This is a genomic window from Nocardia sp. NPDC050175 (assembly GCF_044459885.1).
Lineage (GTDB): Bacteria > Actinomycetota > Actinomycetes > Mycobacteriales > Mycobacteriaceae > Nocardia.
In genome coordinates this window covers 445,615-503,285 of sequence record NZ_JBITJI010000005.1, presented here as the reverse complement: position 1 = coordinate 503,285, position 57,671 = coordinate 445,615, and the positions used below count along the sequence as shown (strand labels likewise).

The 57,671-nt window shown below is 67.4% G+C and carries 46 protein-coding genes (1 of these 46 running past the window's edge); 27 read left to right on the top strand and 19 right to left on the bottom strand.

The features are described 5' to 3' along the window. Positions 1–84: 84 nt before the first annotated feature. A complete protein-coding gene (locus tag ACIBK2_RS20075) occupies positions 85–270 on the top strand; it encodes a hypothetical protein (protein ID WP_396969018.1) in 186 nt (61 codons plus the stop codon). A gap of 81 nt (positions 271–351) precedes the next feature. Here the strand turns inward: ACIBK2_RS20075 and ACIBK2_RS20070 are convergent, their stop codons facing one another. The 4 genes from ACIBK2_RS20070 to ACIBK2_RS20055 form a co-directional block, all read right to left on the bottom strand. Beyond that, positions 352–1,203 carry a TIGR03619 family F420-dependent LLM class oxidoreductase gene (locus ACIBK2_RS20070; RefSeq protein ID WP_396969017.1) on the bottom strand — a complete coding sequence of 284 codons (852 nt, stop codon included), beginning with the start codon at positions 1,201–1,203 and terminating at the stop codon, positions 352–354. A gap of 74 nt (positions 1,204–1,277) precedes the next feature. After that, complete coding sequence (locus ACIBK2_RS20065) at positions 1,278–1,646, bottom strand: MerR family transcriptional regulator (protein ID WP_379287993.1); 369 nt, start codon at positions 1,644–1,646, stop codon at positions 1,278–1,280. Between the two features lie 135 nt (positions 1,647–1,781). After that, on the bottom strand, positions 1,782–2,744 hold the full coding sequence (gene nrdF, locus ACIBK2_RS20060; protein ID WP_357377903.1) for a class 1b ribonucleoside-diphosphate reductase subunit beta: 963 nt from the start codon (positions 2,742–2,744) through the stop codon (positions 1,782–1,784). 334 nt (positions 2,745–3,078) lie between these two features. Then, positions 3,079–3,852, bottom strand: coding sequence for a glycosyltransferase (locus ACIBK2_RS20055; RefSeq protein ID WP_396969016.1), 774 nt, complete (start codon positions 3,850–3,852; stop codon positions 3,079–3,081). A gap of 91 nt (positions 3,853–3,943) precedes the next feature. Between ACIBK2_RS20055 and ACIBK2_RS20050 the strand changes: the two genes are divergently transcribed. Beyond that, positions 3,944–5,158 (top strand): hypothetical protein, encoded by a 1,215-nt coding sequence (locus ACIBK2_RS20050; protein ID WP_396969015.1) that lies wholly within the window; start codon positions 3,944–3,946, stop codon positions 5,156–5,158. A 30-nt stretch (positions 5,159–5,188) separates the two neighbouring features. Here the strand turns inward: ACIBK2_RS20050 and ACIBK2_RS20045 are convergent, their stop codons facing one another. The 7 genes from ACIBK2_RS20045 to ACIBK2_RS20015 form a co-directional block, all read right to left on the bottom strand. Then, complete coding sequence (locus tag ACIBK2_RS20045; protein ID WP_396969233.1) at positions 5,189–6,007, bottom strand: ABC transporter permease; 819 nt, start codon at positions 6,005–6,007, stop codon at positions 5,189–5,191. Next, positions 6,007–6,825, bottom strand: a complete 819-nt coding sequence (locus tag ACIBK2_RS20040) for an antibiotic transporter (protein WP_396969014.1) — start codon at positions 6,823–6,825, stop codon at positions 6,007–6,009. The genes ACIBK2_RS20045 and ACIBK2_RS20040 overlap by 1 nt, the downstream gene beginning before the upstream one ends. After that, positions 6,822–7,823: an ATP-binding cassette domain-containing protein gene (locus ACIBK2_RS20035; RefSeq protein ID WP_396969013.1), complete on the bottom strand. Its 1,002-nt coding sequence runs from the start codon at positions 7,821–7,823 to the stop codon at positions 6,822–6,824. Before ACIBK2_RS20035 ends, ACIBK2_RS20040 begins: the two co-directional genes overlap by 4 nt. Then, positions 7,820–21,085, bottom strand: coding sequence for an amino acid adenylation domain-containing protein (locus ACIBK2_RS20030; protein WP_396969012.1), 13,266 nt, complete (start codon positions 21,083–21,085; stop codon positions 7,820–7,822). Before ACIBK2_RS20030 ends, ACIBK2_RS20035 begins: the two co-directional genes overlap by 4 nt. Positions 21,086–21,279: 194 nt before the next feature. Continuing rightward, positions 21,280–21,735 carry an AMP-binding protein gene (locus tag ACIBK2_RS20025; RefSeq protein WP_396969011.1) on the bottom strand — a complete coding sequence of 152 codons (456 nt, stop codon included), beginning with the start codon at positions 21,733–21,735 and terminating at the stop codon, positions 21,280–21,282. A gap of 152 nt (positions 21,736–21,887) precedes the next feature. Next, entirely contained in the window at positions 21,888–22,982 is a 1,095-nt protein-coding gene (locus ACIBK2_RS20020) for an ABC transporter substrate-binding protein (RefSeq protein WP_396969010.1), read from the bottom strand. Positions 22,983–23,159: 177 nt separating this feature from the next. Continuing rightward, on the bottom strand, positions 23,160–23,963 hold the full coding sequence (locus ACIBK2_RS20015; protein ID WP_396969009.1) for a VOC family protein: 804 nt from the start codon (positions 23,961–23,963) through the stop codon (positions 23,160–23,162). Between the two features lie 249 nt (positions 23,964–24,212). On the opposite strand from ACIBK2_RS20015, the gene ctaD reads away from it, so the two are divergent. The 11 genes from ctaD to ACIBK2_RS19960 all read left to right on the top strand — a co-directional run bounded on the left by ctaD (position 24,213) and on the right by ACIBK2_RS19960 (position 35,815). Then, entirely contained in the window at positions 24,213–25,955 is a 1,743-nt protein-coding gene (gene ctaD, locus ACIBK2_RS20010; RefSeq protein WP_396969008.1) for a cytochrome c oxidase subunit I, read from the top strand. Positions 25,956–26,183: 228 nt separating this feature from the next. Further along, positions 26,184–27,404: a phosphoserine phosphatase SerB gene (gene serB, locus ACIBK2_RS20005; protein WP_396969007.1), complete on the top strand. Its 1,221-nt coding sequence runs from the start codon at positions 26,184–26,186 to the stop codon at positions 27,402–27,404. A gap of 126 nt (positions 27,405–27,530) precedes the next feature. Beyond that, positions 27,531–29,012, top strand: coding sequence for an amidase (locus ACIBK2_RS20000; protein ID WP_396969006.1), 1,482 nt, complete (start codon positions 27,531–27,533; stop codon positions 29,010–29,012). Positions 29,013–29,097: 85 nt separating this feature from the next. Next, positions 29,098–29,541: a protease inhibitor I42 family protein gene (locus ACIBK2_RS19995; RefSeq protein ID WP_396969005.1), complete on the top strand. Its 444-nt coding sequence runs from the start codon at positions 29,098–29,100 to the stop codon at positions 29,539–29,541. Continuing rightward, complete coding sequence (locus tag ACIBK2_RS19990) at positions 29,541–30,347, top strand: peptidyl-tRNA hydrolase (RefSeq protein WP_396969004.1); 807 nt, start codon at positions 29,541–29,543, stop codon at positions 30,345–30,347. The genes ACIBK2_RS19995 and ACIBK2_RS19990 overlap by 1 nt, the downstream gene beginning before the upstream one ends. Positions 30,348–30,509: 162 nt before the next feature. Beyond that, positions 30,510–30,677 carry a hypothetical protein gene (locus ACIBK2_RS19985; protein ID WP_396969003.1) on the top strand — a complete coding sequence of 56 codons (168 nt, stop codon included), beginning with the start codon at positions 30,510–30,512 and terminating at the stop codon, positions 30,675–30,677. A gap of 61 nt (positions 30,678–30,738) precedes the next feature. Next, complete coding sequence (locus ACIBK2_RS19980) at positions 30,739–31,572, top strand: ABC transporter ATP-binding protein (RefSeq protein WP_396969002.1); 834 nt, start codon at positions 30,739–30,741, stop codon at positions 31,570–31,572. Positions 31,573–31,790: 218 nt separating this feature from the next. Continuing rightward, complete coding sequence (locus ACIBK2_RS19975; RefSeq protein WP_396969232.1) at positions 31,791–32,561, top strand: NUDIX hydrolase; 771 nt, start codon at positions 31,791–31,793, stop codon at positions 32,559–32,561. Positions 32,562–32,591: 30 nt separating this feature from the next. Next, positions 32,592–33,368, top strand: coding sequence for an enoyl-CoA hydratase-related protein (locus ACIBK2_RS19970; protein ID WP_396969001.1), 777 nt, complete (start codon positions 32,592–32,594; stop codon positions 33,366–33,368). A gap of 168 nt (positions 33,369–33,536) precedes the next feature. Beyond that, positions 33,537–34,514, top strand: a complete 978-nt coding sequence (locus ACIBK2_RS19965; protein WP_379287961.1) for a class I SAM-dependent methyltransferase — start codon at positions 33,537–33,539, stop codon at positions 34,512–34,514. Next, on the top strand, positions 34,514–35,815 hold the full coding sequence (locus ACIBK2_RS19960) for a class I SAM-dependent methyltransferase (protein ID WP_396969000.1): 1,302 nt from the start codon (positions 34,514–34,516) through the stop codon (positions 35,813–35,815). Before ACIBK2_RS19965 ends, ACIBK2_RS19960 begins: the two co-directional genes overlap by 1 nt. A gap of 72 nt (positions 35,816–35,887) precedes the next feature. On the opposite strand, the gene ACIBK2_RS19955 is transcribed toward ACIBK2_RS19960, so the two are convergent. Next, positions 35,888–36,433 carry a DUF1697 domain-containing protein gene (locus ACIBK2_RS19955; RefSeq protein ID WP_396968999.1) on the bottom strand — a complete coding sequence of 182 codons (546 nt, stop codon included), beginning with the start codon at positions 36,431–36,433 and terminating at the stop codon, positions 35,888–35,890. A gap of 77 nt (positions 36,434–36,510) precedes the next feature. Beyond that, positions 36,511–37,257, bottom strand: a complete 747-nt coding sequence (locus tag ACIBK2_RS19950) for an acyltransferase (protein ID WP_396968998.1) — start codon at positions 37,255–37,257, stop codon at positions 36,511–36,513. 283 nt (positions 37,258–37,540) lie between these two features. On the opposite strand from ACIBK2_RS19950, the gene ACIBK2_RS19945 reads away from it, so the two are divergent. Then, the gene (locus ACIBK2_RS19945) at positions 37,541–38,881 is read left to right on the top strand and encodes a PQQ-binding-like beta-propeller repeat protein (RefSeq protein WP_396968997.1); all 1,341 of its coding nucleotides are present in this window, start codon (positions 37,541–37,543) and stop codon (positions 38,879–38,881) included. Positions 38,882–39,147: 266 nt separating this feature from the next. Here ACIBK2_RS19945 and ACIBK2_RS19940 read toward each other — a convergent pair whose 3' ends face one another. The 4 genes from ACIBK2_RS19940 to ACIBK2_RS19925 all read right to left on the bottom strand — a co-directional run bounded on the left by ACIBK2_RS19940 (position 39,148) and on the right by ACIBK2_RS19925 (position 44,471). After that, on the bottom strand, positions 39,148–39,996 hold the full coding sequence (locus tag ACIBK2_RS19940; RefSeq protein WP_396968996.1) for a hypothetical protein: 849 nt from the start codon (positions 39,994–39,996) through the stop codon (positions 39,148–39,150). A gap of 874 nt (positions 39,997–40,870) precedes the next feature. Next, positions 40,871–42,124: a glycosyltransferase family 4 protein gene (locus tag ACIBK2_RS19935; protein WP_396968995.1), complete on the bottom strand. Its 1,254-nt coding sequence runs from the start codon at positions 42,122–42,124 to the stop codon at positions 40,871–40,873. Continuing rightward, the gene (locus tag ACIBK2_RS19930; protein WP_396968994.1) at positions 42,121–43,701 is read right to left on the bottom strand and encodes a 1,4-alpha-glucan branching protein domain-containing protein; all 1,581 of its coding nucleotides are present in this window, start codon (positions 43,699–43,701) and stop codon (positions 42,121–42,123) included. Before ACIBK2_RS19930 ends, ACIBK2_RS19935 begins: the two co-directional genes overlap by 4 nt. Further along, complete coding sequence (locus tag ACIBK2_RS19925) at positions 43,698–44,471, bottom strand: class I SAM-dependent methyltransferase (RefSeq protein WP_396969231.1); 774 nt, start codon at positions 44,469–44,471, stop codon at positions 43,698–43,700. The genes ACIBK2_RS19930 and ACIBK2_RS19925 overlap by 4 nt, the downstream gene beginning before the upstream one ends. 396 nt (positions 44,472–44,867) lie before the next feature. On the opposite strand from ACIBK2_RS19925, the gene ACIBK2_RS19920 reads away from it, so the two are divergent. The 8 genes from ACIBK2_RS19920 to ACIBK2_RS19885 all read left to right on the top strand — a co-directional run bounded on the left by ACIBK2_RS19920 (position 44,868) and on the right by ACIBK2_RS19885 (position 51,076). Further along, complete coding sequence (locus tag ACIBK2_RS19920; RefSeq protein ID WP_150405401.1) at positions 44,868–45,653, top strand: electron transfer flavoprotein subunit beta/FixA family protein; 786 nt, start codon at positions 44,868–44,870, stop codon at positions 45,651–45,653. Between the two features lie 30 nt (positions 45,654–45,683). After that, on the top strand, positions 45,684–46,640 hold the full coding sequence (locus ACIBK2_RS19915) for an electron transfer flavoprotein subunit alpha/FixB family protein (RefSeq protein ID WP_396968993.1): 957 nt from the start codon (positions 45,684–45,686) through the stop codon (positions 46,638–46,640). 150 nt (positions 46,641–46,790) lie between these two features. After that, the gene (locus ACIBK2_RS19910) at positions 46,791–46,946 is read left to right on the top strand and encodes a hypothetical protein (RefSeq protein WP_396969237.1); all 156 of its coding nucleotides are present in this window, start codon (positions 46,791–46,793) and stop codon (positions 46,944–46,946) included. Beyond that, positions 46,925–47,356, top strand: a complete 432-nt coding sequence (locus ACIBK2_RS19905; RefSeq protein ID WP_396969230.1) for a DUF4365 domain-containing protein — start codon at positions 46,925–46,927, stop codon at positions 47,354–47,356. Before ACIBK2_RS19910 ends, ACIBK2_RS19905 begins: the two co-directional genes overlap by 22 nt. After that, the gene (locus ACIBK2_RS19900) at positions 47,353–48,507 is read left to right on the top strand and encodes a hypothetical protein (protein WP_396968992.1); all 1,155 of its coding nucleotides are present in this window, start codon (positions 47,353–47,355) and stop codon (positions 48,505–48,507) included. Before ACIBK2_RS19905 ends, ACIBK2_RS19900 begins: the two co-directional genes overlap by 4 nt. 129 nt (positions 48,508–48,636) lie before the next feature. Beyond that, entirely contained in the window at positions 48,637–49,239 is a 603-nt protein-coding gene (locus ACIBK2_RS19895) for a PadR family transcriptional regulator (RefSeq protein WP_396968991.1), read from the top strand. A gap of 74 nt (positions 49,240–49,313) precedes the next feature. Then, positions 49,314–50,321: an ATP-binding cassette domain-containing protein gene (locus tag ACIBK2_RS19890; RefSeq protein ID WP_396968990.1), complete on the top strand. Its 1,008-nt coding sequence runs from the start codon at positions 49,314–49,316 to the stop codon at positions 50,319–50,321. Further along, positions 50,318–51,076 carry an ABC transporter permease gene (locus ACIBK2_RS19885; protein WP_396968989.1) on the top strand — a complete coding sequence of 253 codons (759 nt, stop codon included), beginning with the start codon at positions 50,318–50,320 and terminating at the stop codon, positions 51,074–51,076. The genes ACIBK2_RS19890 and ACIBK2_RS19885 overlap by 4 nt, the downstream gene beginning before the upstream one ends. A gap of 72 nt (positions 51,077–51,148) precedes the next feature. Here the strand turns inward: ACIBK2_RS19885 and ACIBK2_RS19880 are convergent, their stop codons facing one another. Next, positions 51,149–52,006 (bottom strand): LysR substrate-binding domain-containing protein, encoded by an 858-nt coding sequence (locus ACIBK2_RS19880; protein WP_396968988.1) that lies wholly within the window; start codon positions 52,004–52,006, stop codon positions 51,149–51,151. Between the two features lie 111 nt (positions 52,007–52,117). Here ACIBK2_RS19880 and ACIBK2_RS19875 point away from each other — a divergent pair, with 111 nt between their 5' ends. The 3 genes from ACIBK2_RS19875 to ACIBK2_RS19865 all read left to right on the top strand — a co-directional run bounded on the left by ACIBK2_RS19875 (position 52,118) and on the right by ACIBK2_RS19865 (position 55,524). Beyond that, on the top strand, positions 52,118–53,410 hold the full coding sequence (locus ACIBK2_RS19875) for an NAD(P)/FAD-dependent oxidoreductase (RefSeq protein WP_396968987.1): 1,293 nt from the start codon (positions 52,118–52,120) through the stop codon (positions 53,408–53,410). A gap of 255 nt (positions 53,411–53,665) precedes the next feature. Beyond that, positions 53,666–54,493: a GNAT family N-acetyltransferase gene (locus ACIBK2_RS19870; protein WP_396968986.1), complete on the top strand. Its 828-nt coding sequence runs from the start codon at positions 53,666–53,668 to the stop codon at positions 54,491–54,493. Further along, complete coding sequence (locus tag ACIBK2_RS19865) at positions 54,490–55,524, top strand: lysophospholipid acyltransferase family protein (RefSeq protein ID WP_396968985.1); 1,035 nt, start codon at positions 54,490–54,492, stop codon at positions 55,522–55,524. The genes ACIBK2_RS19870 and ACIBK2_RS19865 overlap by 4 nt, the downstream gene beginning before the upstream one ends. Positions 55,525–55,582: 58 nt before the next feature. On the opposite strand, the gene ACIBK2_RS19860 is transcribed toward ACIBK2_RS19865, so the two are convergent. After that, positions 55,583–55,930, bottom strand: a complete 348-nt coding sequence (locus ACIBK2_RS19860; protein ID WP_396968984.1) for a DoxX family protein — start codon at positions 55,928–55,930, stop codon at positions 55,583–55,585. Between the two features lie 263 nt (positions 55,931–56,193). Here ACIBK2_RS19860 and ACIBK2_RS19855 point away from each other — a divergent pair, with 263 nt between their 5' ends. Continuing rightward, entirely contained in the window at positions 56,194–57,423 is a 1,230-nt protein-coding gene (locus tag ACIBK2_RS19855) for a cysteine desulfurase family protein (RefSeq protein WP_396968983.1), read from the top strand. Then, positions 57,423–57,671: the 5' portion of a tRNA 2-thiouridine(34) synthase MnmA gene (gene mnmA / locus ACIBK2_RS19850; protein WP_396968982.1), read on the top strand. It continues 867 nt past the right edge of the window; 249 of the gene's 1,116 nt are visible here — the first part of the coding sequence; it begins with the start codon at positions 57,423–57,425; its stop codon lies off the right edge, out of view. The genes ACIBK2_RS19855 and mnmA overlap by 1 nt, the downstream gene beginning before the upstream one ends.

Here is a 57,671-nt window from a genome sequence, read left to right as displayed (position 1 = left end):
AACAGGAACAATCCAGAACGGCAATTCCTTATCGGAAAGGTTCAATAGAAAGTGTGCGGAAATATGAAATGTCGGCTGGATGTCATGGAGAATCGAGAGTCCTACGTGGAGTTCGGACTATCGGCGCTCGCGGACCGAACGGGGCGAATCGAGGAACGACTGCGATCGCTGGAGGTAGCCGTCGGTGCCATCCGGTTCGATGTGGGCGGTCTCGCGGCGGACAGTGCGGATGTGTTGTGCCTGCTCCGGGACATCTATGGCCGCAGGTAGTTCGGGCAACCGGGGGCGGACAGTGCTAGGCCCCGGCACTCGGAGGGGAGTGCCGGGGCCGAGTACGGCTGATCGGTCAGGTCAGCCGCTGAGACCGAATCGCTCAGCGAAGCGCGACATTTCGTCGAACTGGTCCTCGGGATCGATGCTGCCGACGACGATTCGGGTAACGCCCTCTGCCGCAAGCCCTTCGACACGTTCGACGGGCATATCGATCGATCCCCAGCGCGTGTACTCGAGCGCCGCCGGATCACGCCCCGCGGCAACGGCTTCCGACCTGGCCAGGTCCAGTTGGCTGCCGCGCTCGGTGGGGCCGAGCATGCCACCGGGGAAGTACCCGTCGCCCCGTCGCCCGGCCCGCCGGGCGGCGGCTCGACTGGAGCCGCCGACGTGGATCGGCAACTCGGACACGCCAACGGGTTTCGGGAAACTGACCAGCGAGTCGAAGCGGAAGAACTCACCGTCGAAGCTGACCCCGTCCGCGCCGCCGGACCACAGCAGCCGCAGCACATCGATCGCCTCATCGGCCCGTCGACCGCGGGTGGCGAAGTCGACACCCGTCGCAGTGGCCTCACCGGGCAACGTCCCGAGCCCGACGGTCAACAACCGCATGCGTCCGCGAGACAGCCCATCGATGGTCGCGAGCCGCTTGGCCAGCACCACCGGGTGCCGATACGGCAGCAGCAGCACGCCCGTGCCGAGCAGGATTCGCTGGGTGGCCCCGGCGACGAAGCTCAGGCAGTCGAGCGGATCGGGATAGGGCAGGGTGGCAGGCATCTCGAAATTGCCGACCTTCGCTCCCGGATACAGCGCGATGTGATCCGGGAGATACAGCCCCTCGAATCCGCACGCCTCCGCATGCTGGGCGAAGGCGATGATCCGATCGGGATCTGTGCCGTAAAACGGTGTGCTGTAACTGATCGCAAACTTCATCGAGCGTTCCTCGGGTGACGTGGGCAGCGACGATCGCACAACCGGCCTATCGAAACCGGGTGCCGGACAGGTGATTACCCGAATTCGCAGGCAGGCTTCCCGGCGCCGGCGAGCCGGAGCCGGAGTTCGGCCTGCAATGCGGTCAGCCGGGTGAGCGCGTCGTCCACTTCGTCGAGCTTGCGCCGCAGCACCGCCACCGAATCCGGGCAGCCGTCGCCGGAACTGTTGCCCGCCCGCAGGCAGGTGACGAACGGGCGGATGTCGTCGAGGTCGAAACCGTCGTCGAGCAGCCGCCGGATCTGCCGGACGACCGGCAGTTCCGTCTCGTCGTAGACGCGATACCCGTTGGTGGAGCGCCGCGCCCGCACCAGCCCGTGCTGCTCGTAGTACCGCAGGGTGCGGGTACTCGTGCCGGCCTGTTGCGCCAGCTCACCGATCAGCATCCGACCTCCTCCGAGCGACCGTCACGGCCACGCTAAACGTTGTCGCCGGTGTCAACGCAAGCGTCGCCGCACCTCATCCCCGAGACGCGAAACGGCGGCGGAAGAATCCGCCGCCGTCGCAACCGGGTGTGTCGCTCAGAACTCCCAGTCTTCGTCTTCGGTGTTTACGGCCTTGCCGATCACATAGCTCGAACCCGACCCGGAGAAGAAGTCGTGGTTCTCGTCCGCGTTCGGCGAAAGCGCCGACAGGATGGCCGGATTCACCTCGGTCTCGTCCTTCGGGAACAGGCCCTCGTAGCCGAGATTCATCAGCGCCTTGTTCGCGTTGTAGCGCAGGAACTTCTTGACGTCCTCGGTGAGGCCGACCTCGTCGTAGAGGTCCTGGGTGTACTCGACCTCGTTGTCGTACAGCTCGAACAGCAGCTCGAAGGTGTAGTTCTTCAGCTCGTCGCGCTCGGCCTGGCTGACCAGCTCCAGACCCTTCTGGTACTTGTAGCCGATGTAGTAGCCGTGCACCGCCTCGTCGCGGATGATCAGCCGGATCAGATCCGCGGTGTTGGTGAGCTTGGCCCGCGAGGACCAGTACATCGGCAGGTAGAAGCCGGAGTAGAACAGGAAGCTCTCCAGCAGCGTCGAGGCCACCTTGCGCTTGAGCGGATCGTCGCCGTTGTAGTAGTCCAGCACGATCTCGGCTTTGCGCTGCAGGTTGCGGTTCTCCTCCGACCAGCGGAACGCGTCATCGATCTCCCTGGTGGAGCACAGCGTGGAGAAGATCGAGCTGTAGCTCTTGGCGTGCACCGACTCCATGAACGCGATGTTGGTGTACACCGCCTCCTCGTGCGGGGTGAGCGCGTCCGGGATCAGGCTCACCGCGCCGACGGTGCCCTGGATGGTGTCCAGCAGCGTGAGGCCGGTGAAGACCCGCATGGTGAGCTGCTTCTCGTCGGCGGTCAACGTGCCCCACGAGGGGATGTCGTTGGACACCGGAACCTTCTCGGGCAGCCAGAAGTTGCCGGTCAGCCGGTCCCAGACCTCGGCATCCTTTTCGTCGGGCACCCGATTCCAGTTGATGGCCGATACCCGATCGATCAGTTTCATCCTGCCTCCACACCTTTCCCGAGCCCGCTGCCGTGACGGATCTTCTCTCCCCGGGACACTACTCCTTGGGGGTGACAAGTCCGTGCAGCACAACACCTTGTGTCGCAGCGATGCGTGTCACCGAGGCGAGAAACGCCGGGAGCCATCGCGTGCGGCCCCTATTCTGCGCCACGATCGCGCGAACAGCCACATCGGTGCTGGCGCGCCGCGCGAGATCGCCCATTGTTTGCTTGCGGAGTTCTCCTGGTCCGCCGCGCGCGGGCACCACCGGATGATCGAGGCGCGGCACGTTTGCCCGACCCGAACCGAGGACCGGTGCGAGCCGGTGACCTGCTTAGTGCTGCTCACCTGTTGGGAGTAGGCCGAGCCACCCCGGTCCGGCTCGAAGCGTGGCGACGCGCTGGCGAATCAGCGAAATCTGATCCCCCCCCCCTGTGAAAAGCGACTTCTGGGTGGAGCGTTGGTTCCGGTGGCGGCGATAGCGCAGTGTGCGGGTATCGACGATCGCGCAGGGGGACAAGGCGGAGGCTGACATGAGCAGACTGGTGTCCTCCATCCCGCGCATGGCCGCCCAGCCGCCGGTGGCGAGGAGGAGATCGCGGTGCCACATCACGCCGGCCGGGTGTACAGGTAGGCGATGTTCCGGGTCGGTTATCCAAGCGTCGAACAGTGCGCCGCGGGGGAGTAGGCCGGGCTCGAAGGGGAGCGGAACATCCACCAGCTCACCGGAATTCAACAGATCACCGGCCGGGCCGACGGCGAAACCGGCGGACGGGTGCCGGTGCAGCGCGGCGCTGAGCACCGCCAAGGCGGTCGGTTCGAGTTCGTCGTCGGCGTCGAGATTCTGGATCAGTGCCGCTGTGGCGCGGCCGAGTGCGACGTTCCGGGTGATCGCGGGACCTTCGCGGGTGCCGTTGAACGCCAGGCGGGTTCGAGGATCGTCCGCAGCGCCGCATTCGATCAGCGTCGCGCGCACCGCCGCGGCGTCGCCGTCGACCTGCACCAGCCAGTGCCAGTCCGGATGGGTTTGCGCGCGCAGTGACCGCCACGCCGACGGTAGATAGCGGGCGTAGTCGGCGTGCACCGCTGTGACGACCTCTACCCGCATATCGAGCAGTGTGCCATCGTGACGATCGTGGTTCGGATGTGGTAGGCAGTGGACTCGGGCATTCTGGGGTCGTCGGGAGGCAGGGGCAGGCATGGATCACGAAGTGGTCGAACAGGCACTCGCCGCACTGGTGGCGTCGGGTTCGCGACAGTTGGACCGCGACTGCGATCTCTATGCGCGGCGCTATATCGACGAGCGGGTGGAACCGCAGTTCGAAGTCAGCTCAACAGATTTCGACAGTGATCCCTACTTCATCTGCGCCGATCGGTACTGGAATCACCGGCTGAAGGACGAACCGACCCTGCAGATCGCCGTCGAATGCGCGGGATGGCTGCGCGAGCACGTCGCACCGGGCTGCCGCACTGCGATACGCGAGAAGTGGGCGCTCGGTTACGCATTCATCACCCGCGACTCGGTGGAGTCGTTGGACGAGGTGGCCGACGCGACCCGTGACATCGTCGCCAACGACGACCAGGAGTGCAGCCGAGCCTATTTCGCCACGCTCTATCACGCCGGAAAGCTGCGCGCGAACTTCTGCTTCGACGAGCTCAACCAATTCCTGGAGTCGTCGCCGCTGTCCATGGCCGCCGGATCACACCGTGCGACACCGCTTTTCGTCGCTCTGCAAGCCTGCGCAGCGTTCGGCAGCCGCCGGATCACCGAGGAGTTCGCGCGCAGCCTGCTCGACCGAGTTTGGCGCGCGCCCGACCGGACCTACGCGGCAACCGATATCGCGCTCAACGGCCTTGCCGTCGGTGTTCCCTTCGACGACCAGGGCGAACTGCTGAGCGCTCACGCAACCGAGGCGCTGGCCGACTATCCCGACAGTCACATCTTCCATTACCGACTGGCCACCGGCCAATATCTGTCCGGCGCCCACGATGCCGCGCTGAACAGCATCGACACCGCCCTGCGGTTGCTGCCCGCGATCGGCTGGCGGGTCAGCCACGAACTGTTTCAAGGCCAGTACCTGACCAAGCGCGAAGCGATTCTCAACGGCCGCACCGAAGCGCACCGCGCCGCGGCGGACCGTGAACGCGTGCAGCGACACGAGCACAGCATCGCCGGAATGACCGACACAGTGCGCAACTCGATGCTGCGCACCATAGAGGTCGTCTCGATCTTCGCGGCCGTCATCGCCTTCGCCGTCGGCTCCTTGAACGTCTCCCTGAACGGCAACCTGCGCCTGTCCGAGCGCCTATGGATCGTCACCGTCCTCGGCGCAGGACTCCTCCTCTTCGCTCTCCTGATAGTTGGCGGCAGCTGGCTCATCGCCCGCCGCCTATCCGGCGAGCGCAACGGTTAACGATCACCCACGAACAGGCTGGGTGGGCCGTTATCGTCTGCTGGCGCGTCGGTAGCCGATGGTTGCTGGGATCGCGAAGAGGATGATCGCGCCGAGGCACCAGATGAGGGTGAGGGTTAGCGGGCGGGCCAAGGGGCCTTCGAGGGCGAGGGCCTTCATGGCGTCCACGGCGACGGACATGGGCTGGTTGCGGACCACCGGCTGGATCCACTGCGGGTAGGCGGCCAAAGGTACGAAACCGGTGCTGAAGAACATCATCAGGGACGTGAGGATGGTGATGCCTTCTACCAGGGCGGCTTTGGCGGTGAAGACGGCTATCGAGGTGACGACGGTGGCGAAGGCCAGGCCGAAAAGCACTGGGATGGTGAGGAATACGAGGGTGGGCAGGAAGCCCTGGTGGAAGCGGAAGCCGAGTAGGTAGCCGACGAGGATGATGGCCAGGGTGCCTACGAAGATGCGGCAGCCTTCGGCGAGAATGCGGGAGGCGAGGCCGGAGGCGCGGTGTACGGGGAGTACCCAGAAGCGGGCGAGTAGGCCTGCTTCGCGTTCGCGGCCGAGTAGGACACCGCAGGCGACGGCGCCGGAGACGGCACCGGTGATGGTGACCATCGGGACGGAACCATAGAGGGCGCTGTCGCCGGTGAACTTCCGAATCTGGCCGCCGACAACCGTTTCCAGCATGATCAGCAGCAGGCAGGGGATGATCAGGGCTTCGAGCAGGGTGATCGGGTTGCGCACCCAGCGCAGCAACAGGCGTTGCGTCTGAATCATGGTGTGCCGCACCAGAGATGCGGACGATACCTCGGACTGGATGCGGACATCCTCAGTGCGATCGGCGAGTAGTGCCATCATGCCCTCCCCGAGCTCAGCCGGATGGTCAGCGGAATACACAGGATGAGGATCGCGGCCGTCCAGGCCAGTGACGGTCCCATCAGGGACCATGTCACCTGGCCCGCGTTCCCCAACGTGTCGCCTGCCAATGCGCGCAGGGCGAGCACGAACTGCGACACCGGCTGATTGCGCACGAACGGCTGCACCCAGGCCGGAAACTGGTGTGCCGGAGCCAGACCCGCCGACAGCATGCCGAAGATCAAGGGCGGCAGCACAAGGGCCTGGGTGACCGCTTCCGGGCTGCGTGACACGGTGCCGATCACATCAGCGCCGAGCGTCAGTGCGGTGCCGATGAGCATCGACAACAGTAGGAAGCCGATGGTGTGCGCGGTATCCAGATAGAACCGAAACCCGATGACGTAACCGCAGGCGATAGCAGCACACAGCGATAGCGCCAGCCGGAAAACGTTGCCGGACATCCGTGCCGCGGCGGGCACGAGCCGCCCGACCGGCATCGACCCGAATCGCCGATTGAGACCGGCGACCGAGTCGGTAGCCGATCGGAAGGCCGCCGAGATAGCGGTGAACGCGGCGGCCTGCAGCACGACGAGGGGCATCATGAACTGCGCGTAGCTGCTGAATCCGGTGCCCGCGAACGTCATCACCGTCTTCAGCGGAATGTAGAACCCCGCCGTGAAGGTCGCAGGCGCCAAGAGCGAGGTCAATACCTCACCGGTCTTGACCGAGGGAACGATCAGTCGCGTCGTGAGCACCCACCACTGCCGCGCTCGATCCGGCGTCGCTCTGACATCGGCCAGCCAGGTACCCGCGGTCACGAGACAGCCTCCACATCAACAGCTTTCGCGTCGGCCTGGCCGTCGGTGGACGCAAGGTGCCCGGTCAACTGGAGGAACACATCGTCGAGTGACGGCCTGCGCAGCGCGATGTCGACCAGTTCCACCTCCGCCCCGTCCAAGCGGCGCAACGCCTCCGCGAGCGTCTTCGCGCCGTCCGGAGCGGGGATGGTGATCCGGTCCGAGTCGGGTGTCATCGCGGCCCGATTGTCCTCCGGCAACAGCGTTCCGAGCGCGTCGGCGATGACGGACAGATCCTTCAGATCCAGCGGCACCACTTCGCAGTAACTGCCACCGGTCCGCGACTTCAGTTCGTCCGCGGTGCCCTGCGCGATCACCACGCCGTGATCGATTACGATGATCCGATCACTGAGCGCGTCGGCCTCTTCCAGATACTGGGTGGTCAGCAGCGTGGTGATGCCTGCCTTCTTGAAACTGCGCACCAGATCCCAAACCCCTTGCCTGCTGCGCGGATCCAGCCCGGTCGTCGGTTCGTCGAGGAACACCACGTCCGGTCGGACGACGAGACCGCAGGCGATGTCGATGCGCCGCCGCATACCTCCCGAATAGGTGCCGACCCGGCGGCCTGCCGCGCCGACCAGATCGAACTCGGTGATCAGCTCGTCCGCGCGAGCCCGGGCGGCCCGCTTGCGCAGCCCCATCAGCCTGCCGAACATCACGAGATTCTCGTAGCCGCTGAGCATGTCGTCGAGCGCGGCATACTGCCCGGTCAGCATGATAGATCGGCGCACCGACGCCGGATCGGCGACGACATCGTGCCCGGCGACCAGCGCGCGTCCCCGGTCCGGCGCGATGAGCGTCGAGAGGATGTTCACCATGGTGGTCTTGCCCGCGCCGTTCGGGCCGAGGATGCCGAGGATCTCACCCGGCGCCGCCGTGAAATCGACTCCGCGCAATGCCTTTACGGCGCCGAAGGATTTCTCGACTCCCTCGACGACTACGCCCTGATCGGAATTCATGCCTGTCCCTTCCACTGTTCGTCGAGTACGCGCGCGATGACCGGCAGCACGTGCGGTGCGGTCAGCTCGTTGTGGGTGACGTCGATGTCGTAGTTGATGACGTCCCCGGTCGCGTACGGCCGCCAGCCGTCCGGGCCGACGACGTCGGAGCTGTCGACGGTCGCGCTGAAATACAGCACGTCACCGTCGAATACCGGCCGCTGATAGCCCGCCCGGGCGCGCGCCGCCGCGTTGTACGACTCGGCCAGCCGCTCGATCATGTCCGCGTCGACGATCGTCACGCCGCCGAGCCGGTCGCGGATGAGGTCGGCCGCCTCGCCCGCGGTGGCCTCGGCGGGCACATCGTGGATCCCGAAGATCGCGCCGAAACTGTTCACGAACGCCCCCGCCGTGAGCTGCTCGACGGCGTCACCGTCGACGTCGGCGGTATCGGAATCCAGCAGCGCGAGCAGCCCGACCCGATCACCGGTTTCCTGCAGCAGGGCCGCGATCGCGTGCGCGACCAGCCCGCCGAACGACCAGCCGAGCAGGTGATACGGCCCGGTCGGCTGGATGGCGCGGATCTCGCGCACGTACCGGGCGGCGAACTCCTCGATCGAGCGCAGGGACGGTTCGTTGCCGCTGAGATCCGGTGCCTGCAACGCGTAGATCGGGCGGCCCGGACGCAGCGCCTGCGCGAATCCCAGGTAGCTCCAAGAGATGCCGGAGGACGGGTGGATGCAGAACAACGCGGGCTCGGTGCCGTCCGTCCGGATCGGCAACACCACGTCCAGCCCGAGAATGGCTTCTAGGCCCGGTTGACTGGCCGCGACGGCCGCCGCCTCCTCGGCCGCGGCGGCTTCCGCTGCCGGGGTTCCGGTGAACGCGGCCGCCGCACGGAGCGCATCGACCCACAGACCCGCCAGCTCGGCGACCTCACCACGGTCCAGCAGCGTCTTCGGGTAGGTGAAGTCCGCTCGCAGTCGATCACCGACCACCACCGCGTTCACCTCGATCACCGACTGCGCCGGGGCCCGGGGATCTTCGCCGGTGGCCAGGTCGCCGAACTCGTCGGTCGGCGTCCAGCCGAGGCCGTCCAGCCCGGCCGGGACATCACCCGCAGTGCTGCGGCCGTGATAACTGAAGCTGACCTGGCCCGAGTTGGCGCCGCCCAGTTGCGGTGCCGTGTCGGGATTGAGGTAGCGCAGCAGTCCGAACCCGATTCCGTTGTCCGGCACCGATTTCAGTTGATGCTTCACCGCGCGGATGGCCGCACCCAGCGCAGGCCCGCCGGCGAACGCATCGTCGACGTCGACGCTGTCCAGCTCGAGCCGCACCGGGTAGCTGGTGCTGAACGAACCAATCGTGCGAGCTAGCGCCGCACCGGGGAGCACCCTGCCGTCACCCTCGAGCCGGATCATGATGTCCGTCCCGGTCTCCCCGGATCGTCGTGCACGCCAGCGCATCAGCGACAGCGTGAGCGCGGCAAGCAGGGTGTCGTTGGCGGTGCCCGCGAACTGGGTGGGCAACGTGGTGAGCACCGCGGTGCTCACCTCCGCCGACACCTCGCATCGCACGGTGCGCAGCGTGTGTGCCTGATCTACGGTCGAGTCCAGCGCGCGGGCACCGAGCAGTGGGTCCGCGCCCGCGAGCACGCCTTGCCAATGCCCGAGCTCGAAAACCCTTTCGGCCGAGCGTGCTTCGTCCACGAGGGCGTGCGCCCACCGGCGCATCGACGTGCCGGTTTCGGCGAGCACCGGGGCATTGCCGACCGACACCTGTGCCCAAGCGGCCATCAGGTCCGGCAGCAGAATGCCCCACGAGGCGTCGTCGATCAGCAGGCGGTGCACCAGCACGATGAGCCGACCGGCCCTGGTCCGCGTCCCGGCATCGCCGACCGGATCGAGCCAGAGGAACCGCAGCACAATGCCGTTCGCCGGATCCAGTCGGTTCGACCCGGAATTCAGTTCCGCGGCAACGTATTCGCGTAGATCGAGAGGATCGGCGGCCCCGTCGAACTCGATGCGGCGCACCAGTGCGCCGACATCGACCGAGCCGGGCGCACGGACCACCAGGTGCCAGCCGTCCACCTCGTTCGCCAGCCGCGCGCGCAGGATGTCGTGCCGGTCGACGGCCGCCGCGAGCGTGGCGATCAGCTGCGCCCGTTCGATACCGACCGGAAGCTCGAGCACCGCCGTCCGAGCCGAACGGAGCTGCCCGCCACGCTCGATCAGGTACCGCATCATCGGCGTGAGCGGCACCGCACCGATGCCGCCGCCGGGCAGCTCGGACAGGGGTGCCACGGCACTGCCGGTGTCCACGGCCGCGGCGAGCGCCGCTACCGTGCGGTGCTCGAACACCTGCAACGGTGTGCAGACGATGCCTCGCTGTTTCGCCCGCGACACCAGCTGGATCGCGAGAATACTGTCGCCGCCGAGCTCGAAGAACGAATCATCGACACCCACCTTGTCGCGACCGAGCAGCTCGGCGACGATCTGCGCCAGCGCTTCCTCCGTCGGCGTCCGTGGCGCCAGGTATTCGGTCTCCTCAGCACCGAATTGCGGGGAAGGCAACGCTTTCCGGTCGAGCTTGCCGACCGCGGTGAGCGGGATCTCGTCCAGGACGACGAAGGCGGACGGGACCATATAGCCGGGCAAAGTGTCCGCCGCGATGGCGCGCACCCGAGCGATGTCGAGCTCTACGTTCGGTTTACGCACCAGGTAGGCCGCCAATGCGGTCGAGCCTGCGGGGCCTTTGACGCCGAGTGTGAGAGCGAAATCGACGCCGTCGATCCGACCGAGCACGGCATCGATCTCGCCAAGCTCGATCCGCTGCCCGCGCACCTTGACCTGGAAATCGGTGCGGCCCAGGTACTCCAGTGTCAGCGCGTGCTCTGGCGAATCGTGCGTCCAGCGCACCAGGTCGCCCGTGCGATACATCCGTTCGCCCGGCGCCCCATAGGGATTCGCGACGAAGCGGCCTGCCGTCAGCCCATGCCTGGCGTGGTAACCACGCGCCAGCGCGGGCCCCGCGAGATAGAGCTCGCCGGCGACGCCGATCGGAACCGGATGCAGCCGACCGTCGAGCACCATCGCGGATGCACCGCGAATGGGCGGGCCGAGCGATACCGTAGCGCCGGTAGAAAGTTCGGAACCCGTTGCCACAACGGTGAACTCGGTCGGCCCGTACAGATTCACCATCCGCCGGTCCCGCACACCGCGCCGCCGCGCCACATCGCCGCGACCGCGCTGAGCCACCGCGTCGGAGCCGATCCACCGCTCGATGAGCTCGGCACCCACCGCCTCGCCACCCACCGCGAGCACCCGCACTCCGGAAACCTCGGCGGGATCGATGGTGGCCAGCGCGGACGGGGTGATCATCACGTGCGTGACCTGCTCCGAGTCGATCAGCTCGGCGAGCGCGCTACCGCCGAAGACCTCCGCGGGCGCGACAACCAAGGCGCCGCCCCACCCGAACGCCATCAGCGCCTCCAGGATCGAGGCGTCGAAACTCGGTGAGGCAACATGCAACACCCGCGAGCTCGAATCCAGGTCGAGCAGGTCGCGTTGCGCCGCAACGAAGTCCGCGACACCGCGATGCGAGACCGAGACACCCTTCGGTGTGCCCGTCGACCCGGAGGTGTAGATCAGCCAGGCGGGGTTGTCCAGCCGGACCGGTCGCGGCAACTCGCTGTCCCGCAGCGGGCGTGGGCTTGCGGCGGACCAGCGTTCCACCAGGGTCAGATCGTCGAGCACCAGCCACTGCGTGCTGTCCGGCAACATCGATCGGTAGGCGACCATCGTGAGGCCGACGCGCGCACCGGAATCGGTGAGCATGTGATCGATCCGCTCGATCGGGTGCTTCGGATCGACCGGCAGGAAGGCCGCGCCGATCTTCGCCGCCGCCCACATCCCGGTCAGCAGGTCTGGCGAGCGCGGCAGGCCGAGGGCGACCACGGTTTCCGGGCCCGCTCCCGCCTCGAGCAGGAGCCGAGCCAGCCGATTGGCGTGCGCGTCGAGTTCCCGGTAGGTCGTCGTGTCACCGGCGGCGACCACGGCGGGACGATTCGGGTATCGGGCCACGGTCGCGGCGAGCAGCTCGGGAAGCGTTGTCGTTCCGATGCTTTCGAGCCCACGCACCGGCACCAGCGTCGCGCGCTCGCTGTCGTCGAGGATGTCGATATCGGCGACACGCACGTCCGGCTCGGTGAGCACGGTCGCGAGCACCCGCCGCCAGCGCGTGCCGAACGACGCCACCGTTGCCTCGTCGAACAGGTCCGTCGCGTAGGTCAGCACACCGGCCAGCCCGGCCGGGCCCGTCGCGTCGAAACGCTCACGCAGGTCCAGTGTCAGATCGAATTGCGAAGCGCGCCGGTCGAAGTCCTCCACCTCGAACCGCAGGCCGGGCAGTTCGAGCACCGGCTCGATGAAGTTCTGCAGTGACAGCGACACCTGGAACAGCGGATGATGCGCCGTCGACCGGGTGGGATTCAACGCCTGCACGAGCCGTTCGAAGGCCACGTCGGCGTTCGCGAACGCGTCGAGATCGGCCGAGCGGACCGCAGTCAGGAAGTCGAGGAATCCGGCACCGGGATCGACGGCGGTGCGCAAGGCGAGCGTGTTGACGAACATGCCGACGAGCTCGTCCAGGGCTTCCTCGCCGCGCCCGGCCACCGGTGTTCCGACGACCACGTCGTCGGTGCCGCCCAGCCGGGCCAGCAGTACGGCGAGTGTCGCGTGCACGACCATGAACACGCTGACGTTGTGTGCTCCGGCGAATTCCACCAGGGCGCTGTGCAGTTCGGCATTGACGGCGAACTCGACGTCGGCGCTGCGCATCGTCTGGATGGCGGGCCGCGGCCGGTCCGCGGGCAGCTCCAGCACATCCGGGGCCCCGGCCAAGGTGTCGGTCCAGTACCGAACCTGGCGCGCGGCCAGGGATTCCGGATCGGACTCGCTGCCGAGCACCTCGCGATGCCACATCGCGAAATCGGCGTACTGCACGGCAAGCGGAACCCGGGTGGTCTCCGCACCCGACGAGCGCTCCGAGTACGCGGCGACCAAGTCGGCGGCCAGCGGTGCCATCGACGCACCGTCCGCGCTGATGTGGTGCACCACCAGCACCACAACGTGCACCACATCGGCTTCGGCGGTTACCGGAGTGCCGCCCAACGGATCGCGGTCCATTGCCGCGGAATTCCCGGCGATGCGGAACAGCCCGACGCGCAGCGGTGGCTCCTTGGCAATGTCGAATCCCTTGCCCGCCAAGGCATTGATCCGATCCCGTAGAGGTGCGCCATCTTCGGCCTCGAGCACGGTCAGTGCGGGCGCGGCCAGCTCGGTGCCCATGATCACCTGACGCGGGCCTTCGGAGTCGGCAGGGTAGATCGTGCGCAGGCTTTCGTGCCGTTCGATGACGTCGGTCAAGGCCAGGCGCATGGCGTCGACGTCGAGTTCGCCGGTCAACCGCAGGGCGACCGCGATGTTGTACGCGGGCGAGGCGGGATCGAGCCGGTTGAGCACCCACATGCGCTGCTGCGCGGGCGACAACGGAACGCGATCCGGCCGGATCCGCGGCGCGAGCGCGAGGCGACCCGGGCGTTCGCCGTTCGCCGGGACCACCCGCGCCGACAGCTGCGCGACGGTGGGCGCGTCGAACAGATCCCGCAGCGCGATGGTCGAGCCGAGGGTCGAATTGACCCGCGCGACAACCTTCGTCGCGCTGAGCGAGTTGCCGCCCAGTTCGAAGAACGACTGGTCGACGCTCACCCGCTCGCTACCGAGCACCTCACCGAACACCTCGGCAACGGCCTGCTCGACCGGCGTGCGCGGCGCGAGGTAGGGCCGGTTGGTGTCCGAGAAGTCCGGCACCGGAAGGGCTTTGCGGTCCAGCTTGCCGACCGGTGTCAACGGAATCGAGTCGAGCACGATGAGATAGCCGGGCACCATGTACCCGGGTAGCTCACCGGCGATCCGCACGCGCAGCCGCTCGGTATCCAGTTCGACGCCCTCGGCGGGCAGCACATACGACACCAGCACGGTCGCACCGGCGGGCCCGGCCCGGCCGATGGTCACCGCGTACTCGACCTCCTCGTCGCGCGACAGCACCGCATCGATCTCACCGAGCTCGATGCGCAGACCACGAATCTTGACCTGGAAGTCGCTGCGCCCCAGGTACTCCAGCTCATAGCCGTCGCGGCCGGCGACCCAGCGCACCATGTCGCCGGTCCGGTACATCCGCTCGCCCGGCGCGCCGAACGGGTCGGCGACGAACCGGCTCGCCGTCATCTCGAAACGGTTGAAGTAACCACGCGCGAGTGCGGGCCCCGCCAGATACAGCTCACCCGCGACACCCACAGGCACGGGCCGCAACCAGGTGTCGAGCACCATGTTCGCCGCGCCACGGATCGGACCGCCGATCGTGATCGGTTCGCCCGCAACGAGTTCCGCCGGGCCCGTCGCCCAAATACTGAACTCCGTCGGGCCGTAGAGGTTCACCATCCGCCGACCGACGGACCAGCGTTCGATCAGCTCCGGCGTCGCCGCCTCACCGGCCACCGACAGCACCCGCAGGTGGTCGAGATCGGTCGGCTCCATGGTGGCCAGCGCGGACGGCGTGATCACCGCGTGCGTCACCCGCTCGGTGCGCAACAGTCGTTCGAGTTCCGCGCCGCCGTAGACATCCGGCGGCGAGACCACCAGCCGCCCGCCCGCGCCGTGCGCGGTCAGCAACTCGAACACCGAGGCGTCGAAGCTCGGCGACGCCACCTGCAGCGCACTCGCCGTCGGATCGAGATCGAGCGAATCACGTTGGGTGGAGACCAGATTCGCGATGCCGCGATGACTGAGCAGCACCGCCTTCGGCTTGCCGGTGGAACCCGAGGTGTAGATCAGATACGCCGTCTGGTCGATATCGATCGGACCGCCGCGCTCCTCGTCGGTGATGGGGTCGGCGGAGACGGTCATGACGCGGCGGATGGTGTTCAGGTCGTCGAGCAGCAGCCAGTCGATGCTGCCGGGCAGCGTCTCGCCGGTCGCGGTGACCGTCACGCCGATGGGCGCCTTCGAGTCGGTGAGCATGTGCTCGATCCGCTCGACCGGATAGTTGGGGTCCAGCGGCGCGAACGCCGCGCCGGATTTGGCCAGTGCCCACACCGCGACCACCGATTCCAGTGACCGGGTGAGGGCGAGCACGACGAACACCTCACGCCCGACGCCGCGGCGCAGCAGCAGCCGCGCGAAGCGGTTCGACCAGGCGTCGAGTTCGCCGTAGGACATGGTGAGTTCGCCCACGCTGACCGCGATGGCGTCGCTGTCGATCGCGGCACCGGCGGCCAGGATTTCCGGCAGCGTGCGCACCGGCAGCGACTCCGGTCCCCGAACCGGCAGCAGCGCGGCACGTTCGGCGTCGTCGCAGTACTGCAGGTGCGAGACGAGGGCACGCGGATTGTCGGCGAGCTGGGTGAGCAGCCCGACGAAGCGATCCAGCAGTGGCTGTGCCGCAGCGGGATCGAGCTGGTCGGCCATGAATTTCAGGCTGACCCGCAGCGTGTCGTGGCCGTCGGTGCCGCGCAGCGGAATGACCATGAGGTTCAACGGGTATGGCGTCGCGTCGGTGCCTTCGACGTCGAGCACCCGCATGCCCGCGATGTCCAGGGCCTGCGAGAGGGCTTCGCGGTCGATCGGATAGGACTCGAAAACGGTGAGGGTGTCGAACAATTCGGCGAGCCCGACGGCCTGGTGGATCGCGGCCAGCCCGACGTGCTGGTGATCCATCAGCCGGGCCTGCTCGGCCTGCAGGCGGGCGAGCAGATCGACCACCTTCTCGGCCGGGTCGAGCCGCACCCGCACCGGCAGCGTATTGATGAACAGGCCGACCATCTCCTCGACACCGGCCAGCTCCGGCGGCCTGCCGGAGACTGTGCCGCCGAACACCACATCGGTGCGGCCGGTCAGCATGGCGAGCAGCATCGCCCAGCTGGCCTGCACGAGTGTGTTGACCGTGGCACCGGATTCGCGGGCGGTCGACTCCAGCCGGGCGACGGTGTCGGCGGACAGATCGGTGGACACCATCCCTGTCTCGGTCGACTCGATGCCCGCCAGGCTGGGCACCGCGCGGGTCGGGGTATCGATCCCGGCCAGCGATTCTGCCCATGCGGCAATGGATTCGGCGTCGTCCCGGTCGTCCAGCCACGACAGGAATTCGCGGTAGGAGTGCGCGGGTGGCAGCGCGGACGCGTCGCCCGAGGTGACGTAGAGCGCGAGCAGCTCGCGCACCAACAGTGGCGTCGACCAACCATCCAGCACCAGATGGTGATTGGTGAGGACGAACTGGTAGCTGTCGGCAGCCGTCCGGATCAGGGTGAACCGCACCAGCGGCGGTCGGGTCAGTTCGAATCGGGTGCGGGCGTCCACCGCGATCACCCGATCCAATTCCCGCTGCCGCGCCTCGGGATCGGCGATATCGGTCAGATCGGCGTCTTGCCACTGGATTTCGGCGTCGGCCAGCACGAGCTGGCGGGGACCGTCGTCGGTTTCTACGTAGGCGACCCGTAGGTTCTCGTGCCGGGCCACCAAAGCCTGTGCGGCGGTCCGCAATCGGGCCGCGTCGACGGTACCCGCCAGGGTGAGCAGCGACTGCACGGTGTAGCCGTCGGCGGTGTCGGAGTCGTACAGCGCGTGGAAGAGCAGGCCGTACTGCAGCGGCGAGAGCGGCCACACGTCGGCGAGGTTCGCGTAATCGCGCTCCCACGTGTCGATCTGCCGCTGCGTCACCGGGACCAGGTCGAAGTCGGACGGTGTGCGCCCGCCCGAGCCCGCAGTCTCCGCGTGCGCGGCGAGGGCCCGCAGCGCCTCGGTCCAGAGCTCGGCGAGCTGGGCGACGTCGTTCGCGTCGAGCAGTCGCGAGGCATAGGCCCAGATCACTTCCAGGCCGGTGTCGGTGAGCACCGCGTTGATGTCGACGACTGCGGCCAGCGGGGCACGATCGTCCTGGGTGGCCGCAAAGCGTTGCGGCAACCAAGGTCCCGTATCCGAGCCGGTGTTCGCCCGGCCCAGATAGTTGAAGCTGATCTGCGGGATGGGGCTATCGGCGAGTGCCGCAGCGGATTCGGCAGCGAGGTAACGCAGCATGCCGAAGCCGATGCCCTTGTCCGGCACCGTCCGCAGCTGTTCCTTCGCTGCTTTGATCGCGGCACCCGCCGCTGAACCACCGGCGAACGCGTCGGCGAGATCGATACCCGCCAGATCGACCGCCACCGGGTACACGCTGGTGAACCAGCCCACGGTGCGCGCGACATCCGCGCCGGGCAGTATTTCTTCCGCGCGTCCGTGGCCCTCCAGGGTGAACAGCGTCGCGGTCCGTCCGCGCCATCGGCCGACCGCCATCGCGAGCGCGGCAAGCAGCACATCGTCCGCGCCGCAATGGAATCGATCAGGCGCGGTGCTGAGCACGGTCTGCGCGATCGCCGGATCGATGACGGTCTGGTGGTGTGCCATCGTCGAGACAACATCGACCGCCGGATCAGGGAGGTCGGCTCCGAGCGCCGGGTCGGGTGTCGCCAAGATGCCCTGCCAGAGCGGCAGTTCGGCGGCACGCGCACCGGCCTGCTCGGCCTGGCCGTGCGCCCAGCGCCGGAACGAGGTCCCCACGGGAGCGAGCACCCCGCCCATGGCGGCGGTAGCCAGATCAGGCAGCAGAATGCGCCAGGAAACACCGTCGGTCACCAGGTGATGCAGCACGAGCCACAGCACGGGCTCGGCCTGCTCGATGAGCACGAACCGCGCGACGACACCCGCCGCCGGGTCGAGCAGGTCGGCGGCCCGCTGCAATTCGCGCTCACGCGTCTCCGCGCTGTCCGCACCGGCCGCGACGGCCTCCACCAGTGATTCGGCGTCGATGGCGCCAGGTTCGGCGACGGTCCACTCCCAGCCGTCGTCCCCGCGCCGCAGCGCGGAACGCAGCAGATCATGGTGGTCGAGCAACGCCTGCACCGCCGCGACGACCGCGCCCCGCTGGAAGCCGACGGGCAGCCCGACGAGCACCGCCTGGCTGAACCGCGGCCAACTGTCACCCTGATCCACCATGGCGTGCACGATCGGCGTGAGCTCGACCGCGCCGACCCCACCACCGGGCAGTTCGTGCACCACCTGCGCCCGCACCTCGGTGGCGATGGCGGCCAGCGCGGCAACGGTCTTGCGCTCGAACACATCTCGCGCGCTGAGCCCGATGCCGGCGGCCTTGGCCCGCGACACCAGCTGAATGGACACGATGCTGTCGCCGCCGAGCGCGAAGAAGCTCTCGTCGACCCCGACGGTCTCCAGTCCGAGCACCTCGGCGAACAACGCCGCCAGCGCCTCCTCGCGCGGGGTGGACGGCGCGCGGCTGACGATCGTGCGCGCCCCGAAATCCGGCGCGGGCAACGCCTTACGATCCACCTTGCCGAGCGGCGTGAGCGGGATACTGTCGAGCACCATCACTACTGCGGGCACCATGTAGGCCGGAAGTGTCTCCCCGGCAGCGGCTTTCAGCGCCTCGGGATGCACTTCGGCACCGGGCTTCGGCAGCACGTACGACACCAGCGCGGTGGCACCGGCGCCGGTCTCGGCACCGAGGGTGATCGCGAAGTCGATGTCCGGATGCCGTTGCAGCGCGGCATCGATCTCACCGAGCTCGATGCGGAAGCCACGGACCTTCACCTGGAAGTCGCTGCGGCCCTGGTACTCCAGCTCGAGACGCCCGCCCCGGGTGCTCCAGCGCACCAGGTCACCGGTGCGGTACAGCCGCGCACCGGCCTCATAGGGATTGGCGACGAATCGGCCCGCGGTGAGCCCGTTGCGCCGATGGTAGCCGCGCGCGAGCCCCGCACCGGCGAGATACAACTCACCGATGGTGCCGGGCGGCACCGGCCGCAACCACGGATCGAGCACCACAGCGGAGACGCCACGCACCAGGCTGCCGATGGTGACCGGCGCGGCGGGCACGAGCGCCTCGCTCAGCGTCACGGTCACGGTGGTTTCGGTGGGGCCGTACCCATTCAGCAGGGTGCGCCCGGCCCACTTGGCCACCAACTCGGGCGGGCAGGCGTCGCCGCCGACGATCACGGTGCGCAGATCGGGCAGCGTCGCCGGATCGAGCGATCCCACCACGGTCGGTGTGACATTGAGGTGGGTGACGCGATGGGTGCGCAGCACCTCCGCCATCTCCTCGCCCGCGTACGCGGCGGGCGGCACCACGGCGAGCGTGGCACCGGCGGCCAGGGTCACCAGGATCTCCTCGACCGAGATGTCGAAGCTCGGCGATACCGCGTGCGCCACCACGGAATCGGCGGTCACTCCGAAGCCTGCGGCCGAGCCGGTCGCCAGGTTCGCCAGTCCGCGATGCGAAACCAGCACGCCCTTGGGCAATCCGGTCGATCCCGAGGTGTAGATGATGTACGCGACCTGGTCGAGGTGTATCGCGGCGGACGGCTCGATGGGTCCCGCATCCTGCTCGCGCATCCTGCGCGCGATCGTCTCTTCGTCGAGAATCAGCCAGTTCACCTTGTCCGGCAACGACTTCCGGGCAGCCGCGACGGTCACACCCGCGACTACGCCGCTGTCGCCGACCATGTGCTCGATCCGGTCGGCCGGGTAGGTCGGATCGATCGGCACGAACGCCGCGCCGGTCTTGGCCACCGCGATCATCGCCAGCACCGACTCCGCCGACCGGGGAATCGAAATAGCCACGGTGCGTTCAGGTCCGGCGCCCGCGGCAATGAGCACCTTGGCCAGCCGATTGGTGTGCTCGTCGACTTGCCGATAGGTGAACGAGGTCGCCCCGGCGCGAATTGCCACCGCGTCGAGGTCGAGAGCCGCACCGGCCGCGAGGATTTCGGGCAGCGTGCGGGGCGCGACACCCATGGGCCCACGAGCAGGCACCAGCTCGGCCTGCTCGTCGTCGGACACCACCGGCACCGTCGACAGCGCGGCCTCGGTTCCCGCGGCGAGAAAAGCGTGCAGGAACAACAGGAACCGGCGATGCTGCGCCGCCAATTCGGCGTCGCTGTACAGGTTTCCATTGCCCTGAAAATCGATATGGGTGCTCTCGCCGCCGACGCCCGGATACACGTTGACGAACAGATCATCGATCAACCCGGAGGTCAGCACATGCAGCCGCCCGGTGACCGCGCCGAGCTGAATCCTGGTGTCCACCATCATCAGGTTCACCGAGGGCCCGAACGAGGCGGCCTCGTCCATCGGCCAGCCGAGATCGCGGAAAATGTCCTCCTGGCGATAGCGCTGCCGCCGCAGCGCCCCGGTCAGCTCGCCCTGCGCCGCCCGGATCACGTCGCCGATCGTCGTGGTCGGCGTCAGGGTCAGCCGCAGCGGCACGACATTGGCGATCATCCCGCCGGAACGCCGCAGTATCGCAGTGGTGCGCGCCGAAACAGGAAGGCTCAGCACAACTTCCGGCGCCCCGGTCATCGCGGCCAGATACGCCCCGAACGCCGCGACCACGGTCGGCGCGACCCCCGACCCGGCGGCCTTCGCGACGGTATCGAGCAGCGCCGTGGTCTCCTGCGGCAACGCGCCCGCGACGCGACTCGGGTGCGCGTCGACCTCGGCGGTGCGCCCGGCCAGACTCACCGGATCGGCCATCCCGTCGAGATGCGCGAGCCAGTGCTCCCGATCGGCGCCGAAACGATCCGAATTGCGGTACGCCAGATCGGCTTCGACGATCTTGCGCAGATCCTCGGCCTTCGCGGCGGGCGGCTCGTTGCCTTCGACCGCCGCGTTGTAGAGCTCACCGGTGCGCTGCACCACGGTCAGCGCGCCCATGCCGTCCAGCACGATGTGATGAATCCGCGAGTACCAGTACCAGCGGTCCTCGGCGAGCCGCAGCATCGCGACGCGCACCAGCCGATCCCTGGTCAACTCCAGCGGCGCCTCGTATTCCGCGCGCATCCACGCGTGCGCGGCGGCCTCCGGGTCGCGTTCGCCGCGCAGATCCATGGTGAGCAGGCTGTCATCCAGGCCGGTGTCCACGAACTGGTACGGATGGCCGTCGACGTCGAGCAGCCGCAGATACCCGGTGCCGAACTCGCGCCCGGCCTGCCGCGCCGCGCTACCGAGCGCGTCCAGATCGATCGGTCCGCTCAACTCGACGTACTGGGCGATCGAAATAGGAGTGTCGCCCGCGATGTGCTGGGCGAACCAGATGCCGCGCTGAGCGGCCGACAGCGGGAAGGCTCCTTCGGGCAGAGCTCCGCCGGTCTCGAGGGGCGAGGGGAGAGGCTGTTGCATGAATAGTCCTACGTCCTTACCGCCCGCAGCTGCCGCGGAGTGACCGCCGCCGGCCAGTGCGGTAGTGGTAGTACCCTGCCGCACAGCTCGCGACAGGATTCATTCTGAACCGATGACGTGTGCACCGATGCCGATTGCCGACAAGTCCGGCAAACATGCCGCGAGGCGCGCCCGAACCAGGTGCGCCCGGCGGGTCAGGCCGCCATGGGCAGCTGGTCGGCCTCGGTGAGCGGTGCGTCCGAGCCCGCGAGGTAGCGCTGCAGGGTGGAGCGGTCGTCCAGCACCAGCCAGGAGATCGCGTCGGTGAGCTCGCCGCGCTGCGCCTTGGTGGTCACGCCGAGGGTGGTGCCGAGCATGAACGCCCCGTCCGCGGCGGCGGGGACCGGCGTGCCGCCGATCTTGACGATGGCCCGCTCGGCGACCACGGACTCGATCTCGTCGGCGATGGCGAGGGCGACCCGGGTGTTGGCGCCCGCGCCGATCCCGAGCAGCAGCCTGGCCAGCCGGTTCGACCAGCGATCGAGCTCGGCGTAGGTGAGCGCGCAGTCGTCGGTGGACACCACGACCGCGTTCGGATCGACCTCGGCGACGGGCCGCGCGAGCGGCAGCAGGCGGAGGTTGTCGGCGAGCGAATCGGTCAGCGTATGCATTGTGGTTGTCCCTCGAAGTCGCGGTGCAGAGGTGGTCTTGCGTACCTCTAAATCTCGTCTACGAGGGAGAACTTCGACAGCAACCCAAGCGCTGGTGCTGCTACCTCCCAGGGTGGGGAAATATTCACCCCAGGGGGTACTGCGGAGCTAGATCAGTCAGTCACGAATCCGTTGAGGGTGCCGTTCAGATCGGTGAGCAACGCGCGGGCGGCGACGAGGCCGTTGCCGTGCCAGACGGTGTCCTCGACGGCGAAGACGCGTTTGTCGGTCGCGGCGCCGAGGTTTTTCCAGTCGTCGGTGCGCATCACCGTCTCGCCGTGCTTCTTGCCCTGTTCACCGGCGAGGATCACGTAGATCAGGTCGCCCTCCACCTTGGTGGCGAACTGGTCGGGGTTGACGTCGAAGGAGGGGCCGCGCTGGGCGGTGGGCCGCTGCACGCCCACGTCGCCGACGACCTGGCCCGCGAAGCTGTTGCTGCCCTGAACCTCGTTGGTATCGGCGGTGAATCGGAGTAGCGAGGCCTGGGTCTGCGTGGCCGAGATCGCGTTACCGATGTCGGTCGCCTCGGTGCGGTAGTTGTCCAGCGCGGTGTCCGCAGCCGCGCGGCGGCCCAATCCCGTTGCGAGCGCGGTGAATTCGGCCTGCCAGCTGTTGTTCGCGCCGACCAGGACGGTGGGCGCGATCTGCCGGAGCGCGTCGAAACTCGCAGTGGCGGTGGGGATGTCACCGAGAATGAGATCGGGGTGCAGGTCGGCGATGAGCGCCGGATTCGGCTGCGCGGCGGTGCCGACGCCGGGAATCTTCAGCACGCCGGTGCCGAGGTAGGCGGGCTGCGGATCCGGGCCGTCGAGGGTGACCGCGCCGACGACGCGTTCCCACAGGCCGACCGCGCATACCGCGTCCAGGGCTGAGGTGGTGAGCACCACGATGCGCTGCGGATCGGCGGGCACCTCCGACACACCGACGGCGTGCGTGACACTGCGTGTGCTGCCGCTCGCCGGATCGGGTGCGCTCGGCAGGGCACAGGCCTTGGTGGTGTCGCGCTCGAGCCCGATGACGCCCGCACCGGCGATGTTCGTGGTGGTGCGCACGATGCTGCTCGCGTCGTCGGGCTTGCTGCTGCAGCCCGCCGCGACGACGGTCGCGGATAACGCCGCGAAGGCGATGATCCGGCGGGCCACACGGGCGGTGCCGGATCGGGGTGAAGCTGTGCGGTTTCGGGTGCGAACGAAGGCGCTCAGCGGCATGCGGGTGAGGGTACATGCGTGGGTGCGGCCGGACGGGGACAGGTCAGCGCCACCGCGTGCCGTATTCCGTGGCGCGCATGGGTCGGCGGCCGCCCGGTGTGCCGCATCCCCGCGGCACACCGGGCTAGGTCGCGCGGAATCCCGCTGTCGGACAGGGAATTCCGCACGGTAGCGGGTTCAGGCCTTGTCCCCGCCGATGCTGAAGCGCGCGCCGGTGACATCGGTGACCGTCGCCAACCGGCCGAATTCGGAGTCCTCGGGCGGTCGCACCACCGAACCGCCCAGCTCGACGACCTTGGCGACCGTCTTGTCCACATCGTCGGCGCCGAAGTACACGCTCCAGGCGCCGGGGACGCCCTCGGGCAGGAAGGCCGAGGCATCGAGGACACCGCCCAGCATGGGGCTGTCCGAATGAATGGTGGTGTAGCGGAACTCGTCTGCGTCCGAGACGGTGAACGGGTCCTGCCAGCCGAACACGTCACGGTAGAAATCGAGCGCGGTGCCGTAGGCGCGGGTGTGCAGCTCGAACCAGGACGGCACGCCCTCGTTGGCGCCCCATTTTCCGCCGGTGACCAGGGCGGCGGTCTCGATGCCCCGGAACGTGCCCGCCTGCCAGACGCCGACGCCTACGCCGCCCGCGTCGCCGAGTACGGCCATGCTGCCGAGATCGCCGACCGCCATCGGCGGCACGACCACGCTGCCGCCCTGTGCGACAGCCTGGTCCGTGGTGGCCTGGATATCGGTGCTCGCGAGGTAGATGGTCCACTGCTCGGGCGCGTCGGCCTCACCTTCGGTGTGTCCCATGGCGCCCGCGACCGCGAGGCCGTCCTGCCGGAAGGTGACGTACCCGCCGAACTCCTCGGCGCGCTCGGCGGTCCACCCGAACAGCTCGCCGTAGAACGCGATGCTGCGGTCGAGATCGGAAGTGTAGAGATCGACCCAGCAGGGATCGCCGGGCTTGGGCTGGTTCTGGTCGCTCATCGCTGGTCTCCTGGGCAGGGGTGGAACACTGGTCACCGATATAGACGCCTGCCGCGAACGAAACTCATCGCTGCCGTCGGTCCGTGCTCACCAACGAAATACGACACAGAGTAGGACCCGTGCGGATTGCTGCGGCAGCACGGTTTACGATTCCAGAAGCGCAAGCGAACTGTCGTCTGTTCCGACATGGGGATGGATGCAAGCAGCGGAGCCTGCGGAGCGAACCTAAAGGCACCTTCAGGAGGATCAGTGACTGCGGTAGAGCCCCAGCCAGTCCAGCAGTTGGAAGCGACTCGGCCGTATCCGGCACGGACCGGGCCGAAGGGTTCGTATCTCTACAAGATGGTCACCACCACCGACCCCAAGGTGCTCGGGGTCATGTACCTGGTGACCGCGATGAGCTTCTTCCTCGTCGGTGGCCTGATGGCGCTGATGATGCGCGCCGAACTCGCGCGCCCCGGCCTGCAGTTCCTCTCGCCCGAGCAGTTCAACCAGCTGTTCACCATGCACGGCACGATCATGCTGCTGTTCTACGCGACCGCGATCGTGTTCGGCTTCGCGAACATCGTGCTTCCGCTGCAGATCGGCGCCCCTGACGTCGCCTTCCCGCGACTGAACGCGTTCAGCTACTGGCTGTACCTGTTCGGCGGCACGATGGCGACCGCGGGCTTCATCACTCCGGGTGGCGCGGCCGACTTCGGCTGGACCGCCTACACCCCGCTGACCGACATCCTGCACTCGCCGGGCGTCGGCGCCGACCTCTGGATCCTCGGCCTCGCCGTCTCCGGTCTGGGCACCATCCTCGGTGGCGTCAACATGCTGACTACCGTCGTCTGCCTGCGTGCCCCCGGCATGACCATGTTCCGGCTGCCGATCTTCACCTGGAACATCGCCGTCACCAGCGTGCTTGTCCTGCTTGCCTTCCCGCTGCTGACCGCCGCGCTGTTCGGCCTGGCCTACGACCGCCACCTCGGTGGCCACATCTACGACCCGGCCTCCGGCGGCGTGCTGCTCTACCAGCACCTGTTCTGGTTCTTCGGGCATCCCGAGGTGTACATCATCGCGCTGCCGTTCTTCGGCATCGTGTCCGAAATCTTCCCGGTGTTCTCGCGCAAGCCGATCTTCGGTTACACCACGCTGGTCTACGCGACGCTCGGCATCGCCGCGCTGTCCATCGCGGTGTGGGCGCACCACATGTACGCCACCGGTGCCGTGCTGCTGCCGTACTTCTCCTTCATGACGTTCCTGATCGCGGTGCCGACGGGCGTGAAGTTCTTCAACTGGATCGGCACCATGTGGCGCGGGCAGTTGACGTTCGAGACGCCGATGCTGTGGTCGATCGGCTTCCTGGTGACGTTCCTCTTCGGTGGTCTCTCGGGTGTCATCCTGGCCAGCCCGCCGCTGGACTTCCACGTCACCGACTCGTACTTCGTTGTCGCGCACTTCCATTACGTGCTCTTCGGCACCATCGTGTTCGCCACCTTCGCAGGCATCTACTTCTGGTTCCCGAAGATCACCGGCCGGATGATGGACGAGCGCCTTGGCAAGTGGCACTTCTGGACCACGTTCGTCGGCTTCCACACCACGTTCCTGGTGCAGCACTGGCTGGGTGCCGAGGGCATGCCGCGTCGTTACGCCGACTACCTGCCCAGCGACGGTTTCACCACGCTGAACACCATCTCCACCATCGGCGCGTTCATCCTCGGCGCCTCGATGCTGCCGTTCATCTGGAACGTCTTCAAGAGCTTCCGGTACGGCGAGGTCGTCACCGTGGACGACCCGTGGGGCTACGGCAACTCGCTCGAATGGGCCACCAGCTGCCCGCCGCCACGGCACAACTTCTACGAGCTGCCGCGGATCCGATCCGAGCGTCCGGCGTTCGAGCTGCACTATCCGCACATGGTCGAGCGGATGCGCGCCGAAGCGCACGTGGGCTGGGGTTCGGGTAAGCACGCCCACGACGTCCACGAAGGCGCAGTGGTAACCAAGTAGGATTTTCAGATACAACGACGAGTGTGCACCTGCTGGTCATAGCGGGTGCATGCGCGTTTTACATTGCAAATGTTTACGCAATACGGCCCCTCGCATGTGTCAATTGCTCACCGCAGGGTGCTTCCGTTAGGTGGCGCTGGTGCCCAGGTGTAGGTCGCTGCTGTGCTCAGCTTTTTACACTGAGCGCAGAGCGTCTCCATCGAACACAGGACTTGGAGCTACACCATCGTGGCCGACACCACCGTTCTCGTCACCGTCACCGGACCCGACCGTCCCGGTGTGACGTCCGTGCTGCTCGCGGCGATGTCCAGGCACCACGTGAGCCTGCTCGACGTCGAGCAGGTCGTCATTCGCGGCCGACTGACCCTCGGCGTGCTCGTTACCTGCCCAGGTGACCCCGAGTCGCTGCAGGAAGAGCTCGAAGAAGCGATGAACACCGTCGGCGTGCACGTCGACGTGGAGGTCGACGCGGCGATCGGCCGGGAGCCGATGTCCACCCACGCCGTGGTCATCCTGGGCGCCCCGGTCACCGCACACGCGTTCAGCGCGGTGTCACGGCAGCTTGCCACCCTCGGCGCCAATATCGACACCATTCGCGGCATCGCGGACTACCCGGTTACCGGGATGGAGCTATTGGTCACCGCGACCGACACCGGGGCAGGCACTGACTACCGGCTGCGCACGGCGCTGGCCGAGGTGGCGGTGGCCGAACGGGTCGACGTCGCGGTGGAACGCGCCGGGCTGGCCCGCCGGGCCAAGCGCCTCATCGTGTTCGACGTCGACTCCACCCTCATCCAGGGCGAGGTGATCGAGATGCTCGCCGCGCACGCGGGCGTCGAGGAGCAGGTCCGCAAGGTCACCGAGGCGGCCATGCGCGGCGAGATCGACTTCGGCGAGTCGCTGCGGCAGCGGGTCGCGACCCTGGAGGGCTTGGACGAGTCGGTGATCGAGGAGGTAGCCGACCAGATCGAGCTGACCCCCGGCGCGCGCACCACCATTCGCACGCTGCGTCGGCTCGGCTTCCGCTGCGGCGTGGTGTCGGGCGGGTTCCGTCAGGTGATCGAGCCGCTGGCGCACGAGTTGGAGCTGGACTTCGTACAGGCCAACACCTTGGAGATCAAGGGCGGCAAGCTGACCGGGCGGGTCGTCGGCGAGATCGTCGACCGCGCGGCCAAGGCCACCGCGCTGCGCAAGTTCGCCGCCGAGGCCGGGGTGCCGATGGAGCAGACGGTCGCGGTCGGCGACGGCGCCAATGACATCGACATGCTCAACGCGGCCGGGCTCGGGGTCGCGTTCAACGCCAAGCCCGCGCTCCGCGAGATCGCCGACGCGGCACTGTCGCATCCCTACCTGGACGCGGTGCTGTACGTCCTCGGCGTCACCCGGCACGAGGTGGAGGCGGCCGACGCCAGGGACGGCGGCGTGCGGCGGGTGCCACTCGATCAGTGAACGGCCAGGTAGCGCGGGCCGTTCGAGACAAAGACAAGAATCGGTTGTCGTTGTCGCACCGTAGTTTTCGCTGTTGTTAATCTAATTCGACAGTAGTGCAGTGATTTTCGTCGCTAGCGTCGCTGCATGACGAACAACGAAGTGGCAGAACTCGTCCTGGCGCCCGCGGCGGAGCTCGCGCGGCGGATCCGCAGTCGTGCGGTGTCGCCGGTCGAGGTGGTCGACGCGTACCTGAGCCGGATCGAGGACAAGAACACCCAGATCAACGCCTACGTGAGCGTGCTCGCCGACGAGGCCCGGGCCGCGGCGAAGACGGCCGAGGCCGAGGTGGCCGCCGGGCGGGTGCGCGGACCGCTGCACGGGGTGCCGATCGCGATCAAGGATCTCTTCGACTTCAAGGCGGGCGTGCCGAATACGTTCGGCGTCAAGGAGTTTGCCGCGTATGTGCCGGAGGAGACCGCTCCGCACGTGCGCAGGCTCGAAGAGCTCGGCGCCATCGTGCTCGGCAAGACGAACACGCCTGAGTTCGGGCACAAGGCGACCACCGACAACCGGTTGTTCGGGCCGACCAGCACCCCGTTCGCCCTGGACCACAACGCGGGTGGCTCGTCGGGCGGCAGCGCGGCGGCGGTCGCGGCGGGCCTATGCGCGTTGTCGCAAGGCTCCGATGGTGGTGGCTCCGTACGTATTCCGGCCGCCATGTGTGGCGTGGTCGGCCTCAAGCCGAGCTACGGGCTGCTCGCCGGGGTGGTGCGGCCGGATGCCTTCTTCACCATGGATCCGTTCATGGGCAACGGCCCGCTGGCCCGTTCGGTCGAGGACTGCGCGCTGATGCTGGACGCGATGGCGGGCTTCGACGAAAACGACCCAGGCAGCGTGCCATTGGCCACCCAGCGGTACAGCGACGCGATCTTCGCGCCGGTGGCGGGCCTGCGGGTGGCGTATCTTCCGACGCTCGGCGGCTTTCCGGTCGAGGCCGAGGTGCGTACGGTCGTCGACGCGGCGGTACGCGCGTTCGAGATCGCGGGCGTCGAGGTCGAGACACCCGAATTCGCGCTGCCCGCACCGCATCAGGAGGTCACCGATCTGTGGCTGCGGCTCACCGGGTCGGCCATGGTGTCGTTGCTCGAGATGTTCGGCGATCTCGGACTCGACCTGCGCGCGGTGTCCTGGGACAACCTGCCGCCGCAACTGCGCGCCGTCGCCGATCGCGGCGCCGCGATGACCATGGCGCAGACGCGCCGGGATCAGTTCCTGCGCACCGCGATCTTCGATGCGATCCTCGCGGTCCTGGACGGCTACGACGCGATCATCAGCCCGACCCTCGCGGTGGCCGGGGTGCCCAATGCGGACGACGGCTGGACGGTCGGGCCGGACTCGGTCGCGGGGGAGACCGTCGATCCGGTGCTCGGCTGGTGTCTGACCCATCCGTTCAACTACAGCGGCCACCCGGCGATCTCGGTGCCCGGCGGTACGACGGCGCAGGGGCTGCCGGTCGGGATGCAGATCGTCGGTCGGCGTTTCCGTGACGACACCGTGCTGAGTCTGGCCGCGGCTTTCGAGCGGATTCAGCCATGGCACCAGACCTACCAGGGGTTGCTCGACTGACCGGGCGCTACCAATGGGCGGATTCGTCGGACACCGTCGGTAAGCTGGCGCCAACCAGGATCGTTAGGCGAAATCGGAGGGTGCGTTGCGGAAATCTCTGCTTGTGCTGCTGCTCGGATTGGCTGTTGTCGGGTGCGGCAAGAACGATTCGTCCTCGGACCCGACCTCCTCGGCGGTGCCGACCTCGGCCCAGGGGCCTGCCCCGGTGACGGCCGGAGCAGGTGACAACGGGCAGGAACGCCGGGTCGCCGTCGGCCAGTCGCTGGTGGTGACGCTGCCCGCGAATCCGTCCACCGGATATATGTGGCAGATCACCGAGCTGGACGCGAATCTGCTTCAGGCGCAAGGCGATCCGGGATTCAAGCCGGACCCGAATGTGCCCGTCGCGCCCGGCTCCGGCGGCGGTACGGTGTGGACCTTTGTCGGTAAGGCCGCGGGGACCACCAAGCTCTCGATGGATTATCTGCGGCCGTGGGAGCAGGGTGTCGAACCCGCGCAAACGTATTCATTGACGATCAAGGTGGAGTGATGTCGAGCATCCCGGAATGTGGTGCCGGAGTCCGGGACGCGCTGGAAAACCCGGTGTCGCCGGTGGAATTCGATGAAGCGGGGTTCCGCGTCCGGCACGCGGAACTCGCGCAGGGCTACGGCGGCGCTGGCGATCCCGACGATCCGGCCATGGTGCAGGCCATGCAGATCGTGCTGCACCTGCCCAAGCTGGATCCGCCGCCGCGCAGCGCGTTGCTCGCCGCGGCGGCGACCGCCTCGGTGGCGCTGTGCCTGGACGAACGGGTCGGTCCCTGCGGTGAGTGGGCGGATCGCTACCTGGCCTGGAAGCGTTCACGCATCCGCAAGGTGGCGCGGCGCGCTCGTGGTGCCCAGTGGCTCGCGGCGAATGAGGTCGACGGTGTCACGGTCGATGTCGACGGCGCGCAGGCCCGAGCGTTCGTGCCGGGGCCGGTCGGTGCGGTCGACCCGCGGATCAAACGTTTGCAGATCGGTGGCACCGACCTCGAACACGACGACCCAGGGCCTGCCGATCCCGAACTGCCGGTGCTGTGGATCGACGCGGAACTGGGCATGACACTCGGCAAGGCCGCCGCACAGGTCGGGCACGCCAGCATGTTGCTGGCGGGCGCGCTGACCGCGGAACAGGCATTGCGCTGGGCCGAGCAGGAATTCCGTTGCTCCGTAAGGGAAGCCGATGCGCGACAATGGAAGGCGTTGGCCGATGAGGTCGCGCGTGGCACGGCGGTTGCTGTGCGCGACGCCGGGTTCACCGAAGTGGCGCCCGGCTCGATGACGGTGATCGCGGTGCCTGCTCGATTGTCGTGACCGCCGGAAACGCCCGCGCCGAATGCGCGTTGCGTGGGTCTGATCTGGGTATGTCTTTTCGCAACTTCACCGAGGACGTTGTGCCCTACCCGCGCCGAGCTGTCCAGGCGGAGGCTCGTTGTATCGGCATCGCAACCTTGCCGACTTAAGGAAGGACCAGCTATGACGACGCTGCTGGTGATTCTCGCACTGTGGGTGCTCCTGTCGGTTCCCTTGGCTCTCATCGTGGCCCGGCTCCTACACAAGTCGGACGATGAGGACCCTCACCATCCGACCCAACCCGACGACCAGCGCCTTCGCGATCTCTTCGCGCTCGGCCGCCGCCGCTGACCCGAGCGACACGCTTTTCAGACCCGCCCGCGTTGGCGAGTAGCCGGGCGGGTGGGCCAAGATGGACCGCGTGCCGCAACCGGATCCCGATCTGCTCATCGATTTCACCGACGTCACCGTTCGCCGCTCGGGCCACACGCTCGTCGGCCCGGTGACCTGGCAGGTCGAGCTCGACGAACGCTGGGTCGTGCTCGGCCCCAACGGCGCGGGCAAGACCTCGCTGCTCCGCATGGCCGCCGCCGAGATGCACCCGACTTCGGGCATCGCCCATCTGCTCGGCGAGGTGCTCGGCAAGGTCGACGTCAGCGAGCTGCGGCCGCGGATCGGCCTGTCCTCCGCCGCGGTGGCCGGGCGCGTGCCGAAGGACGAGAAGGTCAGCGATCTGGTGGTGTCGGCGGGGTACGCGGTGCTCGGCCGCTGGCGTGAACGTTACGACGATGTCGACACCGACCGTGCCGTCGACATGCTGGAAAGTCTAGGCGCGGAACATCTTTCGGACCGCACCTACGGCACGCTGTCGGAGGGTGAGCGCAAACGGGTGATGATCGCCCGCGCGCTGATGACCGACCCGGAGCTGTTGCTGCTCGACGAACCGGCGGCCGGGCTCGACCTCGGCGGTCGCGAGGAACTGGTGGAGCGGCTCGGCGATCTTGCCGCAGACCCGGATTCGCCCGCCATCGTCCTGGTCACCCATCACGTCGAGGAAATTCCGCCCGGCTTCACGCACGGACTGTTACTCAACGAAGGCGAAGTCGTCTCCCAGGGTCTACTCACCGACGTCCTGACCTCCGAAAACCTGAGCGACGCCTTCCATCAATCCATCGCGCTGGACCGCGTCGACGGCCGCTACTTTGCCCGCCGCTCCCGCCGAGCCGGCAAACACCGCACCCGCTGACCACCACCTCGACCGCAGGCGCCCTTCACCCCGTCCGCCCCACTAAAGGTCACCTTCGGTCGCTGCCCGGGTCCCGACTGAAGGGGGCCTTTGGCTGGTGTGGGCGGGTGAAGGGCGCCTTCGGTCGGGCGAGCGCGCGTTAGGGTGCAGGGGTGAGTGAGACAGAAGTGCGGGATGACTCTCAGCCGGGTCCGTCGTCCAAAGACGCGTCGACGGTGATGCTGGTGCGCGATGGCGCTGCCGGACCCGAAATATTTCTGCAGCGCAGGGTCGGCGCGATGGCCTTCGCGGCCGGGATGACGGTGTTCCCCGGCGGCGGCGTAGATCCCGCCGACGGCACCGCCGACATCGAGTGGACCGGGCCCGAACCCGCTTGGTGGGCAGAACGTTTCGCTACCACCGAGCCGCGCGCCAAGGCGCTCGTCTGCGCCGCCGTACGCGAGACGTTCGAGGAATGCGGTGTGCTGCTTGCCGGTCCGACCGCGGACAGCGTTGTCTCCGACACCACGGGCTACCGCGAGGCCCGCGGCAAACTGGAACGACGCGAGCTCTCGCTGGCCGGTTTCCTCGCCGCGGAGAAAATGGTGCTGCGCGCGGATCTGCTTCGGCCGTGGGCGAATTGGATCACCCCGGTGGTCGAGCCGCGCCGCTACGACACCAGGTTCTTCGTCGCGGTCCTGCCTGCGGGGCAGCTGGCCGACGGCGCCACCTCCGAGGCGGCCGAGGTGCAGTGGCGGACACCGGCCGAGGCACTGGACCGCTGGCGGGCGGGCACCGACATCCTGTTGCCGCCCACCTGGTCGCAGTTGGACGCGCTCGGTGAATTCGGTTCCACCGCCGAGATTTTCGCCGCCGAGCCGACGATCGAGCCGATCATGCCGATATTGTCCGAGGCCGCCGGCGGGCGGGTGCTGACGTTCCCGGACAGTCCGCGCTACTTCGCCGGTCTCCCGGATGCGAGCAGGCTCAAGGGATCCGTCCGCAAGTGAGCCACCGGACGGCCGGTAGCGTGGCGTCCCATGGCCGAATTCGTGACCCTGGATCTGCTCGAGGGTGATACCGCGCGCCGCGTCGCCGTCCTCCGGATCGCCCGCCCGCCGATGAACCTGGTGAACGCGCAGCTGGCGCGGGAGCTGGCCGAAGCGGCCGACACGGTCGCCGCGGACCCGTCCGTCGCCGCGGTCATGCTCTACGGCGACGAGCGCGTCTTCTCGGCGGGCGATGATCTGACCGAGCTGGCCGGACTGAGCGAAGACCAGGCGCGCGCGCTGGCCGCCGATCTGCAGCGCGACCTCGCCTGCCTGGCCCGGCTGCCGCAGCCGACCGTCGCGGCGATCAGCGGCTACTGCCTCGGCGCCGGCCTCGAGCTCGCGCTCGGCGCGGATCGGCGCATCATCGGCGACAACGTCAAACTCGGCCTGCCGCAGATCAAGGCCGGGCTCATCCCGCTCGCCGGGATCCGCAGGCTGTCTCTGCTGATCGGACCGGGCCCCGCCAAGGACCTCGTCTACAGCGGCCGCTTCGTCGAAGCCGAGGAGGCCCGCACCCTGGGCTTGGTCGACGAGGTCGTGCCACCCGACGACGTGTACACCGCCGCGCTCAACTGGGCCCGGCAGTTCACCGACGGTCCGGCCCGCGCCCTCGCCGCCGCGAAGGCGGTGTTCGAGGCGGGCCCACATGGCCTCGACCGCGCACAGACCGAATGGTCTGATTTGTTCGCCACCGAAGACCGCCGAATCGGCACCGAGTCCTACCTCGCCGACGGCCCGGGATCGGCCGCATTCGTCGGTCGGTGAAGTGCCCCGAACACGATCTTCGACGTCCGATTTGTGACGGTCTGAGCAGCGGTTTGTCGAAGATCACCTGATCGGAACAGGTTCCTATCTGGCCAACGGTCCAGCTGTGACCGGAAACCATGGGCCGACAGCAGGCCGGATCTGCGTGTTTGGGTAGGCTTGGCCTCCATGACGGTACGTCCCGACGACCCCGCGCCTCACCCGCATGCAACTGAGGCAGAGGTCGAAGCAGCGCGCAAGGATACGAAGCTCGCCCAGGTGCTCTATCACGACTGGGAAGCGGAGACCTACGACGACAAATGGTCGATTTCCTATGACGAACGCTGCATCGAATATGCCCGCGGCCGGTTCGACGCGGCCGTCGGCCCGGCGCCGCTGCCGTACGACCGGGCCCTCGAACTCGGCTGTGGCACCGGCTTCTTCCTGCTGAACCTGATGCAGGGCGGCGTGGCCAAGTCCGGCTCCGTCACCGACCTGTCGCCGGGCATGGTGAAGGTCGCGCTGCGCAACGCCGAGAACCTCGGCCTCGACGTGGACGGCCGGGTCGCCGACGCCGAGACCATCCCGTACGAGGACGACACGTTCGATCTGGTGTGTGGCCACGCGGTGCTGCACCACATCCCGGATGTCGAACTGGCGCTGAAGGAATGCCTGCGCGTGCTCAAGCCGGGCGGGCGCTTCGTCTTCGCGGGCGAGCCGACCACCGCGGGCAATTTCTACGCGCGCTGGCTCGGCCGGGCCACCTGGAAGGCCACCACCACCGTCACCAAGCTGCCGCAGCTGGCCGGATGGCGGCGTCCGCAGACCGAGCTCGACGAGTCCTCCCGGGCCGCGGCGCTCGAGGCGGTCGTCGACCTGCACACGTTCGACCCACGCGACCTGGAGCGGATGGCGAGCTCGGCCGGTGCCGTCGACGTCAAGGCGACCACCGAGGAGTTCGCGGCCGCGCTGTGGGGCTGGCCGGTGCGCACCTTCGAGGCGGCCGTGCCGGACGAGAAGCTCACCATGGGCTACCGGCTGGCCATGTACAAGGCGTGGCTGCGGCTGAGCTGGCTGGACGAGAACGTCATGCGCCGCGTGGTGCCGCGTCAGTTCTTCTACAACGCGATGATCACCGGCGTGAAGCCGGATTCGTCCGCCAAGTAGTGGGCTACGGCTTCAGTCGAGACGATGTCGCCTTCCTCGGCAGCACGGCGGGCACTGCCGCGCTGACCGAGGTGGACCGGCTGGAGCTGTCCCAGGCCTCGCACCTGCGTGATCTGGAACGGGTGCGGCGCGATCACGGCGGCTGGGCGGCCGCGCTCGTCGAAACGGTGCGGCTGCGGCGCAAGGCGGGTGCCAAGCTCGTCGACGCGGGGGACTGGTTGTTCACCGACGACGCCTTACAGCAGGCGACTCCGACGTTGGTCGCCCGGCAGCGGGCCGCCCGGTTGGCCGGGCGGGCCGTACACGACGTGACCTGCTCGATCGGCGCGGAGCTGGCCGAGCTGGCGCGAGTGTGCACTGTCGTGGTGGGCAGCGACTTGGATGACGTGCGGTTGTCGATGGCCGAGCACAACCTCGCCGGAGCGCAGGTGTACCTCGACGGCGGGGCGAGTCGGCGGGTGAGTGCGCACAGCTTGTCATCGCCGGATGCGCCCGAGCTTGCCGGAGTGCTTCGCCCCGCCGCCGTGCAGCGTCCGCGAAATGTGCTGCTGGCCAAGGCGGATGCGCTCGTGCCGGTGAGTAGAGACACCGTGATCATTGCCGATCCCGCGCGACGAGCCGACGGGCGGCGCACCCATGATCCGGCGAAACTGCAGCCACCCCTCCCGGACCTGCTCGCTGCCTATCCTGGCCGCGATATCGCCGTAAAGTGCGCCCCCGGACTGGATTTCGATCGACTCGACTGGTCCGGCGAAATCGAAGTCGTCTCCCTCGACGGCGCCGTCCGCGAGGCGTGCCTGTGGTCAGCGGGCCTGACCGAACCCGGGATCACCCGCCGCGCGACCGTATCGTCCTCGGCCGGAACATCTTTCACCCTCACCGACGCGGACCCCGACGAAATCCCCGAACAAGACCCCGGCGACTGGATCATCGATCCCGACGGCGCCGTCGTCCGCGCCGGCCTGGTCCGCCACTACGCCGCGAAACACGCCCTCTGGCAACTGGACCCACGCATCGCCTACCTCACCGGCAACACCGTCCCGCCCGGCACCCGAGGCTTCCACATCATCGACCGCCTCGACTACCGCGAAAAAACCCTCCGCACCGAACTCCGCCGCCACGACTGCGGCCCCCTGGAAATCCTGGTCCGCGGCGTAGACGTAGACCCCGACAAACTCCGCCGCACCCTCAAACCCCAGGGCACCCAGCCCTACACCCTGGTGATCACCCGAATAGGCCGCACACCCACCGTCTTCCTGTGCACCGCCGTTGCCCCAGTGCCCTCGCCGCGCACTGATTAGCTTCCCGCGCACGAAATAGCTGGCAATTTCATGCGCGCCGCAACGAATCGTGCGCGGCAGTCGTCGGAATCTCTATTGGTTCATTTTGTTGACGACGCGCTGGACCGTGAGCCAGGTGCGGGTGGTGATGTTCTTGCCGTGGGTTTTTTCGAGCCAGGCCATGAAGTCCGGGGTCTTGCCGGGTTCGCTGTTGTCGATCACCGCTAGGTAGGCGCTGCACGGCTTGTCGTAGCCGACGACTCGGGCCAGCGGATCGGGCTGGTCGGGCAGCTTGCGGGCCACCTTTTTGCGCTCCTTGAGGAACGTGGCGATGAGATAGGTGCCGCGGCCGTGGGTGAGGCCGGGGAACGGATCGGAGTCCAGCAGTGCTTGCAGCTCTTCGTAACTGCGGATGATCGTGCCACCGGCGATGCCGAGTTCGGCGTTGAGCGCCTGCTGAATTCGATCCTCGAGATCGCTGACATCGGTGTCGGCGCTCTGGAACACGATATTGCCGCTCGCCAGTACCGAGGCGACCTTCTCGAACCCGAGCTTCTCGAACACGCCGCGCAACTTCTCGTTGCTCATGTTCGGGTTGCTGGGTGCGATCCCACGCAACAGTGCGGCATAGCGATTCATATCGGGGAACCTACCGAAGTCCCCCGACAGATGCCGTGATCTGGCATCGCTGAATCAGGACCGAGCCGCGCATCGGGTCAGGCGGTTTTGGCACCGTTCTTTTTACGCTCGATGTCCTCAAGCGCCGCAAGGTATTTCGCGCGCTCCTCGGCGCTCGCCTCCCAGGCGGCCTTGCGGTTCTTGACGACCTTGGCGGGTGCGCCGACGGCGATGCTGTAATCCGGGATCTCGCCCTTGACGACGGCGTGCGCGCCGAGCACACAGCCGCGGCCGACGCGGGTCTCGCGCAGCACCGTGACCTTGGCGGCGATCCAGGTGTCGGGTCCGATCCGGACGGGACTCTTCACGATGCCCTGATCCTTGATCGGCAGGGTGATGTCGTCCATCTTGTGGTCGAAGTCGCAGATGTAGCACCAGTCGGCGACCAGGGTGGATTCGCCGATCTCGATGTCGAGGTAGGTGTTGACGACGTTGTCCTTGCCGAACACCACCTTGTCGCCGATGCGCAGCGAACCCTCGTGGCAGCGAATGGCGTTGCCGTCGCCGATATGCACCCAGCGGCCGATCTCCATCCGGCCCAGCTCGGGAGTCGCGTGCACCTCCACCCGCTTGCCGAGGAAGACCATGCCGCGCAACACGATGTGCGGGTTGGCCAGCCGGAACTTGAGCAACCGGTAGTAGCGCACCAGATACCAGGGCGTGTAGGCCCGGTTCGCGAGCATCCAGCGCAGCGACGCCGCGGTCAGAAAGCGCGCCTGCTGCGGATCCCGGCGGCGCGATCCCCGCCAGCGCGAGCGCAACGGTGCGCCCCACATGCTCGTCACGAACGGCTCTCCTGTCGTGGTCCAACGGCTCGTCGCCACCTCGACGGCGACGGGTAGAGCATAACGGGCGCGCTCGGACCCGATCCGGGCACGGACCGCGCACGCGCGCGGACCGCAATGGCAGGACTCGTACACTCGCGCGAGCCCCTACCGTACAGTGACTGCTGCGCCGCGGGCGGCGCCCCCGAATCCACACGCGTACACCCGAACCGGGTCGCTCCAGAGCGGTGGGTCGGCACGCTTTAGTCTCGTGCGAGCGGAAACGACGACAGGAGTGCAGCAGGTGCGAAGTGGCGTACTGGCTAGTTCCATGTGGCGACCGTCCCGGCTGCGGGTAGTTGCGTCGCTGGCCGCGGTCGGTGCGCTGGCGTTGGCCGGATGCGGCACCGATGTCGACGACATCGCGGTCGGCCCCGGTAAGGGCTGGCCTGCGGCGTATCACGACGGGCGCAACGGTGGCAGCAGCCCGGTGGTCGGCGCCAAGAAGATCGCGTTGAGCTGGTCGCGCCCGATCGGCGGGCCGATCGCCGAACCGGTCACCATCGGCCCGGACGGGCAGATGTTCCTGACCACGAACACGCCGAGCTGCACCCTCTACTCCTTCCAGATGCTGACCGGGCGCAAGCGTTTCTGCAGTGGGCTCGGCCCGACCGCGATCGCGACACCGTCGGTGGTGGACGGCATGACGAATGTCTATGTCGGCGACGACAAAGACAACGTCGGCGCGGTGATCTCCTTCAACTACCTCGGACAGCCGAGGTGGCGCACCACGGTGGCGGGCGCGCCGGTCTCGGCGCAGTTCACCGGCGACGGAAACCTGTTGACGGTCACCCAATCCGGTCAGGTCGACGTGCTCTCCCGGCAGACCGGCCAGCGCGTCGTCTCCACCGTGCAGTTGCTCGGCCAGCCGGACTTCCTGGACAACCCGAACCTCACCTGGCCGGACGCCGGTCAGGGCCTGGACCAGTGCCGCGTCGGCGAACCGCAGTGCCCGGTCGCGAACATCTCGGCCCTCGACACCGCGACCGGACGCTTCTTCGTCACGGTATGGAAGCCTGGTCAGCCGACCGCCGCGCTCGTCGCACTCCGCTACGCGGACAACAAGATCCAGCAGGAGTGGAGCGCCGACCTGCTGTTCGGCGGCAGCGCGACCAGCCCGACCCTGTCGCCCGACGGCAAGACCGTCTACGTGGGCGACAACACCAACCGGCTGATCGCCGTCGACGCCGCCGACGGGCGCACCAAATGGGTGCAGCCGCTGGAATGGACGCCGCGCGGCGGCATTTCGGTGTCCAGCGACGGCCTGATCATCCCGTCCGGCGACGAGGGCTACCTGCTCGCGCTGCGCGACAAGGGTGACGCGCCGGAAATCGCCTGGGCGCGTAAGGACCTCGACCTGCGCGGCACCCCGGTGCAGACGGCGGGCGGCACCGGCTACACCGCCGCGGCGATCGGCGAGGGCCTGAACCTCATCACCTTCGACACCAAGACCGGCACGACCATCGACTCCGATGTCCTGCCGGGCGCGCACGGCAGCACCACCGGCACCTCCATCGGCGCGCAGGGCGAAGTCATCGTCGCCACCCGCATCGGCGAACTGTTCGTCTTCAAGCCTGAGCGCTGACCCCCGTAGCTCTCCTCGCCTCGCGCGCACGTCCTGTTGCGCCGCGCACGAATCAGTTGGCTTTATTGTGCGCAGCCCGCCAAAGAGTGCGCGGCAGCGTGGAACCTGTGTCGGGGCAGAAGGCGACGCTTTGCCGCGCCTCGTACCTGGACTGCTGGGGCGTGCGGAGGCTCGATTGCGTTGTGAGCTGCGGTTCGAGAGTTGGCCTGCCGCGCAGGAAATAGGACGGCGCGCAAGAAATTGCCGACGATTTCGTGCGTGCCGGGCTAATTGGTGCGCGGCATATGGATGGTTGAGCCGACAGGGCGTGGGCGGTGGGCGGTGCGGGCGATAGCGCGACGGAATCGGGTGTCGAGAATGGTGGGGGTGTCCAGGTCTGGCCAGGTCCAGCGGACGACCTCCCAGCCGAGATCGCGAAGGTGATCCTCGCGCAGTTTTTCGCGGTAGAGGGTTCTTGCGGGGCTTTCCTCTGGGTTCAGTTCCCCGCCGTACTTCACCTTGCCGTCGAATTCGCCGATGATGCCCAGGTCTTCGAAGCAGAAGTCGACACGCGCGACGAACCTACCTGCGTCGTCGAGGATTGTCGTTTGAAGTTCGGGTACGGGTAGGTCGAGGTCGCTGAGGACGACCCGACTCCGCGACTCGCCGATACTTTCACTGCGTCCGTCTAGCAGCCCGATAGCGCGCAGCGCGGCACGGTAGCCGGGACGGCCCGCAGCGTAAGTCAGTGCTTGGCAAAAGGATTCGTGACCTAGTCCGAACTGCCGCCCGGCCGCATCGCCGATCGCCACTGCTTCCTGCAATCCGACCGTCCGTGCGATGTCGGCAATTGTGCGCGCCGGCGAAAGGACGAGTAGTGATCCGACTTGGGTGACGTCCTCATCCCGGACCGGAGCGCAGTGCACATGCAGGTGCTTGCCGCGATGCCCACCGCTACTGCGATGCCGGGTCACGTGCACTCGATCGAGCGGCAACCCCCACAGAGGCAAACCGTGAACCGCGGCCGAGGACTGGTGACTGATCGCCGCCGGTACCGACAGATGTCCCGCGGTCGCCCGGACCAGCACCTTGTAGCGCGCTTCCCGATCCATCGCCTCGTATGCCTCAGGTAGCACATACGATCCCGGCCGTAGCCGGAGCCAACTGCATTGAGCAGTCAATCGCCGCAACTCGGCATCGCTGAATCCTTTCGCCAACGCCTCGCGTCGCTGTACCGGTAAGGCCTCCATCCGCCCATAGTGCGCTCCCGCCCACGGCCCCAACCTCCGAAAAGTACCCCCTGTGCACAACCACCCGCCTGTGGATAACGTTGCCCCGCGCACATTTTGGCGTCGCGCGCGCAGATTAGCCAGCAATTCCGCGCGCACCAAGAGAAATCGTGCGCGGCGTCCGCTGGACGGGTCGCGGCGTCCGCTGCGGAACGATTCGTGAACGTTGGCTGCCGTGAACGCGCGATCGCGCGCCGCTGTTTGTTCGCCGCGCACAGATTGTTCTGTCGCGCACAGAATTGCCGACAATTTCGTACGCCGCGTACTGAAACGTGCGCGGCGTCTGTGCTGACAGTGGGGGTGGCCCGGATGAAGACCGGCTTAGCGCGGTGCGATTACCTGCTGCGCATGGATTGTTCTGCTGCGCACGGTTTGGCTAGCGATCTCGTGCGCGGCGGGATGAAACGTACGCGGTGTTGGTGAGGGGCTGCGGACGCTGAGACTCGCTCAGCGTGGCGCTGTTTACCACGCTGCGCATGGATTGTTCTGCTGCGCACGGTTTGGCCAGCGATCTCGTGCGCGGCGGGATGGGACGTGCGCGACTGGATGGGACGTGCGCGGCTGGACGGGACGCGCGCGACGTCAGCGCTGACTCTGGAGCGGCCCGGCTTGGCGCGGGGCTTTTCGTTCGCTGCGTGTGAATTGTGCTGCTGCGTACGTAATTGTCAGCGAAACTGTGCGCGGGGGACTGATTCGTGCGCGGCTCGGCTCAGGCGGTGAACTACTTCGGGTCGCGCTCGGGGAGGGGGCGCTCGATGATGGTCGGGCGGCCGAGGGGGTTGCGGACGCGGCGTTTTGCGGAGTGGTAGACCTGGGCGGTTTCGGCGGCCACTACGTCCCAGGCGAAATCGGCGGTGAGGCGTTCGCGGGCGGCGTAGGCGCGGTCCTGCGCGGCGACGGGGTCGTCGAGGGTGGCGCGGGCGGCGTCGACGAGGCCGTCGACGTCGGCGGGGGCGAACGAGGCGCCGGTGACGCCGTCGATGACGGCCTCGCCGAGTCCACCTGCGGTGGAGGTGATCAGCGGGGTGCCCGCGGCGGCCGCCTCCAGTGCGACGATCCCGAAGGGTTCGTAGCGGCTGGGCAGCACGATGGCGTCGGCGCCGTGTAGCCAGCTGAGCAGTTCGGAGTGGTCGAGTTGGCCGGCGAAGTGCACCGCGCGAGCCACCCGGTGCACGCGGGCGCGCTCGCGCAACCACTCGAACTGGGTGCCGATGCCGGCGACGGTGAGCGTGGTGCCGGGGTGCGCGCGGCGGATGCGCGGCAGCGCGGCGATCGCGTCCTGCACGCCCTTCTCGTACTCGAGTCTGCCGACATACAACAGCCGCGGCGGGCCGGTGCGCGGCGAGCGGGGCCGAAATGTCCAGGCGCCCACGTCGATTCCGTTGCGGATCACCGTCATCGGCACCCGCTCTGGGCCGTAGAGCCGCTCCACTTCGTCTTGCATCGAGGCCGAGCAGGTGATCAGCGCGTCGGATTCGTTGGCGAGCCACCACTCGACGGAATGCACCTGCCGGTTGACCTTGCCCGCGACCCAGCCGCTGTGCCGTCCGGCCTCGGTGGCATGAATGGTCGACACCAGCGGCACGTCGTAGTACTCGGCCAGCGCGATACCGGGGTGCGCGACCAGCCAATCGTGCGCGTGCACCACGTCGGGCGCCCAGCCGTCACCGATGCCCGGCTTGCCGAGCGCGATACCGGCGCGCACCATCGCGTGCCCCATGGCCAGCGTCCAGGCCAGCATGTCCTCGCCGAAGTCGAAGCACGGCGGGTCCTCCGCGACCGCGACCACCAGCACACCCTCGGCGATGAAGGAGTGGGTGGGATGGGTCGAGGAGTCGGTGCCGGAGGGGCGGCGTGCCAGCACGACCACCTCGTGGCCCGCAACGGCCAGCTCGGTCGCCAGGTGATGCACATGCCTGCCCAACCCGCCGACCACGACCGGCGGGTATTCCCACGACACCATCAAGATCTTCATGCATGTCCTTCTGCGCTGGACGCGGCGTGCTCGGCAGCCGCGGCGAAGCTTCCTCCGGACCCGGCGCTCCCGAGTCGTCGCGCGTCCACACCGGGGAAGAGTCCGTCAGCCGCCCCCCATCCTGCCGCCAACTGCTGTGCTTTCGCGAGTTGACCCGCTCCGACGGCGGCCGCGATCTCCCGCACGGCGTGCGCGTGCCGGTGCGCGCGGTCGCGCGCGTAGCCCGCGGCGGAGTCCTTGCTGACCATGAACGCCCAGTCGCTGGACACGGTGAGGATGGCTTCCCGCAGCAACTGGTCGGCGACGTTGTCGCGCAGCGCGGTCGCACCGTCGACGGCGCGCATCTTGTCGATCGTGTCGAGGGTGAGCCGCACGATGTCGTCGTTGAGTTCGACCAGGTCCTGTACCTGATCCCCGGCCCAGACCCGCCAGTCCTTGCCCGAGCCCCAGGACGAATCGGCCAATGGCACCGGCTCCCCGACGAATCCGCGTTCCCGCGCGTCGGCCAGCGTGCCGAGGGTGACGCCCGCTTCGGGCAGCGCCCGCAACACCTGGGCCAACCACTGCGGTCCCTCGTGCCACCAGTGACCGAACAATTCCGTGTCGAACGCGGCGACCACCAGGGCGGGCCTGCCGATCCGCTCGGATTCGCTGATCAGTCGCTCGCGCACCGTTTGCACGAAGTCGTCGACGTCGCGACCGATCGCCGCGGCCGCGAGTTCCGGGTCGTAGGGCGCCTTGTCCGGACCGGCCACCGTCTTGCCGGTGACCCGGGACGGTTTGAGACCCGTCGCATGGTCGTAGTGATGAAAGTCACGGTAGGCACTCTGGCCCGGGTAGCCCGATTTCGGCGACCAGACCCGATAGCTCACCTGCAGATCACGCCCGAACGCGACCACATCGGACTCGCGAACCGGCCGTCCGAGGGTGGTGTCGCCGCGCAGCGCGGGCCCGTCGACCATGAAATGGGTCACGCCCGCGGCGGCGTAGCCGACCTCCATGCCCGGCGTGTAGCCACATTCCGGGGCCCAGATGCCGGTGGGTGTGTGACCCCAGCGATGTTGCGCGTCGCTCAGCCCCTCGGCGAGCTGGAACTGGCGCAGCCGCGGCTCGAGCAGCGGCTGGAACGGATGGGCGAGCGGCCCGCCGAGCAATTCGATCGTTTCGGCGTCGATGAGCTCGCGCCAGACCGGCGCGGCGCCGTGCCGCCAGCGTTCCTCGAAATCCGCCAAAGCCGCTGTGGCCAAACGATGTTCGTGCCCGCCGAGGGCGACGTTGCCTGCCATCGCCGCCTCGTCGGCGCGCAGCTGCCAGTTGCCGAGCCAGTGGTGCATGCCGGACAGGCAGTGCGGGTCGTCGAGCTGGGCCGCGAGCACCGGCGTGATGCCGAGACTCAGCAGATGTGAATGCCCTTCGGCAGCAAGGGTTCTCAACACCTCGGCGACCGGAAGGTAAGAGGCCGCCCAGGATTGGTAGAGCCATTCCTCGCCGACCGGCCAGCGGCCGTGGTGCGCCAGCCAGGGCAGATGGGAGTGCAAGACCAGGGTGAACTGGCCGGGAACAGCCTCGTTGCTCAAGGCTTCACCGCGATGGCGACCAGATCGAGGCTCGCATCGATGTCCTCGGCGATCAGAGTGAAGTCGTCGATGGTGACGGCCGCGACGTCGGCGGTGAGCTCGGCGGGCCACGGCTCGCCGGCCAGCGCCCGCTCGATCTGCGCGTCGATGAACGATCCACCGTGCTTGGCGTCCAACGCTTTCAGGCTCGCGCCGTGGTGCACGCCGGTCATCTGCGCCACCTCGAAGCCCGCGTCGACCAGCAGTTCGGCGAGCTCGGCGGCGCTCAGTTCGCGGGTGTGGAATGGGTTGAGCGGGGTATCGCGACCGGGCGAGAAGGTGATCCGGTTAGGCGTGCTGATCAGCAGCTCGCCACCGGGGCGAAGCACCCGCAGGCACTCCCGGAGGAACTGGCCCTGATCCCAAAGATGTTCGATCACTTGGAAGTTCACCACGACGTCGACCGATGCGTCATCGAGCGGCAGTGCCGCGAGGTTGCCCTGGATCATGTCTACCCGCGGGTACTTTGCGCGCACGTGCTCGACCGCGCCGGTGTCGTAGTCGACGCCGGTGATCTTGGTGGCCACCGAGGCGATCATGTCCGCGCCGTAGCCCTCGCCGGATCCGGCCTCCAGCACGGTTTTTCCGGCGCAACGCTCGAGCAGGCGGGCGTAGGCGATCTCGTGTCTGCGGAACCAGTAGTTCTCCTCGGCGATGCCGGGGACGGTCCGTTCGCCGGTCAACGGCAGCGGTTCGACGGCGCCGATGGTCGCTTCCGGGGCGCCGGTCATGCCCGTCGGTTCGTCCACTGCGGCAGGGATCACAGCCTCGCTCATGACTCCACCTCGCTGGCGCTCGGCTCCGTCACGAGCGAGTGCTCGGCTGTGTCTATTGCTCGCTCGCTTCGCTCGCTCATGCGTTCCGACGTTACTGGCACTGAGTGTTTGCGGGATACCCGCACCCGGTCACCGGGATGCCGCTACCAGTCCAGATGGACCGTTCGGCAGGGGTGCTCCAGCCCGGCACGATATCGCTGGGTCTGGCGTTATGAGAGAGAAGCGGCTAAGTTACCCACGGGTAACTTAACGTAGGGTAGTGTCACGCCCTGAGCTACTCACACGGACGTACGGCGCCGCCTGTGCGACCACTCCATACGTGTAACCAGAACAGGAGGTCGACGAAGACCGATGCCGAACATCGTCGTACTCATCAAGCAGGTTCCCGACACCTGGTCCGAGCGCAAGCTGACCGATGGTGACTACACCCTCGATCGCGAAGCCGCCGACGCCGTCCTCGACGAGATCAACGAGCGCGCCGTCGAAGAAGCGCTGCTGATCAAGGAGGCCCAGGGCGGCGAGGTCACCGTGCTGGCCGCCGGTCCGGACCGGGCCACCGAGGCCATCCGCAAGGCGCTGTCCATGGGCGCCGACAAGGCCATCCACATCAACGACCCGGCGATCCACGGCTCCGACGCCGTGCAGACCGCCTGGGTGCTGGCGAGCGCGCTCGGCCAGGTCGAAGGTGTCGAGCTGGTCATCGCGGGCAACGAGGCGACCGACGGTCGCGCCGGTGCGGTCCCCGCGATCATCGCCGAGTACCTCGGCCTGCCGCAGCTCACTCACCTGCGCAAGCTCACCATCGACGGCGACAAGGTCACCGGCGAGCGCGAGACCGATGATGGCGTCTTCAAGCTGGAGGCCACCCTCCCGGCCATCGTCAGCGTGACCGAGAAGATCAACGAGCCGCGCTTCCCGTCCTTCAAGGGCATCATGGCCGCGAAGAAGAAGGAAGTGCAGACCTTCACGCTGGCCGATCTGGGCGTCGACCCGTCGACCGTCGGTGTCGCGAACGCGGGCACCACCGTCACCGGAGCCACCCCGAAGCCGCCGCGCACCGCGGGCGAGAAGATCGCGGACGAGGGCGACGGCGGCACCAAGATCGCCCAGTACCTCGTCGGTCAGAAGATCATCTGATCCCGCCGATCTGCTTAGGAGAGAACACAAATGGCTGAAGTACTTGTGCTCATCGAGCACGCGGACGGTGCGATCAAGAAGGTCAGCACCGAGCTCCTGACCGCCGCCCGCAACCTGGGCGAGCCGGCTGCCGTCGTGCTCGGCACCGCGGGCACCGGCGAGAAGCTGGCCGACGCGCTGGCCGCGGCCGGTGCGGAGAAGATCTACATCGCCGAGTCCGACGACGTGGAGAACTACCTGCTCACCCCGAAGATCGACGTGCTCGCCGCGCTGACCGAGCAGGTCTCCCCGGCCGCCGTTATCGTCGCCGCCTCGGCCGAAGGCAAGGAGGTGTCGGGCCGCCTCGCCGCCCGCATCGGCTCCGGCCTGCTGATCGACGTGATCGACGTGAAGGCCGACGGCACCGCCGTGCACTCCATCTTCGGTGGCGCGTTCACCGTCGACGCCAAGGCCACCGGCGACGTGCCGGTGATCTCGGTGCGCCCTGGCGCCATCGAGGCGTCCGCGCAGGCCGGCGCCGGCGAGAAGGTCACCGTCGAGGTGCCCGCGCAGGAAGACGGCGTCGTCAAGGTGACCGCCCGCGAGCCGATCGTCGGTGGCGACCGTCCCGAGCTCACCGAGGCGAACATCGTCGTCTCCGGTGGTCGCGGTGTCGGTTCCGCCGAGAAGTTCTCGGTCGTCGAGGAACTGGCCGACTCGCTCGGTGCCGCCGTCGGCGCCTCGCGTGCCGCGGTCGACTCGGGCTACTACCCGGGCCAGTTCCAGGTCGGCCAGACCGGTAAGACGGTCTCGCCGCAGCTCTACATCGCCCTCGGCATCTCCGGCGCCATCCAGCACCGGGCAGGCATGCAGACCTCGAAGACCATCGTCGCGGTCAACAAGGACGAAGAGGCCCCGATCTTCGAGATCGCGGACTACGGCATCGTCGGCGACCTGTTCAACGTCGCCCCGCAGCTGACCGAAGCGGTCAAGTCCCACAAGGGCTGATCGCTCGCTTCGCGCGATAATTGGTGGCCTCGGCTGGAAGTTCAGTCGGGGCCACCTTTTTCGTTGCCGGGTGACGGGCGGACCAAGGCAGCTATTGTCTCCGTGGGGCGCCACGGGGTGCATATTCTGGGGAATCAGGGGAGGGGTTGCATGGTGGACGTCGACGGCAGCGGGAGTATGCCCCTGGGCTCGGTGTCATCAGCCCTGGACGGCGGTCTGCCGATGACCGCTCGACAGGAACAGTTCAGCCTCGCCTTCATGCATATGGTTGCCGCTGCCGCGGGCTGTTCCATCAGAGTCATCTGACCGACTATGACGGAGTCGACATCACGATTGCGTCAGCTGAGTATGTGCGGTACTACTGCCCTGAGTTCGAGATGCAGCTCAAGTGCACGACACAGCAGCGGCTGCTCGGAGCCGAACACCTGGCATGGTCGCTGGAGCGCGATCGGTTTCTCAAGCTGGTAAACCCGAAACGGTTCGCCCCGGCACTGCTCGGCGTCCTGCTCGTCCCTGAGGATCCTGACCAACTACTGGACCTCTCTGAAGCAGGGTTGAGCAGTTCGAGCCGAATGTACTGGCAGCATGCGAGAGAACTCGGCGCGATCGAGGATGGTAAGGCCAGCAAGACGGTCCATCTGCCCAGGAGCAACCTGTTTGATGTGAGCAGCCTTAAAGGCATCATGCAGGCTATCGGCGAAGGAGGTCAGTGGTGAAAGAGGTCCCGCTCGACGGTCTCCAGGAGATCGCGTCCACTTTGTCGCCGCCCGCCGTGTCCCAGTACCTCGCGAGCCACGATTGGCAGCTCGAGGCCCGGGACCAAGACGTCAGAGAGATCTGGCGGCTGCCGGGCGCGGACGGTCCGCTTGGCCGGGTAATGCTGCCGTTGGCTACTGACTACGCGGACTTCTCCGTGCGTTTTCGTGACACGCTGCAAGCTCTCGCCACCATTTATGATTGGAATCCCGGGCAGCTGGCCGAGCGTATCGTCGCGGCACGTGCCGATCTTTTCTTCGTGCGACTCGACCAGGAAATGACGGATGGGACAATCCCCTTTCGACAAGCCGAGAAGACTCTGGAAGCACTGTTTACGATGATGCGGGCCGCCGCTACAACCGCTGATGATCCAACTCATTCGCACCGCGGCAGGAGGTCGGCCATTGTCACCGAATTTCTCGAAGACGACATCCGGCTGGGGCACACGAAACGGGGCAGTTTCGTATTCACTGTCGTAACTCGACTCGGTGAAGTTCTGCCGTCACACGAGGATGGTTCGCCCGCTGTGCCTTTTCCGCGCAAGGTGATGACAACGCTGGCCACGGGTTTGCAGTCGACACGACAGCTTGCCCTCGATTGGGACGAAGGTGCACTGGACCGGGCCGGACAGCTGGGCTTGAGCGCAAGTTTGGTGGAGTCGGTGCAGGAGCTCACCCAGCCGGAAATGCTACGCGCATTGGAGCTGTCGTTCGATTGGGCGGCCGCTGAGCCGCGCCCCGACGTCGGTACTTCGCGAATCATCGTCGATCGCAATGCAATGGCAGGTCTGCCCCGCGTACGGGAACGGTTGGTTCGGCGCGAGGAGCCGCCGCGTTATATGACGCTACTCGGCACAGTTCGTACGCTTAATCGAGACGATTCGGGTGACGAGGACCAGGAAGCCAGCAGTATCGTGCTGTCTACACATGTAGACGGCCGTCCGCGAAAGGTCCATGTCCCGCTGGCGGGCGAGGAATATGCGTGGGCAATTCGTGCGCATCAGAGCAAGCAGCCAATTGTCGTTTCAGGCGATCTGATATTCGAGCGTGGTGTTTGGCGGCTGACCGGAACAATCACTGTAGATCCCAACTTTGTGGACCGCCGGGACTGATCGCTGCCGGTGATCAATAGTCGGTGTCGGTGGTCGCTCCGATATTTGGGTTCGAGTCTCCGGTCAGCTGGAACCGGTTGTGTGGGAACGTGTTCCAAGGAGGCGCTGCGGGTGCGATAGCCTGCGAGTATGGCTGTTCCTACCACCCGGATGCTGGTGCTCGCCATCGTCCGGCTGCTGCAACCGGTGCACGGGTATGACGTTCGGCGTGAGCTGCTGTCCTGGCATGCCGATGATTGGGCGAATGTGAAGCCGGGGTCGATCTATGGGGCGCTGAATACGTTGCAGCGTGACGGGCTGATCGCGATCGAGGGGGTTGCGCAGGACGGGGCGCGGCCGGAGCGGACCACGTATCGGCTCACCAGTGAGGGTGAGAAGGAGTTCGGCGAGATGCTGCGTGAGTCGCTGTTCTCCGCCGAACAGCCGAAGAATCCGTACTTCGCCGCGGTCGCGCTGTTTCCGGCGGCGCCGCGTGAGGAAGTCATCGCCGCGTTGAACAGCCGGATTCTCAAGTTCGAGGCCGAGCTGGTCTTCACCGAGCGGGAGGTGGACCGGATCTTGGCCGGTAGTGGTAATCCCGCCGAGGCCGAGCCGCACCACGTTGCCGACGCGATGCGCCTGTCCGCCGACCACCTCAGGGCGGATCTGAACTGGTCGCGAAAGACGTTGGAGCGCATCGAAACCGGTGAGCTCGATGTGTGGGGCGGCCCGAACGATCAGATGAATGCCTGAGAGCCGCCGCTGTCATGGTCAAGCCTGAATAGTAAAGCTTGACTATTTGGTCGATCGTTCCTACCGTAAGCGGTGTGGAAACGATCGACACTGTTCGTGGCCGCACACGCACCGCGGTCATCGAGGTGCGTGGGCTTGCCCGAACCTTCAACACCAGAACCGGTCCCGTCGAGGCGGTCAAGGGGGTCGATTTCGCCGTGCACGACGGCGAAATCCTCGGTCTCCTAGGCCCGAACGGCGCGGGCAAAACCACTACGCTGCGGATGATCAGCACGCTGCTCGGGCCGACCGCGGGCGAGGCGACCATCTCCGGCGCCGATCTGCGCACCGAGGCGCGGACCGTGCGTTCGCGCATCGGATATGTCGCGCAGGGCGGCATGAGCAACGACGTCGAACTCGTCATCGACGAATTGGTCCTGCAGGCAAGGCTTTTCGGTCTGACCAAGACGCAGGCGCTACGAAATGCCGAAGAGCTGATGGCGGCGCTGGACCTCGACGGACTGGGTGGGCGCAAATGCGCCCAGCTGTCCGGTGGCCAGCGGCGGCGGGTCGACATCGCGCTCGGCCTCATGCACGGCCCGAAACTCATCTACCTCGACGAGCCGACCAGCGGGCTGGATCCGCAGAGCCGGGCCAACCTGTGGGAACACATTCGCGGACTGCGGGATCGGGGCACCACGGTCGTGCTCACCACGCACTATCTGGAAGAGGCCGACGCGCTGTGTGATCGGCTGCTGGTGATGGACCACGGTGTCGTCGTCGCCGAGGGCTCGCCCGACGAACTCAAGCGACGGATCTCCGGCGATGTCGTCAGCCTCGAAATCGCCGACGAGCAAGCCGATCTCGCGCTGCGGGTGGCCGAAACGGTGCTCGACGTGCGGTCGGGAGTCCGCGCGGCGGACGCGGGCGCAACGGTGGTGCACCTGACGGTCGAGCGGGGCGATGCGGCGGTCGTTCCCTTGCTGCGCGCGCTGGACGAGCAGGGGATCACGCCGGGCGCGATCACCGTCAAACGGCCGAGCCTCGACGATGTCTTCCTCACTATCACCGGACGTTCACTGCGAGAAGGGAATCGGTCATGAGGTTCGCGCACGACACCGGACTGATCTTCTGGTCCCAACTGCGGTCCAACCTGCGCAACCCGATGTGGGTGATCATCGGGCTGTCCCAGCCGATCCTGTATCTGGTGCTGTTCGGTCCGTTGATCAAGGGAATCGCGCCCTCGCTCGGCGACGTCGATCCCTGGAAGATCCTCACTCCCGCACTGGTTATCCAGACCGGGCTGATGGGTTCGCTGTACGCCGGATTCGCCATCATTTCGGAGCTGCGTGCGGGAGTCATCGAACGGCAACGGGTTACGCCCGCGGATCGGGGTGCGCTACTGCTCGGCCGAGTGCTCAAGGACATGGCGGTGCTGATCGTGCAGGCCTTGGTCCTGGTCGGGGTGGCGGTGCTGGCGTTCGGATTGCGGCCGGACCCACTGGGTTTGGTGCTTTCGGTGCTGCTGATCGCGGTGATGTCCGCCGGTCTCGCGGCCGCGTCCTACGCGCTCGGGCTCTGGGCGCGAGAGGAAGGCACGCTCGCCTCCGTGCTCAACAGTGTGACGCTGCCGGTCACGTTGCTGTCCGGCATCCTGCTGCCGATGACCGTCGGTCCGAACTGGTTGCAGTACATCGCGAAGGTGAATCCGTTCTCGCACACCGTCGATGCCGCCCGGGCGCTGTTCCGCGGCGACTTCGGTAGCACCGATGTCTACCTCGGCACCGGCATCACCGTGGCGGTTGCCTTGGTACTCATGGTGATCGGTGCCCGCAGCTTCGCTCGGGAGAACGCCTGAGTGAAACCAGCTCGTGCACTGCAGGATTCATAGCGAACGACCCCGGGCCCACGCTCGGGGTCGTTCCGTCGATCAGTGGCGGTGCAGTCCGGCGAGCAGGGTGGTGAGGATGGGGGAGCGGCGGACGTCGCTGCGCAGGACCGCGGAGACCGGGATGCGGAGCTTCTCGTCGGCTAGTTTCAGGACGACCAGACCCTCGGTGGAGCTTTCGGCGTAGAGGACCGTCCAGGCGTCCGGCCGGTTGATCAGTTCGAGGGTCGCGGTGTGATCGGGCGGAATCGGTGGCCCGAACGTCGGCCCGGTGGGCAACTCGGCGAACGCGGACCGAATCACCGTGTGCAGCAACACTTGTTCCTGCTCCGGCGGCAGCAGCAACGGATACCTGCTCAGATCGGACAGCGTCACCGTCTCCCTGGTCGCCAACGGATGCGCGCTCGAGGTCGCGATCACCAGATCCTCGACCCACAGCTGCTCCACCTCCAGCCCCGGTTGATCGACGCTGCCGCGGATGAGCGCGAGATCGCAGTCGCCGTCGGCCACCGCGGTGATCCGCTGCCGGAACGGTTTGATCACGAACTCGATCTCCGCCTCGGGGTGCGTCGCGCGGGCACCCGCGATCGCCGACAGCGACCTGGTCGCGAAGGACATGTTGGCGGCGAGCCGGATCCGCGGGCCGACGGTCCGCACCGCCGCCCGGATCGCCGACTCCAGGCTCAGCATCTGTTTCGCGAGGGGAAGTAGCCGTGCGGTGGCGTCGGTGGCCACCACTGATCTTGTCGAACGCTCGAACAATTGCACGCCTAGGTCGCGCTCGAGCCGGGAGATCTGGTGGCTGATCGCGGACTGTGAGATAAAGCACCTCGCGGCCGCACCGCTGAAGCTGAGCTCCTCGCAGACGGCCACGAAGTAGGTGAGCTGCCGAAGTTCCACAGCGCCTCCGATTAATGACGGATCGAGATAAGAGTCATCTGAATTATGCGCCCTAACTCCTGAAATATCCTCGTTCCCGATGACGGTTGGTAATGAGAGAAGGAGGCTGTCATGCAGTACGTGGATGCGGGAATCGAAACCGCGGGTGTCGTCATCGTCGGATCGGGGTTCGGCGGACTCTCCGCCGCCAAGCAACTTGCCAAGTCGGGTATCGATTACGTGCTGATCTCCAGCACGCCGGAGCACCTGTTCCAACCGTTGTTGTACCAGGTAGCGACCGGTGTGCTGGCATCGGAGGAGATTGCGCCGCCGATCGCCGCCATTCTGCGCCGCCACCGCGAGGCCGATGTGCGCCTCGGCAAGGTGGTCGCCATCGATCCCGATAAGGCGATCGTCACCTATGAGCAGAACGGCGAGCAGCGCCGGATCCGGTACGGCTCGCTGATCGCCGCCACCGGTGCCAGCCAGTCCTACTTCGGCCGTGACGATTTCGCCGAGAAGACCTTCTCGCTCAAGACCATCGACGACGCGAAACTGCTTCGCGCGCAGATCCAACGGGTCTTCGCCGAGGCGGCGGGTGCCGACGAGGAGACCAAGCGCAGGCTGCTGAGCTTCGTGGTGGTCGGGGCGGGCGCGACCGGCGTCGAGGTGGCCGGTCAGCTGAAGGAACTCGCGAAAAGGTACTACCACCAAGAAGTTTCGGTCACCCTGGTCGAGGGCGCCGGCGAGGTGCTGCCCCCGTTCGGCGGCGGACTGTCCGAGTACGCGAAGAAGTCGTTGACCCGCACCGGCGTCGACGTGCTGCTCGGCACCTTCGTCACCGATATCGAAGAGGGCAAGGTCACCGTCAAGGACAAGAGCGGCGTCGAGCGCGGCATCGCGGCGGAGACGATCGTCTGGTCGGCGGGCGTGCAGGTCGGTGGGTTCGCGAAGGTGCTCGCCGAGGCCACCGGCGTCGAAACCGACCGGGCCGGAAGGCTGTTGATCAATCCCGACCTGACCGTCGGTGGCTACGCCGACATCTACGCGATCGGCGACATGACCTCCCTGAACGGCTACCCGGGCCAGTCGCCGGTGGCCATGCAGGAGGGCAGGCACGCCGCCGACATCATTCGCCGAAAGAAGCAGGCGGGCACCGCGTTCAAGTACTGGGACAAGGGCAGCATGGCGGTGATCAGCCGGTTCAGCGCGGTGACCAAGCTGAACGACAAGATCACCTTCCGCGGCCTGATCGCCTGGTTCATGTGGCTCGCGGTGCACCTGTTCTACCTGGTCGGTTTCCGCAACCGCTTCGCCGCGGTCGCCTCCTGGCTGATCGCCTTCATCGGCACCGGCCGCCCCGGCTTCGCCGAGGTGAACAAGGTCGCCAAGCCGGCCCGCGAAGCGGAACGAACCGCGGCTTAACGCCCCGCTCGTACGCCCGTAGCCGCATCGCGAAGACCTCGCGATGCGGCTCTTTCGCGACGGCCGCCGAATGTCGAAATGTGTTCGCCGAGAAGCGTTGATCAGGCAAAAGACGCGGTTGCGGCGCGAGGGCGCGAACAGGGCGCGACGGTCCGGTGAACGCTCGGTGTGATCATCGTCTCGTTCACTAAACCGGCATCGCGGGGACACTTCGGGGTTGCTCCAGCGCAGTGTCCGGCTGGGTTCATTGACGATATGACTATTACGTCCGTGTTGACAGCCCCGGCGCGCTCGACGGACTCCGGGGTGGAACGGTCACGGTACTCGCTGGTCGTCTCGTCCGACGCAGAGCACCGCGCGGCGGCGCAGCGACTGCGCTACGGAGTGTTCGCGAGCGAGCCAGGATTCCACATCCCCGACAACGGCACCGGCCTCGACGCCGACCGATTCGATGAGCACTGCGATCACCTGCTGGTCCGTGACGACCTGACCGAAGACTTCGTCGGCTGCTACCGGATGCTGCCGCCGGACAAGGTCGCCGCGGCGGGCGGTTACTACACGGCCACGGAATTCGATCTCTCCCAACTGGATCCGGCAGGTCGCCGGATCGTCGAGATGGGCCGCGCCTGCGTCGTGCCCGACCACCGCAACGGCTCGGTGCTCACGCTCATGTGGGCGGGCATCCTGCACTACATCCAGCTCACCGGTTACGACTGGGTGATGGGCTGCGTCTCGGTGCCGATGCAGGACAGCCCCACCGACGAACCCGGCGTGAACGTGCGCGGCGTGCGCGACCTGCTGCTCGGCAGGCACGCCTCAGATCCGGAACAGCGGGTGCACCCGATTCGCCCGGTGGTCGTCGACGGCAAGACCCTCGACGACATGACACCGCCCGCGCGCCCCAAGCTGCCGCCGCTGCTGCGCGGCTACCTGCGCCTCGGCGCGGAGATCTGCGGCGAGCCCGCGCACGACCCGGACTTCGGGGTCGCCGACTTCGTCGCCATCCTCGGGCTCGACACCATCAACACCCGGTACCTGAACCGATTACAAGACGCCGCCGCGACCTTCGACGGGGGACGGTGAGGACCGTGGTCTTCGACGCGCCGCCCGCACAGGCCACCGCACACGCGTGGATGCCGTCGAGCCCGTGTGGGCCCGGCTGCATCGAGTCGATCGACCAGGTCGGCACCGGCCGGGTGATCGGCCGACTGCTCGGCGTAGCCGGGCTGCTTGTCAGCTTCCCGATGGTGAATCTGGTTACGCCACAGGGCAAGCGGGAACGTCTACAGCGCGGTTACGCGCGCACGCTGCTGAATTGTCTCGGCATGGAATTGCGGGTCGTCGATCGCCGGATCGACCCGAACGAGCGCGGTGCTGTCGATGAGGGCAGCACCGCGCCCGCCGTTTACGGGCCGTCCGGTACCGGCGTCATGGTCGTCGTCGGGCACATCGGCTGGACCGATATCGTCGCGCTCGCCGCGGTGCAGCCGCTCGGCTTCGTCGCCCGGGCCGACATGGTCGACTGGCCGGTGCTCGGCAAGCTGGCCACGCTGATGCGGGTCATCCCGATCGAACGGGAAAAGCTGCGCGCGCTGCCCGGTGTGATCGCGCAGATCAGTGCCAGGCTTACTGCGGGCGAGCGGATCGCGGTGTTCCCCGAGGGCACCACCTGGTGCGGTCGCGCGTACGGCAGCATGCGGCCCGCGCTGTTCCAGGCGGCGGTCGACACCGGGACTCCGGTCCAGCCGGTGCGACTGCGCTACCTGGATCGGCACGGCGTCCAGTGCACGGTCCCCGGCTTCGTCGGCGAGGACACCTTCGCCTCGTCCGCCCGCCGGGTGCTCCGCTCGCGCGGCATGGTCGCCGAGGTCGTGCTCGAAACGGTCCAGCGGCCCGGCATTGATCGCCGCGATCTGGCCCGCCGCTGCGAGGCCGCGATCCGCGGCGCGGAACAGTCCCGCCACGGCGCGCTCGACGCCACGGTCTGGATCGAGGCAGGCAAGACCCGAGTCCAGGACCCGTCGGTCGCCTCGGACGCCCCAGAGGTCCGCAGGCCACCCCGCCGTATTCGCCCCATCCTGCGCGGCCGCGGCCGCCGGGTCGAGACGGTCTGAGCAGTCACCAACGCAAAGCAGCCGCAGGCAATTGCCTGCGGCTGCTTTGTCCTGCGCACTACCGAGCGAGTTGCAACGCCAGGGTGGCGGCGGCCGGGACCAGGTACAGCACCGGGAAGATCGCGGTCTGGTACGAGCGGGCCCGGATGGCTGTTGCCGACGCCAAGAAGAAGTACGCGATCAAGCACACGGCCGCGGCGATGCCGATGGCTGGGATGAAGAAGCCGACGATCAAGCCGAGCGCGCCCGCCGACTTGGCCAGGGCCAGCCAGTTCCACCATGCCCGCGGCACCCCGTACTGCTCGAGCGGCTCGACAACGAACTGCTTCTGCGAAGCCAGCGAGTACCCCGAGAACCCGATCCACAGGGCAGCGAGCACACCAACGATGTAGTAGGCGACGTTCATCGACCGATCCTTTGTTCTTTCAGCAGCTTGTCTGCCTGGTTGCCTGATAGACGACGCGGCACCCACGGGTGTGACATCCATGCGACGCAACGACGCCACCGCCGGTCCGGGACACGGCCGCCGAGTGCCTGGACACGCGGGTTTCGGGAATACCGGAAGACGGTCGGCCTGTTGCGCATCGTGGGTGAGTCGTAGATAAACGTAGGCAGCGAGGGGATACCCCCAAGATGCGCAGGTCAAGGCTGGGATAGGCTTTATTGGTCATGAAGGCGGCTTTTTCGGGTCCGGTCCACGGTGCGGCGGCCCATACGGTCTACCTCGATCATGCGGCCACCACTCCGATGTTGCCTGCCGCCATCGAGGCGATGACGGCTGCGCTCGGGATGGCGGGTAACGCGTCGTCACTGCACGGATCGGGCCGCGTCGCCCGGCGGACGCTGGAGGAGGCGCGCGAGTCGATCGCCGCCGATCTGGGCGCCCGGCCCTCGGAGGTCATCTTCACCTCCGGCGGGACCGAGAGCGACAATCTGGCGGTCAAGGGCATCTACTGGGCACGCCGGGACGCCGACCCGCGCCGGACCAGGATCATCGTCAGCTCGGTCGAACATCACGCGGTGATCGACGCGGTCGAGTGGTTGGAGAAGCACGAAGGGGCCAGGGTCACCTGGCTGCCGGTGGACGCCGAGGGCGTCGTCTCGCCACGCACACTGCGGGCCGCGCTGTCGGCCGATCCCGACGACGTCGCGCTGGTGACCGTCATGTGGGCGAACAACGAGGTCGGCAGCATCCAGCCGATCGGTGAATTGGCCGCCGTGGCACAGGAATTCGGCGTGCCCATGCACAGCGACGCGGTGCAGGCGGCGGCGCAGCTGCCGATCGACTTCGCCGCGAGCGGGTTGTCGGCGGCCAGTTTCGCCGGGCACAAGGTCGGCGGGCCGCACGGCGTCGGCCTGCTGCTGCTCGGCAGGCAGGTGCCGTGTGTGCCGCTGCTGCACGGCGGTGGGCACGAACGCGACCTCCGTTCCGGCACCTCGGATACCGCGGCCGCGGTCGGCCTGGCCACCGCGCTGCACCAGACGGCGATCGAACTGCCCACCCGCACTGCGGAATTGACCGCGCTGCGGGACGCGCTGATCGACGGCGTGCTCGCCATCGAGCCGGACGCGGTGCTCAACGGCGCGCCCGGCGAACGGCGGCTGCCCGGCAACGTGCACTTCACTTTCCCTGGCTGCGAAGGCGATTCGCTGCTGATGCTGCTGGACGCGGCGGGGATCGAGTGTTCGACCGGATCGGCGTGTACCGCGGGTGTCGCGTCGCCGAGCCACGTGCTGATCGCGATGGGTGTCGAACAGTGGCAGGCCCGCGGGTCGCTGCGATTTTCATTGGGGCACACCTCGACTCGTGCCGATGTGGACGCGCTGTTGGGTGTCTTGCCCCAGGTGGTTGATCGGGCCAGGGCTGCGGGTCTGGCCGGTGCGAAGGGAGGTGTTTGATGCGAGTACTTGCCGCGATGAGTGGTGGTGTTGATTCGGCGGTGGCGGCGGCACGTGCGGTCGACGCTGGTCACGAGGTGGTCGGCGTGCATCTCGCGCTGTCCGCGTCGCCGGGCACGTTGCGGACCGGGTCGCGTGGCTGCTGCTCGAAGGAGGACGCGGGCGACGCGCGGCGGGCCGCCGATGTGCTCGGCATCCCGTTCTACGTCTGGGATTTCGCCGAGCGCTTCAAGGAAGACGTGATCGAC

Bases quoted from the DNA above. Each gene is read 5' to 3' on its own strand.
- ACIBK2_RS20075 (WP_396969018.1), top strand. From the start codon at position 85: ATGGAGAATCGAGAGTCCTACGTGGAGTTCGGACTATCGGCGCTCGCG.
- ACIBK2_RS20070 (WP_396969017.1), bottom strand. From the start codon at position 1,203: ATGAAGTTTGCGATCAGTTACAGCACACCGTTTTACGGCACAGATCCC.
- ACIBK2_RS20065 (WP_379287993.1), bottom strand. From the start codon at position 1,646: ATGCTGATCGGTGAGCTGGCGCAACAGGCCGGCACGAGTACCCGCACC.
- nrdF (WP_357377903.1), bottom strand. From the start codon at position 2,744: ATGAAACTGATCGATCGGGTATCGGCCATCAACTGGAATCGGGTGCCC.
- ACIBK2_RS20055 (WP_396969016.1), bottom strand. From the start codon at position 3,852: ATGCGGGTAGAGGTCGTCACAGCGGTGCACGCCGACTACGCCCGCTAT.
- ACIBK2_RS20050 (WP_396969015.1), top strand. From the start codon at position 3,944: ATGGATCACGAAGTGGTCGAACAGGCACTCGCCGCACTGGTGGCGTCG.
- ACIBK2_RS20045 (WP_396969233.1), bottom strand. From the start codon at position 6,007: ATGGCACTACTCGCCGATCGCACTGAGGATGTCCGCATCCAGTCCGAG.
- ACIBK2_RS20035 (WP_396969013.1), bottom strand. From the start codon at position 7,823: ATGAATTCCGATCAGGGCGTAGTCGTCGAGGGAGTCGAGAAATCCTTC.
- ACIBK2_RS20030 (WP_396969012.1), bottom strand. From the start codon at position 21,085: ATGCAACAGCCTCTCCCCTCGCCCCTCGAGACCGGCGGAGCTCTGCCC.
- ACIBK2_RS20025 (WP_396969011.1), bottom strand. From the start codon at position 21,735: ATGCATACGCTGACCGATTCGCTCGCCGACAACCTCCGCCTGCTGCCG.
- ACIBK2_RS20020 (WP_396969010.1), bottom strand. From the start codon at position 22,982: ATGCCGCTGAGCGCCTTCGTTCGCACCCGAAACCGCACAGCTTCACCC.
- ACIBK2_RS20015 (WP_396969009.1), bottom strand. From the start codon at position 23,963: ATGAGCGACCAGAACCAGCCCAAGCCCGGCGATCCCTGCTGGGTCGAT.
- ACIBK2_RS20000 (WP_396969006.1), top strand. From the start codon at position 27,531: ATGACGAACAACGAAGTGGCAGAACTCGTCCTGGCGCCCGCGGCGGAG.
- ACIBK2_RS19990 (WP_396969004.1), top strand. From the start codon at position 29,541: ATGTCGAGCATCCCGGAATGTGGTGCCGGAGTCCGGGACGCGCTGGAA.
- ACIBK2_RS19985 (WP_396969003.1), top strand. From the start codon at position 30,510: ATGACGACGCTGCTGGTGATTCTCGCACTGTGGGTGCTCCTGTCGGTT.
- ACIBK2_RS19980 (WP_396969002.1), top strand. From the start codon at position 30,739: ATGGACCGCGTGCCGCAACCGGATCCCGATCTGCTCATCGATTTCACC.
- ACIBK2_RS19975 (WP_396969232.1), top strand. From the start codon at position 31,791: ATGCTGGTGCGCGATGGCGCTGCCGGACCCGAAATATTTCTGCAGCGC.
- ACIBK2_RS19970 (WP_396969001.1), top strand. From the start codon at position 32,592: ATGGCCGAATTCGTGACCCTGGATCTGCTCGAGGGTGATACCGCGCGC.
- ACIBK2_RS19965 (WP_379287961.1), top strand. From the start codon at position 33,537: ATGACGGTACGTCCCGACGACCCCGCGCCTCACCCGCATGCAACTGAG.
- ACIBK2_RS19955 (WP_396968999.1), bottom strand. From the start codon at position 36,433: ATGAATCGCTATGCCGCACTGTTGCGTGGGATCGCACCCAGCAACCCG.
- ACIBK2_RS19935 (WP_396968995.1), bottom strand. From the start codon at position 42,124: ATGAAGATCTTGATGGTGTCGTGGGAATACCCGCCGGTCGTGGTCGGC.
- ACIBK2_RS19925 (WP_396969231.1), bottom strand. From the start codon at position 44,471: ATGACCGGCGCCCCGGAAGCGACCATCGGCGCCGTCGAACCGCTGCCG.
- ACIBK2_RS19920 (WP_150405401.1), top strand. From the start codon at position 44,868: ATGCCGAACATCGTCGTACTCATCAAGCAGGTTCCCGACACCTGGTCC.
- ACIBK2_RS19915 (WP_396968993.1), top strand. From the start codon at position 45,684: ATGGCTGAAGTACTTGTGCTCATCGAGCACGCGGACGGTGCGATCAAG.
- ACIBK2_RS19910 (WP_396969237.1), top strand. From the start codon at position 46,791: ATGGTGGACGTCGACGGCAGCGGGAGTATGCCCCTGGGCTCGGTGTCA.
- ACIBK2_RS19895 (WP_396968991.1), top strand. From the start codon at position 48,637: ATGGCTGTTCCTACCACCCGGATGCTGGTGCTCGCCATCGTCCGGCTG.
- ACIBK2_RS19885 (WP_396968989.1), top strand. From the start codon at position 50,318: ATGAGGTTCGCGCACGACACCGGACTGATCTTCTGGTCCCAACTGCGG.
- ACIBK2_RS19875 (WP_396968987.1), top strand. From the start codon at position 52,118: ATGCAGTACGTGGATGCGGGAATCGAAACCGCGGGTGTCGTCATCGTC.
- ACIBK2_RS19870 (WP_396968986.1), top strand. From the start codon at position 53,666: ATGACTATTACGTCCGTGTTGACAGCCCCGGCGCGCTCGACGGACTCC.
- ACIBK2_RS19860 (WP_396968984.1), bottom strand. From the start codon at position 55,930: ATGAACGTCGCCTACTACATCGTTGGTGTGCTCGCTGCCCTGTGGATC.
- ACIBK2_RS19855 (WP_396968983.1), top strand. From the start codon at position 56,194: ATGAAGGCGGCTTTTTCGGGTCCGGTCCACGGTGCGGCGGCCCATACG.